The following is a 56,707-nucleotide window of genomic DNA, read 5'->3' on the forward strand; positions in this document are numbered from 1 at the left end:
TGACGCGCTACAGCGATCTGATTGCCTATTTGAAACGGTTGAACGCCTTAGAACCAGGAACACCTGTCGACGTGGCACCGGTCCCGCTACGCAGAGGCGATCTGATCACACAAGGGGATCAAATGTTGGAAAAGCTGGAATGGAGTGGAGAGCAGGCACGCACATTCCTTCAAAACCAACTTGGTGCAAATAGCCGTCAAGCACTGAGTGATGAACAACTGCTCACTTTCAATATGCTGCTCGAAAATGAACTTGTTGAATCAGCAACCGGCACGGACGCACGAACAGCTGCGTTGCCAAGCTGAAATCGCAAAATCACACCTGAATGCAGACAGTCACGTGACCCGATTCGTTTTAACTGTTACGCGATGAAGACTGAGCCTCTAAAACCTCAGTCAGACGGGTCATCGCAGATGCCAATTGAGCCTGCGGGTCTGGTTTAGAGGCCTCGACAGCCTCACGCTTTCGTTTGGTCGCCTCTACTGTTTTGACAATCACAAAACAAACAAAAGCAATCACAATAAAATTAATCAGAGCGACAAGAACCTCTCCTGCCGGCAATTGCGAGAGTGAGGCAACATTGGCATCTTTCAGCGCCGGTTCCAAGATATTCGTCATCAACAGTGTGACGACAGAATTAACAACCTTGCCAAACGCGCCGGCCATAATCACTGCTATCGCAAGATCAACAACATTTCCCTTGCTGATGAAGGATTGAAAAGCTGAGAGAAAGGCAGGTGTTCGAGGCACAGCGAAACAAGCATTCTTTATCGTTCTAGCTGGGCAGTGGCAACAAGACAACAGATGATCTGGATGCTGAACTAAGCGCTGCCATCCACTTCAAAACAAAGTAATCATTAACGTCAACATGAGTCGTGAGAAGACTCAGAACCTTCTCACCAAGCCCAGGACCGTTGCTCATGCACTTGAAGCCACCTTGATGAACATTGAATGCATGGACGGGGATACAAATGACAACTCTGACTTGCCTTTCGATCGACGAGACCAAAGTGTTTATCGATACCATGGCTGAAGAAGGACGCCCGACAACCACAAAGCATCATCACAAGCTTGGCAAGGTCGAGATTTGGAATTTCACCCTCTCCAATGGCGACTACTTTCAACTCTGGGAACGAAACCGTGCCTTTGAGACAGTCTATTCCTATTACAGACAAGGAATTGGTTCCAGGCAGTACAAGACTCTCAAAGGTGCCGTGAAATCAATTAGGGACTTCTTCTAAAAACAGATGATTGACCAGTTGCAATGTAAACACAGAGGAGTTTCTCAAACTCAACGAGTGGTTCAACAACAAAGTCGAAACAGAGGAAGAACGTATTGACCGGTCATCCAAAGAACCAGCCATAGCTGTGCAGACCAATTCCAAGCAGGTTCACGCCGATATAACAGACCACAATCACAACCAAGCCAAATGCGGCAACCAGGGCAGGTTTCCTTCCCTGCCAACCACGACTAAGGCGCGTATGCAAATAAGCGGCATACACAAGCCAGCAGATCAGGGCCCAGGTTTCCTTTGGGTCCCAGCTCCACCAACTTCCCCAGGCTTCGTTGGCCCAAACTGCACCACTAATGATGCCAATGGTGAGCAAAAGAAACCCCACGGTGATAGTGCGGTAGCTCAGGCTGTCGAGCTGTTCACTCCGACTGAACGCGACCGACTCCAGCTCTAGATCAGCAGAGCCTGTTGCCCCCGCCAGTGCTGCTTTTCGAAAGCCCCCACTGCCAATCGAACTACTGCGTAACTCCAGAGCGTTATCACGATCAATCAAGAGCACTGCGATCGACAGCAGTGATCCAACCAGCAAAGCTGCATAACTGACCATTATCACGCTGACATGCATGACCAGCCAGCTTGAGCGGAGGGCAGGAACTAATGGAGAAGCTTCCTGGAGTCGATCCGGTAAAGCGAAGCTGGCAAAGGCAACGCAGCCGAGGCCCATGGGAGTGGCAGCTGCTGCTACGAGAGGCGATGGCCAACTGCGCTCAACCAGAAGCTGGGTGAGGGTGCAGGCCCAGGCGAGAAAACAGAGAGATTCGTAGAGGTTGCTGATTGGGAAATGTCCCGATTGCCACCAGCGCAGGACCAACTGAGAGGTGAGCGACAGATTCGCCAGCGCGATCAACACCCGTACACCGGAGGACGTTTTGCCGCTGGAGAGAGCCCAGAACCCCCAGGGGAGAGCCAGCAGCAACAGAGCGAATGCCAAAAGGCCCAATAGCAGGACGGGATCGTCACCAACAACGGACATCGGAAACATGGGATGGCTTGATGGACAGTTTGAAGGGAAGGGTCAGCGACTGGCCTGACGCAGCAGATACCAACCACCAGCAAAGGAAATCAGAACAGGCGACCACGCAGCGAGAAGGGGAGACAAGGTGCCTTTGACCCCGAGGGAACTGAAACTAAAACTGAGCACGTAATAGACCAAGATCAGAACCACACTGATCCCAAAGCCCTGACTGCGGCTGGTGCGGTTATTGGGCCTCGCACCAAGGCTGCTACCGATCAGCCCAAAGACAAGACAAGCCATCGGCAGAGTGAATTTTTCCTGAATACGAACCCTGAGCTTGCGTGCCTGTTTTCGATCTCCGGCATCTCGGAGCAACTGTTCTGCTTCAAAGGCCTCTAACACCGTCATGTTGTTGGCATCTTTGGGTAACTTTGCGATCCGTATAGGTGCTGCGCTCAACGGATAGAGATAACGATCGAACTGGGCATCGATCGTTCCTCCTTCTGGAGTGAGGGTGACGCTCTGACCATCAAGAAATTCCCATTTGCCTTCACGGTCATTCCATTTGGCTTCATCAGCCACAAGCATTTGGGTATAGCCAACGCGTGAAAAATCAAGCACCGTTACACCCTGCATTCGTCCCTTTCGGAATTCACGGGCATAAAACAGCTGAGCAAGGCCGCGGGAACGGTCAGCGTCATCCCCGCCAGCCAGCCGACCAAATCTCGAATAGACAATATCTTCTCCTTTTTCAGTAGAGATTGCCTTGCCAAGAGCGCGCTGAAGAGTGATCTCAGCCGAACGATTGGAACGAGGCACGATCACATCGTTGAACACGAAGGTGAGGGTGCTCATCGCTAGCGCCAATGCCAAAGCCGGTGCCACCATCCGTTGAGCGGTGACACCAACACTGCGCAGAGCCGTCAATTCACTGTTGGCCGACAACCTGCTGTAAGCCAACAACGTGGCCATCAAAGTGGCCATCGGGAAAGAAATGACCAGAAAGCTGGGCAAGCGCAGCAACAACACTTGAATAGCGATCAAGACTGGCAGACCCGACTCGACGATCTTGCGCACGAGATCAAGCATCACTCCCACCGAGAGGGAGACGACGGTGAAGGCCGCAATGGCAAACAGGAGCGGACCGATCAATTCGGAAATCAGCCACCGATCCATGAGAGGGATGCGGCGTATGGCTCGAGACAGCCTCTGTTGGAAAGAATCAATCACAACTGGAAGCCTTCCCCGAGATAGTGACGACGCACGAGGGGATCGTGAGCCACCTCTTCGGAACGGCCCGCCGCCAGAATTGATCCATCCGTGAGGATGTAAGCCCGATCTGTAATCGCAAGGGTTTCACGCACATTGTGATCCGTGATCAAAATCCCCATGCCGCGCTCCCGAAGCGAGTGAATCAGGGCTTGTAGATCTGCCACTGCCAGAGGATCCACTCCAGCAAAGGGTTCATCCAGAAGCAGATATCGGGGTCCTTCCAGGCCAACGGCCAAGGCCCGGGCCACTTCAGTGCGTCGGCGCTCACCTCCGGAAAGCTGATAGCCCTTTCGCTCAAGGAAGGGATTGAGATGAAACTCATCGATCAACTGATGTAATCGATCGCGGCTCTGGGCAGTCGAAAGACCGCTTTGAGCCAAAACAAGTTGGAGATTCTCCCGTACAGACAGAGTGCGAAACACACTTGGCTCCTGAGGGAGATAACCAATGCCAAGCCTGGCTCGTTCAGGCATCGAAAGCCCTGCCACCGGATGGCCGTCCATCAGGATCTGACCCTGATCAGGTCTCAACAGACCGATCACAAGATTGAAGGTGGTTGTTTTTCCCGCACCATTCGGACCAAGCAACCCAATGACCTCGCCAGGAGCGAGCGTCATCGACACATCACTGACAAGAGGACGCCCACCAAGGGTCAGGGCCACGCGCTCAAGGGTGAGGCTCATGGCGTCAGAGGAGTCTGAAGGGTGCTGTCCGAGCGGATCACCATCTGCGTGAACACCTGCTGACCAGGAGTGGGCTCTGCTTCAGCTCGTTCCTCCTCCAGCAGGTAAACCACCCGCTCTGCTCTCAAAGCATTGCCTCCGTCCTGCGTGACATCAACATCTCCACTCAGCACAAGCCTGCCTTCACGACTGAAATACTGGGCTTGTCTGGCGGTGGCCACCATTCCCCTGGAGGGATAAACGATTCGAACATTGCCAGCGGCTGTGACCACACCAGTGAGGTTGTCGGCACTCTGGCTGTCGGACTCGATTGTGATCAGGCCACCAGGTGCCGCACCCGTGGAGGCCGATGCAGTGGTCTCACCAGAACGATCTGGCGTTTGGGAGAGCTGCTCAGCATGGGCACCATGCAAAGGCATCAAGGTGATCAGCAGGGCCGCCATGCCCATTCCAAGTGGACGAAACACTTCCCTTGGGGGCACTGAGGCAAGCAACTTCGCATCAACGTTGAACTGACGGCAATCTACCGACAACCTCATTGCTGATCGAGCAGAACAGGGACGGGATACGAAGCGGGATCAAGCCCCTGCTGTAAGGCAGTGAGTCGGGAGTGGAGTGTGGAGCGGAGATGGTCGAGGTCAAGACCGAAGTCAGGAAGGGATGTGCCCTTGAGGCGACCCAAGCCTTCGCCAAGAAGAATCGTGGCGCCCTTGGTGTTGCCTCTCTCAAGATGGACATGCGCCACGGCCACTTGGATCAAACCTTGGAGGACGCGTCGCTCAGGGTCTGCCGTTTCATGCCAGAGATCTTCAAAGACGTCATGAGCGGCATACCACTGCTCTGAATTGAACAGTTGGACCCCCTCATCAAAACGGGGGTCCGAACGGAGCTGGTCAGAAGAGGATGAGGGGCTAGTCGCGTTCAACGCTTCGCCATCTTCTTCGCCGGCAACTTGCGCAGACGAATCGACTCAGGGGTGACTTCAAGCATCTCGTCAGGGCCGATGTACTCCAGAGCACGCTCAAGGGTCATCTGCACAGGGGACTGAAGAGTATCCAGTTCATCCGCACCAGCGGAACGCATGTTTGTGAGTTGCTTGGCCTTGCAAATATTGATCTCGAGATCCTGAGGACGATTGTTCTCGCCGATGATCATGCCTTTGTAGACCTTCGTGCCTGGGGTAATAAAGAACTGACCGCGATCCTCAGCATTCTTGAGGGAATAGAAGGTGGCAGTGCCCTCTTCAAAAGCGATCAGTACACCATTACGACGGGTGTCAAAGTCGCCAAGCATCGGCCGATATTCAAAGAAGGAGTGACTCATGATCCCTTCACCGCGGGTGGCACGGATGAATTCGCCACGGAAGCCGATCAGTCCACGCGAGGGAACAATGAACTCAAGTTGGGTTCGCCCATCGGAACTGGTTTCCATGTTCTGCATCTCACCTTTGCGGGTGCCGAGCTTCTCGATACAGGCGCCAACAGCGGCTTCAGGTACATCCATCACCAACGTTTCCACGGGCTCGCATGGGGTGCCATCAATGGTGCGGAAAATCACCTGCGGTTGAGACACCTGGAACTCATACCCTTCCCGGCGCATGGTTTCAATCAAAATGCCCAAATGCAGTTCACCTCGACCGCTGACTGCGAAGCGATCAGGGGAATCTGTATCTTCCACCCGAAGAGCAACATTGGTGAGTAGCTCACGCTGGAGTCGATCACGCACCTGACGGCTGGTGACAAACTTGCCTTCCTTGCCTGCAAAAGGAGAATCGTTGACCACAAAAGTCATCTGCAAGGTGGGCTCATCCACCTTGATCAGCGGTAGTGCCCGTGGCTCATCAGGGCAAGCAATCGTTTCGCCGATATTGACATCATCGAAACCGGCAACAGCAACAAGATCACCCGCAGTTGCGTTCTCGATCTCAACACGTTGAAGCCCTTCGAAGCCAAGAAGTTTGCTAATACGACCTTTCTTAACCTTGCCGTCGTCTTTAATTAGAGCTGCATTCTGACCTTGCTTGATCACTCCATTGTGCACCCTGCCAATAATAATTCTGCCAAGAAAATCGGAATAATCGAGAGTGGTGATCTGCAACTGCAATGGCTTCTCTGGATCCCCTACCGGAGGTGGAACGTGACGGAGAATCGCATCAAAGAGCGGACGCATATTGTCGCTCTCTGTTTTCATATCAGGCTTAGCAAAGCCTCCTAAGCCGCTGCCAAATAGATAAGGAAAATCACACTGATCGTCGTCAGCACCGAGCTCGAGGAAGAGATCTAGAACCTTGTCGACCGCAGTCTCTGGATCGACACGAGCACGATCAATTTTGTTAACGAAGACAATGGGACGCAATCCCTGCTCGAGCGCTTTCTTCAGCACGAAGCGGGTCTGAGGCATGGGTCCCTCATTGGCATCCACGATCAGCAAGCAGCCGTCCACCATGCCGAGGACCCGCTCCACTTCACCGCCGAAGTCAGCGTGACCTGGAGTATCGACAATATTGATACGCGTGTCGTTGTAAGTGACCGCGGTGTTTTTGGAGAGGATTGTGATGCCTCTTTCACGCTCCAGATCGTTGGAGTCCAAAACACAGGTGGGCACCGCTTCGTTGTCACGGAAGATGCCGGACTGCGCCAACAACGCATCAACCAAGGTGGTTTTGCCATGGTCGACGTGGGCGATGATCGCGATGTTGCGTATCGCCTTGTTCTGGGCGCTCATGATTTCCGTGACGTTCTGTGAATGAAGCCTGAACGCCCGGGGGCGTAGCAAGGTAAGGCTATCTCAACGTGAGATGGCTCAGGAAAGGATCCGACTGGTCCGTTCTGGTCCATCGGAGCGAAGGCTGCCACGGGTCACACCGAGGCGGTGATCGATGCGCTCCCGCCGCCAGACATCAGACGAGGGGATCGAGCCTTCGAGAGCCTTGGCATAAAGCTGCACCCTCCTCTGGCAAGAGGCTGGATCCTCATCAAGAAGCTCGAGGCGAAAACGGCGCAGACCGACCCGCAGAAGCTCAGGCAAGGCTTCAACACCGCTCTGCGCCCGACCGTTGAAAAGAGTATTGCGGCAACCGAGATCGGCGATCAGGGGATGCTCGACACCGCTTCGATCGCGCAGACGCACCTGATGCTGTTCGCAGGGGCGGCCGCAATCGGTGTGATCGTGGCCGTCAGAGAGGAACGCGCAGAAGAGACAGTGCTCCATATGGAAAAGGGGCATGTGCTGATGCAACGTCACCTCCAGCCAGTCAGGGTCGGTGGACTGAGCCAGATCCAGCAGCTGGTTGAGATTGAGGTCATAACTGGCGGTGAGGCGCTGTAGACCCCAGCGCTCCCGATACCAACGCACCGTGAGTGGATTGGCGGTATTCAGCGAGAAATCACCGCTGCAGGGTGCGAGTGGAGTCAACCGTTCCAGCTGATCAGCATTCCGAACCAAATAGCCATCAGGTTCAGCCCGAATCAAAGGCTCCAGCGTCCACGCTTCATCCGGTCGGTTGATGCGAGGGCCTGCCAGAACAATGCCGTCCCGCCAGTGACCGCGTCCAACCAGGACAGCTTGCTTGAGCTCACTCGGATGCTCGAGATCAGCAATGACCCCTGAGACCCAGTCCGGGCGGTCCAGAGCAATCAGGGCCTCTAACTGAGCCAAGCTCCGCACCAAGACCTGCAGCGTTGGACGGGGATTGGGTGCGGAGACTATTGACGAAGGCTGGGCTGGGTTCAGGCACTGACGCAAGGTGGCTTCGACCCTTTCGCCCCCCGACATGGCACCCATCTCCTGTGGAGAGGGGAGTGCGAGAGGGCGAAGACCGGCTGAGTCCATGCGATCCAGCAGGCAGCGCCGCATCCGATTGAGCTCTGCGACGGGAAGGAAGAGGCCGGCTGGCAGATCGATCTCGAGCTGATCAAGGCGCCATCCACTGCCACCAAGTCGGCCCAACTGAGTCTCCAGTCGTTCACGGTCCAAGCCCCGATCGCGGGCCTGCTCAAGAGACACCGTGCTGCTCACACGGAGGCTCTCAGCAGTGGTTCCTAGGGGATGCAAAAGCTGAAGCTGAAGCGGAACACCAAGACCACCAGACACGCGCACCCGGAGCGGCTGCAGGATCGGATCGACCGACTGCCGCGCCTGTCGGCTCCATGTGCTCTGCCATCTGGGATCACCTGTGAGCCAGACCGGAGCTCCAGGCTTCAAGCCCCTCAGGTTGATTCGGCCTGGGCCCAAACGGATGCGACAACGACGGTGACCAAGGTCGTCAAGCTGCATGATCCTTCCGCCGATCTCCTGCGGTGGCTTGAGGGGATCAGTACCTGGAGCCGGTTGCACTTCGAGAACCACACCCTGACCGCACTCCAGTGGTTCTTCAAGACGAAGCGTGAGCCGACCTTGGTCATCACATCGCTCAAGGCAACCCACCACAGGTCCGCGCTTCTTGCTCCATCGGCCATGAACCAGACGCCTGTGGTTCACACCCTCAAGCCAACCCGTCGAAAGCCCGCGAGAGAAGCCCATCTCCAACTGACGCCGCACGGCAGTGGCATTGGTCGCGAGCCCATCAATCTGCTGCCGGTAGGCCTGGGTGACGGCAGCTACATAAGTGGGGTCTTTCAGGCGACCTTCGATCTTGAAACTGCTGATACCGATCTCAATCAGTTCGGGGATCTGCATCCAGGCCGCAAGATCCTGAGGGGAAAGCAGATAACGCTGATCAGCCAGATCAAGCTCTTCGCCATCCACCACCAACTGGTAAGGAAGCCGACAGGCCTGGGCGCATTCCCCTCGATTGGCGCTGCGCTGTCCGAGGGATTCACTGGTTAAACACTGGCCTGAGTAGGCAACACACAGAGCACCATGCACAAACACTTCGAGAGGCATCGCCAACTGACGCTGCTCAAGTTGTCGCTGCAAGCGACGCAGATCCTTGAGGGCGAGTTCACGGGCCAAAACAACTCGATCACAGCCAGCATCTGCGGCCTGAGCCACACCGGCTGCACTGGTAATCGACATCTGGGTAGAAGCGTGCAAAGCCAGACCAGGCACAAGCTCCCTGGCCAAGAGACAGAGGCCAAGATCCTGAACAATCAGAGCATCGACTCCGGCGCGCTCAGCCGCAACCAGCAACTGGGCTGCTCGGCTGAGCTCATCGCTGAAGACAAGGACGTTGAAGGTGAGGAAGCCACGGACACCCCTGGCATGAAGCCAGGCCATGATCTCGGCGAGTTGATCCAGTTGAAAATTTTCTGCTCGCAATCTGGCGTTGAACGCCTCGACGCCGAAATAGACGGCATCCGCCCCCTGAGCCACTGCCGCCTTGAGGGAAGCCCAGTCACCGGCTGGGGACAACAGCTCAGGAAAGTGATGCGGTCTCAACGGGTCAGAGCCAGACGGCGAGCCGGTTCAAATTGTCGAAGAGCATCAGCAGACCCCTCAAAACGCCAATGCCAGGGCTCGTAACTCACACCCTGATTGTTGCCCTCGGGGAATGAAAGCGTGAAGTGGTACGACGCAGCATGGTCCTGGAGCCAGCGGAACGCCGACGTCGTTTCAAACGACTCTGAAAGGTTGGTGGCAGGTGCGTCACCATCGCCGAGATCAACGGCTAAACCAGTGCTGTGCTCGGAGTAACCGGGAGGAGCGCTGACCTTTGCACGCTCACTCGCCGTTTGATTGCGCTCTGATTTCACATCAAAAAAGATGCCCTTTTGCAACGCATGAGAGCGGTAACCACTCAACAGCCTGAGGTCAACGCCATCAGACGCTGCAGCTCGTTGCATCGAACGCAGGGCTTCAGCGGCGTCGATATGCAGTTCCAATCCGGGACCGACGAGAACCAGGTTGATCGCAGATGCTTCTGCATAAGGGAAATGGCCCAGCAAGCGGCCGTCAACGCTGGGAGCTTCTGCAATGCCATCGACCACTTGTGGCTGGGGTGAGAACCGGGTCAAAAGTGCCGGCCCCAACAAAACAACGCCGAGGCAACTACTGAACACAAGCAAACAGGCAATCCAAAGGCCAGAGCCACGGCGCCGTGAGCGTTGAGGAGGGCGGGAACGCCGTGCCACAGGAATGTCGTCCCTGCTGGTGCGGCGAGGGGCGACGGCACGAACCAAATCGATGATGCAGTGTTGTGACGATCGTAAGGGGGGGCGCCAGGGGGCTTCCACCGACTGAGGGTCAGCGGTGGTAGTTTCGAATTAATAATCCAGCGGAGTAGGGCTGAGATGCTGCGAGTTGCCGTCGTCGGGGGTGGTCCGAGTGGATCCTGTGCCGCCGAAATTCTTGCCAAGGCCGGCATTCAGACCTGGTTGTTCGAGCGCAAGCTGGATAACGCCAAACCTTGTGGTGGCGCGATCCCGCTCTGCATGGTCGAAGAATTCGACCTGCCTGACGAGATCATCGACCGCAAGGTGCGAAACATGAAGATGATCTCTCCCTCCAACCGGGAGGTGGATATCAAGCTGGATCCACTCGGCTACGACGACAACGCCTATATCGGCATGTGTCGCCGTGAAGTGTTTGATGCCTTCATGCGCAACCGTGCTGCAGACCTTGGCACCACCCTGGTGAATGGCCTGGTGCAAAAAATCGATACAGGCAACAACCGTCAAGGCCCCTACACCCTGCATTACGCCGACTACAGCGGGGGTGGTCCAACTGGGGAGCAAAAATCTCTGGAAGTCGACTTGATCATTGGTGCTGACGGAGCCAACTCCCGCGTGGCCAAGGCCATGGACGCTGGGGACTACAACGTTGCGATCGCATTCCAAGAACGCATCAAGCTCCCCCCAGAGGAGATGACTTACTACGAGGACCTCGCAGAGATGTATGTGGGCACTGATGTGTCCCCAGATTTCTATGCCTGGGTCTTCCCCAAGTACGACCACGTGGCCGTCGGAACCGGCACCATGCAGCAGAACCAATCGCTGATTAAGGGGCTGCAGAGAGGGATTCGTGAGCGTGCCAGCAAGCGTCTGTTCAAGGGCGAAGTCATCAAGGTGGAAGCTCACCCAATCCCAGAACATCCCCGTCCCCGTCGCGTGGTTGGTCGCATGGCACTGGTGGGTGATGCTGCTGGTTATGTCACCAAGAGCTCAGGAGAGGGGATCTATTTCGCAGCGAAAAGCGGACGGATGGCCGCTGAAGCCATTGTGGAAATCTCCAACAGTGGACAGCGCATCCCCACCGAGAAGGAGATCAAGTCGACCTACCTCAAGCGTTGGGACAAAAAATACGGTGCCACCTATGCAGTGCTCGACATTCTGCAGCGCATCTTCTATCGCAACGACGCTGCTCGCGAAGCCTTCGTCGAAATGTGCGATGACCTCGACGTGCAAAAGCTCACCTTCGATAGTTACCTCTACAAACGAGTGGTGATGATGAACCCTTGGCAGCAAATCAAGCTGACTCTTCGAACCCTCGGCAGTCTCGTGCGCGGTGAAGCACTGGCCCCGTCTGAATACGGTCCCGTCCCATCAGCCGTAGGACGTTCTGACGGTGATTTCCTTGCCGAGGAAGCAGCCCAAGCGATCAGGGCCCAATCCAAAGGCAAGGAAACTGAAACGGCTGGAGTGAACTAGTTGCGCCCTTCCAGGGCTTGACCGGCGACACCCTTCACCCGTTCAAGGCCCTGTTGAATCTGCTCTGGCGTCACTCCTGGTTTGACCTGCTCGGGACGATTCTTGAGGGTATTGACTGCATAGATGGCAGCACCGGCCAGGATTAAGGCAGCGAGAACGACACCAACTCCGTTGCCTCCCTGGCGGATCACAACTGGTTGTGTGACCACTGGGGAGGGTTCCCCGGCAGAGCGCTCAGAGGGATCCGACGATGCCATAGGCAAGACCATGTTCTCTCCATGACTTAGCCCGAGCTTCTGCGACTGCCAAGCGTCAGCTTTGAATCAGATCGAAACGGGCCAGAACAGATGCCTGATTACGCAGCACTCCAAGAAGATTGAGTCGATTGCGACGCAAGTCCAGGTCATCAGACATCACCATCACGCTGTCTGGACCATCAAAGAAGGCCTCCAGTGCTGGTGTGGCCTCCACAAGCGCGTCGGCAAGGGCCTGATAAGCACCCCCAACAGCCAGGGGCTCCAAGTGGGTGACCACAGCATGCATGGCTGTTTCGCTGGGAGAAGCGAAGCGACTGACATCCACAACATCCCCAGCTGCCAGCACGGAACTCGCAAGGTCCCCCTTCTCAGCAAGGCGTGAAGCACGTTGAACCACGGCCTGCAGCGCCCCGAGACGGTTCTCTTGGCGCAGACGGCTGAGCAAGCCAAGACGATCCAAGACATCAAGAGGGTCGCCCAGCAAGCGTTGGCAGCTGAGACCATCACCGGCAACCGCCTGCACCAGGTCAGGCGCTTGACCATCGTCTTCAAGTTGCGACTGAATACGCTGCCTTAACAGCAACAGCAGGTCATCCGCGAGAGCTTGCGCCTTCACCTTGAAAGCTGGGAAACGCTGTTGCCAGGCTTCCGCGGCCTCAGAGACAAGCCTAAACAGATCGAGCCGCCAACCCCTCTCCCACAGAATCTGAAGCAGGCCATTTCCCGCACGTCGCAACGCATAAGGATCGGAAGAACCACTGGGGCGTTCGCCCTTGGCAAAGATGCTGAGCAGCAATTCCAAGCGTTCTGCCAGAGCAACCACAGCACCGGCATCGCTCTGAGGAAGCACATCCCCAGCGCCACGGGGTAAATAGTGCTCAAACACAGCTTGAGCGACCTCGCGGCTTTCCCCTTCCTCAAGCAGATACTTCGCGCCCATCAGCCCTTGAAGCTCAGGAAATTCGCCCACCATCTGACTGACTAAATCGTGTTTGCAGAGGTGAGCAGCGCGTCTTGCCGCTTCAGCGGTATCGATCGGTAACTCGAGGGTCTGAAGAAGGGTGTCGGTGAGCTGCTCAATCCGTTCCGAGCGATCCAGAAGGCTGCCCAACCCGGCGGCGAAGGTCACCCTGGACAGCGACGCACGACGGTCGCCACTGCTTTGCTTGCGATCGACATTGAGGAAAAATTCTGCATCCGCCAAGCGGGCGCTCAAGACCCGTTCATTGCCACGGCAGATCCGTGCATCCGCGGCAGAAAGACCGTTCCCGACCAGTAAAAATTCAGGCAGAAGAACATCACGAGACTCCAACCTCAAGGGATCTGCTGGAACCTGAGAGCGGCGCAGGGGCACATAACGCTGATGCGACTGCATCACCGTCACGATCACCTCGGGGGGCAGATCAAGAAAGCGATCCGCGATTTCACCCTGAAGGATGCGTGGATCTTCCACCAGATCCACCAACTCTTGAAAGAGATCATCTGGGCAGTCCAGCTCCCCCTTCAAGGCAGCGGCGCGATCGTCAAGCCTGCTACGGATCAGGGCAGATCTTGCCTTGCGATCAGCCTGAACACCAGCGTCAGCAAGGGCCTTGAGATAGTCATCGGCCTCGGAAAGTTCAACGCTGCCGGGATGCAAACGGTGAGAACGGGATGTTCGACCGCTGTGGACTACAGGCTCACTAGCAGCAAGGGTGACTGGCACCACCTCGGGACCAAGCAAAGCCACCAACCAGCGCACTGGACGACTGAAGCGTTGATCCCCATCACCCCAACGCATAAAACGGCGCCCTTGCAAGCAATCGATCCAGGCAGGAATCCGCTCCGCCAAGATCTGGAGCGCCCCCTGGCCCTCGATCAACACCGTCGCAAAGACACAGTCGCCCTTTGGGGTGGGACGGACCTCTAGGGAGGTGGGTTCAACTCCGCAGCGTTTGGCAAATCCAATCGCGGCAGGACCTGGCTGGCCATCCACAAAAGCCTGAGCCACGGGGGGACCCTTCCGTTCTTCGCGGAGATCCTCCTGAACTTCGGCCAACGAATCGACCAAAACAACAAGGCGTCTTGGGGTGCTGGTGACCTGTACTTCACCATGCGCCAGTCTCAACTCGGCCAGGTCACGCTGAACCCGCTCCCGAAGCTGGGCCAGAGCCAAACGGGCAAAGTCAGCAGGCAGTTCTTCAGTACCGATTTCGAGCAGGAAGGTTGAGGCCACACCAGTCGGCTCGAGAAGCCAATGACTTTATTGGAAGCCGCTTCGCTAGCTTCGAGATACAGCGATCAGTGCGCCAGTGAGCCAGCCCAGCGTCGACGCCACCAAGAGTTCTCAGGGCGCAGGCAGCGGCAAGCTCGACATGGAAGGAATTCCGCTACCGAAGGCAGAGCAACGAAAACGAGACAGCCTCTTCCTCAAAGAGCCTCTACTAACAGAGCTGGGAAACGACCTGCCCAATTTCAGCGAAGACGCTCTACAGATTCTCAAGTTCCACGGCAGTTATCAGCAGGACGACAGGGACAAACGCGAGAAAGGCAAGGACAAGCAATGGCAGATGATGCTGCGCCTGCGCAGTCCGGGAGGCCGCATCCCCACCGCCCTGTTTTTGGCCATGAACGATCTGGCCGATCGCCTTGGCGACGGAACGCTACGTGCCACAACCCGTCAGGCGTTCCAGATGCACGGTGTGCCCAAAGCCGACCTCAAGGAGGTGATTGGCACGATTGTTCGAAACCTTGGTTCCACGCTTGCTGCCTGTGGAGACATCAACCGCAATGTGATGGCACCGGCGGCGCCTTTTGACAAAGGGGGTTACCCGGCAGCAAGACAGCTCGCCGATGAGATTGCTGATCTGCTGAGTCCCGAATGCGCCGAAGGCTCGTATTTGGATCTCTGGGTCGATGGAGACCTGAGCTATCGAATCAAGGCTGGCCGAAAGGTGAATGCGGTGCGAAAGCGCCAGTTTGAGGGAGCGGTGTTCTCAGGCGATCAGCAAGAACCTCTGTATGGAGACACCTATCTGCCACGCAAATTCAAAGTGGCGGTGACCGTGCCTGGAGACAATTCAGTCGATCTGCTGACCCAGGACATCGGCCTGGTGGTGTTCACAGACAGCAACGGTGGTCTCCGTGGATGCAACGTGTATGTAGGGGGCGGCATGGGCCGTACCCACAACAAGGAAGAGACATTCGCTCGGATCGCTGAACCGCTTGGCTATGTGGCCGCGGATCAGGTGTTGGATTTGGTGCAAAGCATCCTGGCCCTTCAGCGCGACCATGGCGATCGCAGGCTGAGGCGTCATGCCCGCATGAAGTATCTGCTCCATGACAGAGGCATCCAGTGGTTCCGTCAGGAATTAATGCGCGCCTACTTCAGCGGAGACCTGAAGCCATTGCGCAGCGAGCCCAAGCCAAAACTGAATGATTACCTGGGCTGGCATCGCCATCGCGCCGGCATGTGGTTTGTAGGCATTCCGCTGCTCTGCGGTCGGCTGGAAGGTGCTTTCAAGCAAGGCCTGAGCAAGATCGTCGAGACCTATCAACTGGAAATCCGTCTCACTCCCAATCAAGATTTGCTGCTCTGCAACATCGGGACCCCACAAAGGGCTTCAATCCGCGCTGCCCTGGAAGAACTCGGGATTAACACCCCTGACATGCCAGCACCGTTAGCCCGACACGCCATCGCCTGCCCAGCCCTACCAACGTGCGGACTCGCCATCACCGAATCGGAACGGACCCTCCCTTCTGTTCTGGAGCGACTTGACAGCCAACTCCAACGCTTGGAGATCGACAAACCGGTGTTGATCCGTATGACTGGCTGCCCGAATGGCTGCGCCCGCCCTTACATGGCTGAACTGGCGCTCGTGGGGAGCGGAGTCAACCAGTACCAGCTTTGGTTAGGCGGCAGCGCCAATTTGCAACGCCTCGCCAAGCCCTATATCCAGAAGCTACCCCTGGATCAGCTGGAGGCCGCGATTGAACCTCTGCTGTTGAGTTGGAAGGAAGCAGGTGGACGCCGCACCCTTGGAGACCATGTTCAAAAACTGGGCGATCAGGCAGTATCCGAGCTGCTCAATGCTTGATCACAGCGTCCGTAGATAGCTTCCTGTGCCCCCGAACGCCAAGCCCAGAGCTGATCTCCAAAACTGAAATGCCACCACTCATTGGGATGGCGCACAAACCCCTGCCCACTGAGCACACGATCGAGCAGACAACGGCGTTGATGGACGCAAACGGCGAATGCGTCCCGACCAGCCAATGCAGTGTTGGCGTAGTGATCCGGCTCGGAAACGGGGCCAATCGCATCAATCTCACCACCCATTTCGAGCAGATCACCATCACGTCCCGCCAGCGTCAGATCAACAGCAGCTCCTGTGCTGTGCGGCGGCGGCGTGGTTGGGTCGAGGCTAGGGGGTGCCCAGAAACGACCAACGGCATGCCGAACCTCGGCAATCGCTCGATCGATGGCCGCAGCGGATCCAGCGGTCTTGAGGTTGATGCCCAAGCGAGCACACTCTTCAGCCACGGCATGGTCAACCATGAAGGCCTGCACTGAGACTGGACGCCAAGCATCGAAGATGACAAAGCGGAGCTCCTGGTCATGCGCTTGAAGCTGCTGCTCGGCCGCGATCAAACGCCTCACCACTCCCGCCCGCAGCACAAAAGGATCTGCTCCCGGTCCGTAGGGCGCGCCTAAGCGCTGGTAAGGGTGTGGCTGGAGGCACAACAGCTCTGGGCGTAACCGCTTCAGCGGCTCGCCGCAGTCGTCGATTAGACGATCGCTCCAGGGACGCAGCACCGGACCACTTCAACTGCGTTCAAGGCTGACAGAAGTCGACAGCAGGAAGCCGTTTCCACAAGTGGACACAATTTTTCCCCAGGGTGGGTCTCATTTCACACGTCGCGAGCAGGTTGTGACGCAGGAGAGATGCTCGTAGCGATACATGTGACAACAAACCATAAAGACAATCTTGAGCTTTCAGAGCAAAGGCTCAGACATCCGACCAAGAACCCTGCACCAGAAGGGAAGCCAGCGATTCAATCTCAATCGAAATAAGAGCAGCAGCGCCAGAGAAAAACAAGCCAAAAAGCGACATTTGTCAGCGAGACCTCAAAAAAGCAGCAAAAAGGGAATAGTGAGACTCAACCGAGACTCAAGCCTGTGGAAATAAACGTGCATTAATTCAATTGACCTGAAGCGGTCATCCGAAGACGTTGATTTTCCAGCAACTGGCGCAGAACGGGGTGACGATTGAGACCAGGATCCAGATCAATCAGCCTGCTGGCCTCCTGGCGTGCCTCCTCCAGAACAGCGCCATCATCGGCAAGACTTGCGAGAGCCAAATCAGGCAACCCGGACTGGCGGGTTCCGAGCACTTGTCCAGGGCCGCGAAGGCGTAAATCCATTTCTGCTATTTCAAAGCCATCGGTGGAATGAACGAGAACATCGAGCCGTTGGCGTGCCAAAGCATTGCGGCTGTCATTCACGAGCAGACAGTGAGAAGCAGCTGCTCCACGACCAACACGACCACGAAGCTGGTGCAACTGGGCCAGGCCGAAGCGATCGGCATGATCAATCACCATCACGCTGGCCTCAGGTACATCCACACCCACCTCAACGACGGTGGTGGAAACAAGAACCTGACAATCTCCAGACGAAAACGACTGGATCACAGACTGCTTGTCTGCACTGCTGAGGCGTCCGTGTAGCAACCCAACCGAAAGATCGGGAAAGACCTCTTCTGCCAGTTCTCGATGCACATCGACGGCGGAACGTAAATCCAATTTCTCCGACTCTTCCACCAGGGGCAGCACCACATATGCTCGCTGACCGGCCTCAACCTCCTTTCGGATCAACTCATGGGCATCGTGACGCTCTGATCCGGCAATTTGACGGGTTTGGATCGGTGTCCGCCCTGGTGGCAACTCATCAATTTGACTCACATCCAGATCGCCATGCAGGGAGAGGGCAAGGGTGCGGGGAATCGGTGTCGCCGTCATCGTCAAAAGGTGAGGTTGCAATCCCTTACTGAGAAGGCGATTGCGCTGGCGAACCCCGAAGCGATGCTGCTCATCCACCACCACCAGACCAAGGCGCGAGAAGTCAACAGGGTCTTCGATCAACGCGTGGGTGCCAACCAAAATGCGCAGTGTTCCATTGGCCAGATCAGTGAGAATGCGCCTGCGGTTGGGTTTTGAAGTCGAACCAGTCAGCAACTCCACGCTGACGTGAAGTGGCATCAACCACTGACAGAGACTGCGATAGTGCTGTTCCGCCAGCACTTCAGTCGGTGCCATCAGGGCTCCCTGCCAACCGGCATCGACTGCATTCAGCAGGGAGGCGACCGCCACCACGGTTTTACCGCTGCCCACATCCCCCTGGACAAGGCGTGCCATCGGTTCGCTCTTGCCTAAGTCGCTCTCGATTTCCGCCAAAACGCGCTGCTGCGCTCCTGTGAGCTGAAAGGGCAACAAATCGAGGAAACGACCAACAAGACCGTCTCTCTGGCCAATACCCTCAAGGCTCGGAGCCTGGCGCTGACGTAAATCGGCGCGACGCTGCATCAGGCCCAGCTGAAGCAAAAGAAATTCGTCAAACACAAGCCTCCGCCTTGCCTGTTGAAGACGTTCGCGATCCACAGGCCGATGAATCCCTTGCAGGCCTTCAGTGCGGGAGATCAGATGCAGGACTGCACGTCGTTCAGGACTGAGGGGTTCGGGCCAATGCTCAGCAGCCGGAAGCACAAGCTCCACCAGACCACGCAATCGGTCGGCTGTGAGCCCATCGGTGAGGGCATAAACCGGAAGCAATCGGCCGATCTGACGTGATCGCAACGGAGAGTGAACCGTCTCCATCACCTCAATCAAAGGATCCTGAAAGCTGATCCCATAGGGGCCGGTCTTGACCAGGCCGCTAATCGCCACTGTGGCTCCTACGGGATACTGTCGGCTCTGGGCGTGCAACGCCGCTGGGTTGCTGAAGCGTTTGCCAGCGAGGAATCGAGTCACCTTCAAACGACCAGTGGGATCCTGCACTTGCAGCTCCAGGATCGACAGATTGGGGTTACGCGGACTCGTGAATCCGTGACAGCGGCGCACCGTGGCCACGATCGTTGCTGTTTGCCCGGCCTCAAGGGCGACGATGCGTCGCATCGCCGAATAGTCGACGTAATCCCTCGGGTAATACAGGAGCAAATCTCTGACCAGCAGAAGGCCGAGGGACGCCAAACGTTCAGCCAGCTTTGGTCCAATGCCCTTGACACCAGACAGCGGCAAGTCGAGAGAGAGTGAGGCTGGTGCCGTCCGGTTGGGTTGCTGGTTGTCGACTTGGTCCTTCACCCTTAATCGCGGGGGTGCCATCGGTTGCGACGGTTCCATCCGCTGGCGGAATTGATGAAGCCATTGCCGAGTGGAGGTCACCAGTCGGCGGCGAGCCGATTCAGACAGCGTCGGGTAACTGCGATAAGAAGCCGCTAAGGAGGCCAAGCGATCACTGCTATCCGCAGGGATGGGGATCGGTGGTGGTGTCGCGAGCTGACGGGTCAGAAAGTGGTGAAACCGTTCCTGTCGTCCCTGCAGATCAATGAAGCCGCGATCAGCCTCCAACGTCAGAGATGTCTGAAGAGGGTGAAGCCAGGCCTGAAGACGATTGAGCTCTGCTGCAGAGCAAGCCGGAGTCAGCTCTGGGGAGGATGGGTTGGAGGGCTGGTTGGAGGGCTGGGCCACCACTGATGCTGCACGTGTTGGGTCTGAGCACGCCGCTGCCAGTGGCGTTGCTGTCGAACCATTGTGAGCAAGCTCTGCTTCCGTTGTCGGAGCCTGCTGCGACAACGACGCAATGGCACGAGGTCGAATTCCAGTTCAGACGGGCGAAGAAGAACACAGCAGAGATCGATCAACTGGTCACCAGACCCGGTCATCGGCAAAGGGACCCTCAGACGGAGGAGATTGGAGGCCGTGGGAAGGGTGTCGACCTGGCCCGCATGCACGGCGTCAAGCAGGCTGATGGGCAGGAGGCTTGTGGTGAGACCTGCACGCAAGAGCTCAACATTGATCGCGTGAGACAGGTTGCGCAGACGACGCACGACGGCAAGATCAAGGCCGTCGAGCCAGCGCATCAGCTCCAAGGGCATCGTGGGCATGAACTCGGAACTGAGCTGATCGGAATCTGAGCCAGCTGCTTCCTCATCGCTGGGATCAGACAGGGATGAATCCTCAGACGCATCCATGGCCTGACCGGCCATCAGAAACAGCGAGCGCAACACATCCAGATCACTGCTGGCCTGGTCCGCAACGCCAAGATCACCATCCTCGTCCTGGTCTGTGGTTGGCGGAGGGTCTTCGAAACTCAGATCCAGCTCTGATTCAAGCGCCACATCCTCGTCAGAGGGTGTGAACGAAGCCTCCTCTTTCTGCTCTCCATTCACAGGAGGCAAGAGACCATCAAGAAGGGCGGGTTGATCAACAGGCGGAGCAAGGCTGAGCTGAACTGATCCGGACATCCCATCATCAGAGAAGCTGTCAGACGCCGAACCCTGTTGGTCCGTCTGATGCGCCTGGTCCGAAGACCGCTGCAAGCTCTCCATCATGGATTGTTGAGCCTGACGTCTTCGAGTCCGCTTCTCCCGATTGAGCTCCTTAGCAAGTAATTGGAGTTGTTCAATCGTGAGCAAGGAACTACAGCGTTGGATGAGCTCATCGATCCGCTGCTGGAGAGAGTGACGAGAGGGATCAGAAAGCTGATTCAAGCGAGCGTGATCAACGCTGCAGAGGAGATGCCCAAGGGCGCGATGCACCGCTGAGGGCAAGCGCTCACGCAGGAGTCTTAAATAATCAGATTGATCCGCATAAAAAGCTGGTGCCGTATCACGACACCAGCTCTGAAGACGAGCAAGCTGCTCGTCAGGGTTATATGGCAAAGCGCTTTCCTGGTCGGACGCCAAGATCAGCCTTTGGTCATTGATGCCACTTCAGTGGCGAAATCGACTTGTTCGATCTCGATCCCTTCACCCAGGGTGTAACGGGTGAAACGGCGCACCTGGACGTTTTCGCCGATCTTTCCGGCCACTTGCTTCACCAGTTCGGCCAAAGAAAGAGAGCTATCGCGGATAAAAGGCTGATCCAACAAAGCCATTTCCTTGAGTCGCTTGCCAATCCGACCCTCAACAATTCTGGCCTTCATCTGATCTGGCTTGCCCTCGAGGTCATCACGACCCATTTCGATCGACTTCTCACGGTCGACAATTTCTTGAGGGATGTCATCGGTGCTGACGTACTCAACACTTGGGCAGGCTGCAATCTGCATGGAGACATCGCGCAGTAGACCCTGGAAAAGATCGCCACGTGCAACGAAATCCGTTTCACAGTTGATCTCCACAAGAACACCAACGCGCGCACCGGTGTGGATGTAGCTGCCGATGGCCCCCTCAGCAGCGGCACGGCTCGATTTCTTCTCGGCGCTTGCAATGCCCTTCTGACGCAGCCACTCAACCGCTTTGGTCATATCGCCCTCGGTTTCCCCCAGGGCTTTTTTGCAATCCATCATTCCTGCGCCAGTCTTATCGCGCAGATCCTTGACAAGCTTGGCGGATACGGCGGCCATCGGTAGAGGGGGAAAATAGGAACAAGAAGAGCCGCCTTCCCACAAATGAGGGAGGGCGGCGTGAACAAAGAGGGAGGTGAGACTTAGCCCTGGCCGTCGTCACCACCGCGCTGATCATTGGCGCCATGGCGACCTTCGTTGATCGCGTCAGCCAAACGGCTCAACACCAACTGAACGGAGCGCACGGCATCGTCGTTGCAAGGGATCGGAACCTCACAGAGATCGGGATCACAATTGGTATCCAGCATCGACACCAGGGGGATGTCGAGCTTGCGTGCCTCCAGAACTGCATTGGTCTCGCGACGTTGGTCCACAAGGATCACAACATCGGGAAGACGACGCATGTTCTTGAGACCTCCCAGGTATTTCTGAAGACGCTCCAGTTCGCGGCGCAGAACGGCGGCTTCCTTTTTGGGGCGCATGGCGATCGCACCACTGGACTCCATCCGTTCCAGATCCTTAAGACGATCAATCCGGGCTTTCATCGTGGTCCAGTTGGTGAGCATGCCGCCCAGCCAACGTTGGTTCACATAGGAACCACCACAACGGGCCGCCTCAAGAGCAATCACTTCCGAGGCTTGCTTCTTGGTACCAACAAAAAGGAACCGCTTGCCACTGCGAGCGGCAGAGCGGACCCACTTGTAGGCATTGTTCATGCAGACAGCGGTCTGCACGAGATCGATGATGTGAACCCCATTGCGCGCGCAATAGATGTAGCGCGACATCTTTGGGTTCCAGCGACGAGTCTGGTGCCCAAAGTGGGCGCCAGCCTCCATCATCTCGGCGAGAGTGACAACAGCCATGGTGTTTAGGGTTTCGGGTTCGCCTCCACCTGTCAGGGATGGTCAAGGACCAGCACCCGAAACAGACAGGTGTGCGGTGTGAAAGAACTCAATGAATTTATCAAAAGACCGGTCAGCGCAGCCCGATTGCCTTCGCTTCACGGAACATCGCACGCACACCGATACGATTCAGGGGAAGGCGCAGCACTTCCATTGCCACGGCAGCATGGCCATGGCTAATCAGCCATTTCAGCAAAGGACGCAACGACCGTTCGTTGAGCAATCCGCCGAGGGTCAATAGCTCCCACAGGATCAGGTGGAGCCACGTGAACTGAATGATGAAACGGACCCTGCGGGTCGGATGCTTGCGAAAGAACACCAAGCCCATTTTGGCCCGTTCCTGCTCGACCCTGATCAGATCTGGAACCTGAGCAAGGCTCAAGGCTGGATGCCAGTGGTAGCCAACCGCTTCCGGGCACTTGACCAACGCCACCCCCATCTGACGCAGCCGTTCACCCAACTCGAGGTCTTCCCAGCCATAAAGGCGAAAGCCAGTGTCAAAAAGGCCTGACCGCTGCAACACCGTGCGATCAATCGCCACATTTCCCGTGGCGAAATAGGCCCAAGACAAATCCCGCAGTTTGTGGCGTTCCGTTGTTGGCTGATCGAAATTGGCCGTGTTGATCACAGCTCCGTAGGTAAAACAGAGCCGATTGCCGCTCTGATGCCAATAGCGCTGAAGAGCGCGGGCATGGCTGGATAGGAACTGCGGTGTGACCACGAGGTCACTGTCGATGAAAACGATCACATCGCCGCGTGCATGGTCAACGCCACGGTTGCGCCCTTCTGCAGGTCCGCCATGGGCCTGTTCCACCAGACGGACATGGGGGAAGCGCGCAGCCTGTTCCCTTAAACGAGAAGGGGTGCCGTCGGTCGAACCATCGTCAACGAGGACGACCTCATAATCGTCGATCTCACCGGAAGGACTCTGAGCTTCCAAAGCGACCAAACACTTTTCAAGGATCGGCCAGCGGTTGTAAGTGGGGATGACGACGCTGATAAACATCCGCGTGCAACCGGAGCGAGTGAAGGTCCAGCCTAAGGACATCAAAAAAGGGGGGGCGCAAGCCCCCCCTCAGTGCCACAAGGGCGTAGATCAGTCTGCTGCTCCACCGTTGTTGGCAGTACCGGTTACACCGTTGCCTGCACCTTCACCACGGCCATCGTTACGCATTTTGCGCTTCTTGAATTTGCGGGCGTAGGCGCGGTTGCGCTCCTGCTTTTCCTTCTTGAGGTTCCTGCGCTTGGCCATCGCGGAGTTGATAAACGATTTTGGGTGCCACCAACTTACCCAACCGAGCAGAACAATCGACCGTCTTCCATGCGAACCAGTCGATCCGCCACATCCAAAATGCGAGGGTCGTGGGTCACCATCAGAACGGAACAGGCCTGCTCACGAGCCAGGCGTTTGAGCAAATCCACCACTTCCCGCCCAGTGGTGCTGTCAAGAGCAGCAGTCGGTTCATCCGCAAGCAGAAGCTGGGGATGAGCCGCTAAAGCCCGCGCAATCGCCACTCTTTGCTTCTGCCCACCGGAGAGATCGTGAGGCAACTTGTTGAGGTGATCACCAAGGCCAACCTCCCGCAACCATTGCCTCGAGAGGTCACGCCGGGCGAGATAGGAACGATCCTTCAACAGATCTGCACCCATCTGAACATTCTGTTCGGCTGTCAGACAACGCAGCAGATTGTGGCCTTGGAAGATCATGCCGATGCGTCTTCGTAGGCGCTGACGGGCACCGCGACCGGCAGCGTTAAGCGGCTGACCAAGCACGCATACCTGCCCCTCCTGCACCTTGCGCAAGGCACCGATCAATGTGAGCAGGGTTGTTTTTCCGCAACCCGAAGGACCGGTCAGGAGCACAACCTCCCCTGGCTCGATCGTCAACCCCACCGACTGCAGTACTTGGCGACGATTGGCACCTCTGCCATACCAATGGTTCAGTCCCTCAATCGCAACAGTGCTCGCCATCAGAAGATCTCGGCTGGATCGGCATCCACAAGCCGGCGCATTGCCAATCCGGCCGACAGCATGCACATCACCAAAATCATGGTGAACACCGTGGTGGCGCGGCTGAGGTCCATGCCAACCGGAAGACGGGTGGCATCTCGCACAAACCAATAGAGAGCCTGGCCAGCCAAATATGCAGGGATATAGCCAACCAAGGCGAGAATCAACCCTTCACGAACGACAACACCAACAAGCGTTTTTAGCTGATAGCCCATCGCCATCAAGGTGGCGTATTCAGGTAAATGATCACTGACATCGGTGTAAAGCACCTGATAAACGATCACGCATCCCACCACAAACCCCATGGCAGCACCGAGGGTGAAGATGAAACCGATCGAAGTACTGCTGCGCCAGTAGTTCTGTTCAAAATCGATAAAGCCCTGCTTGGTGAGCACACGAACGTCGTTAGGCAGAAGTGCAGTCAGTCGCTCCTGCACAGCCAATGGATCCGCCGTTGGCTTGAGCCGAATCAATCCCAACTCAATGCTGCCCGGAGCTTTGTTGGGCATCAGATCCAAGAATGTCTCAGAACTCGTGAGCAAATTGCCATCAGCACCAAAACTGGTGCCAAGGGAAACCAGACCTGCCACCCTGACGCGGTTTCCACCGATCTCACTCTCAACTGTGCGTCCCTGACGAAACCATTCGGCAACAGGTCCGAATTCAGGGCGGGATAGTTGATCAAAAAGAACACGACCTTTCAAGGAAAGCTGTTGTGAATCCTGAGACAACTCAGGATTCACAAAGAATGGATCCTCTGGGTCGAATCCCAGACCAAGAATGGAGCGGGTAGAGAGGTTTTCAGGATTACGCCAAAGCATCAAACTCCAGTGGACCGGTGTAATTCCTTCGACTTGGGGATCCGCCATCGTTTGGATCAAACGCCGTTTGGGGAAACCGGCCATGCGCACCGAACTGGTGGAACGCGGACTAATCAGGACGAGATCTGCATCAAAGCGGCGATGCACTGTGACGCTCGCATCAAACAACCCGTCACGAAAACCGAGCTGCATGAACATCAAGATGCCGGCAAAACTAATGCCAGCCAAAGCAACAAACAGGCGCACTGGCTGGCGGATCAGCATCAATGACGCCAGCGGTATCCGCCTGCGGTTCCAGAAGCCCAAATTCACTGGGGTTGAAAACGAGCGATCACTTTCATCCCAGCCAGCGTTCTGACCCTTTCAGCGGAAGCCGGATCCAATGTGACGCGCACTTCCACAATCCGAGCGTCGGCATCACCCGTGGGGTCGGTCGAAAGCACCTGCCGCTGCCTCACTTGAGGACTAATGCCGATGACCTTGCCGGCGAGGTTTTGTTTGAAACCTCCATTTTCGCTTGTGAGCGTGACTCTCTGACCAAGCTCAACTCGATTGATATCCGACTCGTACACCTCGATCAAAGCTTGCATCGACTGACTCGCACCGACCTCGATCACGCCATCAGCACCTGGACGTTCCCCGGCGCGAGTGTGAATCCGCAACACCAAGCCCTCGATGGGTGCTCGCAGCTCGCTATCGGCGAGATCAGCCTCGAGTTTGCGTCGCTCCGCGCGAGCCTGCTGGAGTTGCCCTTGAAAACGAAGCAGTTCATCCCGCTTGTCATCAAGGACCACCAAGGCAGCCGCTCCAACTGAGGCCGCAAGGCGATAACGATCAACCTCCTTGCGCTGCAAACGGATCTCGGCCTGCAGCATGCGAATTCGTGCATCCACAGCCGCGACATCTGCCTGGATCTGGAGACGATTATCAAAGCGAGCAAGCACCTGGCCAACCTTGACCGGATCCCCTTCATTGACCAGCAATTCAGCCACTCTGGGGGTTCCACCAAAACCACTCACTGGGGCAGCAAGACGACGAATGTCGCCAGCAGGCTCGAGTTGGCCAAGAGCTGCAACAGCTTCAGGGGCGCGAGTCACCACAGCCGGCACGGGAGAGCGAGCGGCTTGCTGAGGTCGATTCCAAAACAACAGCCCAACGATCACTGTCAGACCAAGACCACCACTGAGAAGCAGCAGCGTCGGTCGACGTCTCAAGGCTCCGGTGGATCGTCGAAGAGCATTTCCTCGATGTAACGATCTGCCCACTCCACGCTGAAGGCCTTCTCCAGGACACGCCGGGTTTTGTCGTTGCGCTTCTGTTGGAGGCAATAGGAGAGCTGACCCTGATGACGATCGATCGTAGAAGGGGCGTCCGGGGCATCGGCGGCTGTGGTCTCAACGGCCTGACGCATCACCTCCAAAAAGTGCCCAACCTGCTCGAGGAACCAACCCTCCTCAACACTGTTCACAGGACGAATGAATCGCACAAAGGGAGAAAAAATCGTTCCCCAAGCCGGTAGCTCTCGCACCTGTTCAAAAGGTGGAAAAGTCAACGCCTCCAACGGTTGACGGATGCTGTCTGGGAGTGTGTCCCGCACAGGTGAAAGGTCAACGATGGCCGCTGAGATCCCTGCGGGACTGGCAACGATGTCTGCTCCGAAAATGGGTAGGTCGTAACGGGGATCGGGAAAGAACACGCAGTGGAGAATCTGCAGTCCTAAACCGAGCCGAGCCGTCTCTAAATGAAGCTTGCGCAGACCTCGACATTGATGCAGTTCATTGCTGATGGACAGCGAATCACCATCCAAAGTGGCTGTGACCGCCTCAAGTTCTGGGTCGACGACGAGAGGCTGAAGGCCTGTCATGGCCCCCCTACATGTCCGGATGCGCTCGGCAAGGGCATCCACCAGAGGATGAAGCTCAAGGGATGTTGACGAGGAAGGAGGCGACGGCACCGGTGCGGTTCAGCACAGAATGGGACTTTGCCACGGGATCCTGAGCCACCCATCCCACGGTCCAGAACTGACGCACCAAACGTTTGGAAACGGAAGTCGGTGCGTCTTCGCCCCCATGCCGGATGCGGGGCTGACTTGCCTTGATTTCTGGTGTCGTGCCGGCAGTGCCTTCGAACACAAGGGTGAGGAGGGTCTGGCCCATTTCCTTGAACACATGGTGTTCAAGGGAAGCCGGCAGCTTGGAGCTGGAGATTTCGATCGACGGATCGAAGCCCTTGGTGGCAGTAGCAATGCAGCCACAGGTTTCGATGACGTTCATTTCCATGTGCTCGTTCCACCAGAAGGTGCATGCGAAGCCTTGGAACTTCTGCTTGATCTCGTCCTCGAACCAGCGTTGCGCGCTGATGCCTATGGGATGGAACGCGACGTTGTCCTTGAGGAAATTGCCCAATATCGCGATCAACCCGATGAACAGGTCGTCCAGCACTTGCTGGCCTCAAGTTGCGCGAACCATCCCTACGGACGTCCAATTCTTGGTTGGGAGGAGAGTCTGCTGGCCAGCTCACCGGACACGATGGCTGCCTTTCACCAACGTCGCTATCGAGGAACGAACTGCTGCCTGATGGTGGCGGGAGCAATCCCCAAGGGGCTGGAGCAAACCATCAGCGCCAGTCGCCTGGCCTCGCTTGCGACCCAATCAGAGGATCACCCAAACGGGATCGACCAGACACTGAGCTTCCAACGTGGACGGGACACGATCCAGGTCGAGCGCTTGGAAGCAGCGAGGTTGCTGATGGCCTGGCCTGCCGCCGCCGCGGATCAACAACATCAGGTGATGGGGATTGATCTGGCCACAACACTTCTGGCCGAAGGTCGACGCAGTCGTCTGGTGGAGCGCCTACGCGAAGAACTACAGATCGTGGAATCGATCGATATGGACCTGACCACACTCGAGCAGGGAAGTCTGGTGATGCTGGAAGCCTGCTGCCCTGCTGAGCACATCAAGGAAGTGGAAGCGGAGGTCGACCGCGTGCTTCAAGAGTGCGCATCCACACCCGTTCAGGCCGCTGAAATGGAGCGGGGTCGACAGCTGGTCGGGAACGGTCTTCGCTTCAGCTTGGAGGCTCCCGGTTCTGTGGCTGGCATCGCAGGACCACAGGCGCTTTGGCGAGAACCGCAGGATCCCTTGAGGCCACTGCAAGATCTGCAGAACTGGACTGCGGCTGGCTTGCAATCCGACGTTTTCGGACAGCTGCAGGCGTCCAAGGCCTTCACGTTGGTAGCCCTGCCAGAGGAGGAGGGCTGATGGCACTGCCTGATCTGATCCTCGACCCTCTCGCCACTCCAGGAGTGCTGGCGGCAAAAGCCTTAATCCGCCACGGCAGCGCATCGGATCCAGAGGGACTGAGGGGCGCTCATCAGTTGCTGGGCTCTGTCCTGAGCCGAGGCTGCGGGCCCTACGGACCGATCCAGCTTGCAGACCTGGTGGAGGGATGCGGAGCCGGACTGCGCTGCGACACCCATGAAGATGGCCTGCTGATCAGCCTCAAATGCCGTGATGTTGATGCCGAGAGGTTGTTGCCGGTGATCGGCTGGATGCTCAGACAGCCACACCTGAGGCCGGATCAAGTGGAACTGGAGAAAGAGCTCAGCCTCCAAGCACTATTGCGCCAGAAGGAGGACGCGTTCCACCTTGCCTATGACGGTTGGCGATCTCTGGCCTACGGGTCCGGCTCCTATGCCCACGATCCCCTTGGTGTGGCTGAGGAACTGAAAGAGATCAGCCCCGACCAACTCCGATGCCTGGCAGCTCAACTCGAAGACCATGGCTCGGTGTTGGCGCTCTCCGGCACCATCCCGACCAAGCTGCTCAAGTTGATGGAGAGCCACGAAGCCTTCCAGGAGGGTGGAGCGCAGGCGATCACTCTCGCTGCATCAACGCCTCGTGGCACAAGTCTGGGAACGGAACAGGGGACCCTAAGCATCAGAGAGCAGACCACTGAACAGGTGGTGCTAATGCTCGGGCAACCCTCCCTTGCCCACGGCCACCCTGATGATCCAGGCCTTCGCCTACTTCAAGCCCACCTCGGCCAAGGCATGTCCAGCCTCTTATTCCGCCGGTTACGCGAAGACCACGGCGTTGCTTATGACGTCGGCGTGCACCATCCGGCACGGGCTGGAGCAGCACCGTTCGTGATGCATGCTGCAACCAGCACCGATCGCTCCAAGCTCTCTCTTCAGCTGCTTTTAGAAAGCTGGAATGAGATGTGTTCCAAACCTCTCGACCCCGATGATCTGCAGCTGGCGAAGGTGAAAGTTCGCGGCCAGCTTGCTCACGCCTCCCAAACCACCGGACAACGGGCGGAGCGTCGAGCCCAACTGAGAGGTCTGGGCTTACCCGATGACCACGACCAACGTTGTTTAGAGATCATGGATGCGCTTGATCCAGTCTCGATTCAACGAATCGCAGCCGAGCACCTCAGTCGACCACTGCTCAGCCTCTGTGGCCCGCAAGCCTCGCTCAGGGTTCTGGAGTCTCAGTGGGAGGCTCGGCAAGGGGAAGCTCGGCAACGCTGAGGTGGTCGTTCGGCACTAGAAAAGTGCCACGACGGAAACGGACCGCAACGGTTTCCAAGGGCTTCAGACCCACCACTTCGCCTAATTCATCAGTGGAGACAAGGTCGGGCGGTCGCAACATCGGCATTGGATCCGCTGTCTTCAGATAGGGCAACGGCCGCACCAGCCGCACCTGATCACCGATCGAAACGTCCATGCACCATGGGCAATCACCCTCTCCTACTGCAGGATGGGGCCAGCTGAATGCAGCTGGTGCGGGCACTGGCCACCTGGAGCGGCGCATTTGCCGGTCTGATGCTGACCCTTGTTGGCAGCCTGATTCCTGCTGCAATGCTGTGGCCAGGGGTTCCTTTGGAGGTGCTGCCCTTACCCAGCACCTGGCAAGTGCCGGCGCTTTTGATCTGTGCTCTGGTTTGTGGGCCTCGTGCGGGTGTGATCGCCTCAGTGGCCTATCTCACAATCGGCCTTGTGGATCTTCCTGTTTTCCACGACGGAGGCGGCCCCGGCTATCTGCTCAATCCAGGTTTCGGTTATTTGGCTGGTTTTGTACCGGCTGCCTGGCTGTGCGGACGCCTGTCGCAACAGGAAGGGATGAATGATTTGGCGCGTCTGACCCTCGCTGCCATTGCAGGCCTGGTCATGATTCAAATTTGCGGCCTGCTCAATCTTCTTGTTGGTGGCCTGCTCGGCCGCTGGGCCGATCCCCTTCCCGAACTGTTGTTCAGTTATGGGGTAGGCCCCCTTCCCTCGCAGCTGGCCCTCTGTGTTGCAGCAGGCCTGCTAGCCCTTCCCTTGCGTCGCCTGTTGTTGATCGAATGATGCGTTCTGTTCGACGCAAGTTCCTGCCCAATCACCTCGGGCGCGGACCGTTGCTCCTGCTCGGTTTGATCATCGTGATCGTGGATCAGGTGAGCAAAGCCTGGGTAAGACACAGTCTTGAGCCAGGCATTCCCTCTGAATTTCTGCCTGGGCTGATCCAGCTCCGCTGGGTGCGCAACACCGGAGCGGCCTTCAGCCTCTTCAGCGATTCCACCACGTTGCTGGGAGTTCTGAGCCTGTTGGTCGGGGTGACCGTGGTGTTCTGGATCTGGCGCAGCCAGCAACAACCCTTGTGGCAGGGCCTAGCCCTCGCCTTCCTATTGGGAGGCACGATCGGCAACGGCATCGATCGGTGGAGACTCAACCATGTCACCGACTTTCTAGAACTGGTGCCAGTGTCGTTTCCGATCTTCAATGCAGCGGATATCGCCATCAACCTTGCAGTCGCCTGCTTTGCCATCGATGCCCTAACCCGCCGCCATGAGCACCGTCCCCACTGAGGCGAAAGCAGCTGCAAGCAACCCGATTCAATCCGGGACCTGGCAATTGGTGCTCCAGCAGGAGGGGGAAGCAGACCGAGAGATCATCCTGCACGGAGAGGCCTATCGAATCGGTAGGGATTCCGAGCTGGAGATTGCCCTCAACCACCCTGCTGTGAGCCGCAATCATGCAGTGCTTGAGCGCGACCGAAATCACTGGCGCCTCCGAGATCTCAACTCAACCAATGGCCTGTGGTGGCAGGGCAGGCGTATCCACGAGCTGGTGTTACGAGACGGTGATCGCGTCAGCCTTGCCCCCGCAGCCGATACCGGTGCTCCGGTGCTCTGCTTCCTGAATCGAAGGGATCGCCTGCACCGCAGCCTGGAGAAAGCTTTAGGCATCGGTGTGCTTGCCGGCCTGGGAAGCGGCTTCCTGCTGCTTCTACTGGCAGCAGTGACCGTGCCAGTGAGAGGCAGGCTGGCGACCGTGCAGGGGCCGATCGCCATCTATGACCGCCATGACGCACCCCTGCTGTCGGTGGATTCGAGTCGGCACCGTGAACTGCCAAGCCTTAACAGTTTTTCTCCCTACCTGATCAAGGCGCTGCTCAGTAGCGAAGACAATCGCTTCTGGTGGCATCCGGGTGTTGATCCGATCGGCACCTTGCGCGCCTTCCTCACCAACTACAGCGGCGGCACGATCAAGGAAGGTGGCAGCAGCATCACCCAACAACTAGCGCGCAGTCTTTACCCCGATCAGGTTGGCCAGGGTGACAGCCTCGGGCGCAAGTGGCGTGAACTGCTTGTCGCCATCCAGTTGGAAACACGCTTCAGCAAAGGACAACTGCTGCTGAGTTATCTCAACAGGGTGTATCTCGGAGTTGGTTGGGGGTTTGAGGACGCCTCCCAGGCCTATTTCGGACGATCCGCCGCTGATCTCAGCCTTGAACAGGCAGCCCTACTTGTGGGTCTACTCCCGTCACCAAACGGGCATGATCCCTGCCGATACCCACAGCGGGCACTCAAGGCCCGCAATCGGGTGCTGAACAAGATGGCCGACTCTGGGCGGCTCTCGCTCGAACAAGCCAGGCTGGCTCGACGCCGGCCGGTGCAATTAACCAGTTCGGCGTGCAGCGATCAAGCCAGCCGCAGGTCCGCTCCCTTCTATACCGATCAGGTCCGTCGAGATCTGAGCGCGCTGGTGGGCCCCGATGTGGCGGCTGAGGGCAATTTTCTGATCGAGACCTATCTCGACCCGATGCTGCAGGACGTGGTGCAAAGGCAACTCGCTCAGCGACTCATGGCATCCCAGGAGGTTGGAGTGAGTGAGGGAGCTGCGGTGCTACTCGACAGTCGGTCAGGAGGTGTCTTGGCGATTGCCGGTGGCAAGGATTACCGCAGCAGCCAATTCAACCGTGCCTCCATGGCAGAGCGGCAGCCAGGCAGCACCTTCAAACTGATCACATTCCTGGCCGCCCTGGAACAGGGGATCCAAGCCGCAGACAGAATTGACTGCAGCCCGATGCGCTGGAGAGGACAGAGCTTCAATAGCTCTTGCAAAGGCAAGATCAGCCTCAACCAGGCCTTCGCCTCCAGCAGCAACACAGCAACGCTTCGCCTTGCACAACGCGTCGGCCTGGAGCAAGTGGTGCAACAAGCCAGGCGTCTTGGTATCAGCACCCCCCTGGATCCAGTGCCGGGTCTTGCCCTTGGACAGAGTGAAGTGCGCTTGATCGAGCTGTCGGCGGCCTACGCGGCCGTTGCCAACGATGGTCTCTGGCATCAACCCAGCACGATCAGGCGCCTGGTGGATGCCGAAACCTGTCGGGTGCAACAGCTCAAAGACTGCGGAAGCCTGGGAGGAAGCACCACCACCATCGCCGGAGCCCGGCAGGCGGTACGGCAGCCGATCGCTCGGGCGATGCAGGGGATGCTGCGCAGTGTTGTGCGATCAGGGACTGGTGGTGGGGCCCAACTCGGCGGCCAGGAAGGCGGGAAAACCGGAACGACCAACGACGGGCGTGACCTGCTGTTCATCGGTTATGAACCCAAACGCCACTGGGTACTCGGCATCTGGCTCGGCAACGATGACAACACACCCACAGCAGCATCCAGTGCCTTGGCAGCATCCCTTTGGAGCGACATCATGCGAGCGGCAGATCGGGGAACTAACACCACACCGTGAAGTCGAACACACGCTGGCTGTTCTGGGGAGGCGGTGCCCTTGTCGCCCTTGTGGTGCTTGGAATGGTGCTGCAAGCCGTTCGCAATCTCCTCTGGGACTTGAGCTACTGGCTCCCCCCCTGGATGGTGGGCCCGGTGCTGCTGCTCGCCGCCGGGCTGATCGTGGCACTGATCAGCCAGATCGGATGGCCCTGGTACAAGGCATGGAAACGGGAGCTTGACGGGCGCAATGACCCGACCACCCAGTTGCCTGCACCGCCCGACACACGTCGTCAGGCAGCCGAACAAAGCCTCGAGAGCATCGACCGCCTCCTGGACAAGCTGGATGATGCAGTCAGTCGCGAGGGCCTCCGTCAGGAAAGGGAACGGGTCGCCCAAGAACTGAAGCGCGGAGATCTCACCGTCGTGGTCTTCGGCACCGGATCGAGCGGCAAAACATCCCTGATCCGGGCACTGCTCAATGAAATTGTTGGAGATGTCGGTGCCGCCATGGGCACCACAACAGAAACTCGTACTTATCGCTTGCGCCTGAAGGGGATCCGGCGTGGTCTGCTGCTGCTGGATACACCAGGAATTCTTGAGAGTGGAACGGATGGCCGCGACCGGGAGCAGGAAGCGCGACGTCGGGCCAGCAGGGCTGATCTGATGTTGGTTGTCGTCGATGGTGACCTGCGCGCCGCTGAGCTTGCGGTGACACGTCATCTCGCCAGCCTCGGCAAACGCCTGTTGCTCGTGCTGAACAAATGTGATCTGCGCGGGGAGGAGGAGGAACGCCGATTGCTGGCGCTGCTCCAGCAACGTTGTGCCGATCTGCTCAGTCCTGCCGACGTGATCGCCGCAAGTGCCGCCCCACAGTCGGTGCCAAGACCTGGTCAACAGCCATGGCAACCGCCTCCAGAAGTCGAGGCTCTGCTGCGTCGTCTTGCCAGCGTTCTCCATGCCGATGGTGAGGAGCTTCTAGCGGACAACATCCTTCTTCAGTGCCGACATCTCGGTGAAACGGGACGTCATCTACTCGATCAGCAACGCCAAATGGAGGCACGACGCTGCGTGGACCGCTACAGCTGGATCAGCGGCGGCCTTGTGGCTGCAACCCCACTGCCCGGAGTGGACCTTCTCGGCACCGCTGCTGTCAATGCCCAGATGGTGATCGAGGTGGCGGGGGTCTATGGCGTCACCCTGAATCGCAGCCGTGCTCAAGAACTCGCCGTATCCGTTGGCAGGACACTGGCTGGTGTGGGGGTGGTGAAAGGAGGAATCTCTCTGATGGGCACAGCCCTCAGCTTGAACCTGCCAACACTGTTGCTTGGGAGAGCTGTGCAGGGTGTGGCAGCCGCCTGGCTCACACGCATCGCTGGAGCGAGCTTCATCACCTACTTCCAACAGGACCAGGACTGGGGGGACGGTGGGGTACAAGATGTGGTCCAACACCACTACGACCTCAACCGGAGGGAGTCTGCTCTGGAGCGCTTTCTTCAGACCGCTGTGAAGAGGGTTGTGGAACCACTGCAACGCCAAGTACAGAGGAAGCTTCCACCGCGCCCAGGGCCTCGGGCGGAGGTGGAAGCATCGGACCACGGGAATCCAGGACTGTAATCAGGAGCAAATAGAACACTCCGATCGCCACAGACAGCGCTCCAGTCACAATCGCGACCCATCGTCCTCGTGGTGATGCCGGTGCTGCCATCAAGCAAACTCCCTCGCCGATGCGTTCAGGATCTCCGCCAACTGGCGCAAGTGGCAGCTTTGCGTATGGGGATTGCCAAGCACAGCCTTGAGATAGTGAAAACCGGCGTAGATGGGTCGTGAAAGCATCAGTTGTTGATTCAGCAGGCGCTGACGGGTTTTCAGCGACCAAGCCTCAATCTCTGAAGCAGTGCCCTGCAACGGACGACAAGCAAGCAAATGGAGCGGACCACTACACACCTGAAGCTGGCTCGCATCCAGGGAAGTCTCAAGACTTTGACGTCGTTCCACAGCAGAGGTGAGCAGCGAGGCAATGCCGTTCTCCCCCAATTGGCGGAGCCCCAGCCAGAGCTTGAGCACTTCGGCCGGCCGCGTGCCTTGGAGCCCTTGCTCGCCGCCATGGCCATCGCCCCAGGCGGGCTCCATGTAGGGCAAACCCGTTGCAAACGCTTCCGCGAGGGTTGAGCGATCCGCCACAAGCAGCAGTGAGGAGGTTTTGGTGATCCCAAGCAATTTCTGGGGATTGACGGTGATCGAATCCGCCAGACCCAGCCCCTCCAGCAGGGGGGCGGTGGTGGCTGACAACGCGAAAATCGCCCCGATCGCGCCATCCACATGCAACCAAAGTTGCTCACGGCGGCAGAAATTGGCCAGATCGCGCAGCGGATCGATTGCACCACGCACGGTGGTTCCCGCAGTCGCAACAACCGCCAGACACGGGCGCTGCTGGGATCGAAGGGTCTTCAATCGCGTCTGGAGCAGATCCATATCCAGACAGCCATCGTCATCCACAGGAATGGTCTGAAGCGCATCGGGTCGCAATCCCATCACCCGGACCGCCTTGGCGAGGGAGACATGGGAATCAGCACTGGCGAGCACGACCGCCTCAGGATTGTGTGCGAGGCCGAGATGATGGCGGGCCACGACCAAAGCATTCAGATTGCTGAGGCTGCCTCCGCTGGCCGGGACACCTCCAGCGGAGGCTGGCAAACCAAGGCGACTGGCGAACCAGTTGCAGAGATGCCGCTCCAGCCTGGTGAGGCTGGGAGACAATTCTTCAGCGAGAAGATTGTTGTTCAGCCCAGCACAGATCAAATCAGCGGCAATGGATGCTGTGAGTGGAGGCGGATCGAGATGGGCGAGAGCACCAGGATGGGAGGGCTGGAAGGCTCCGTCCATCACCCATTGAAGATCGTCCAGTAAACGGCTGCTGGACAGGCCCTCCTGTTCAGGCACCACGTCGGGGAGCACCGACAACATGGGCAAGGGGCCGCGGCAGTGGGCATCGCCGAGCCAGCGGCAGAGCTGAGAGGACGCCTGATGGAGGAACCGCTCCAGATCGGGATCCAAACCCAACGGCGAGGCGAAAGGAGCGAGGGGCTCGGTCGTTGAGGGCTGGAGATTGCCGACCAAGGGCTCGCGATCAACAGCATTCATTCTCCACCGTGATGGCACATTGACCAAAGCGAAACCTGAATTCGAAGGATTGAACGGACCGGTGACCCTGAATGAGGAGCAACAGAAGTTTTGGATGGGACTGCTGCTCAGACGGGCCGAAGCGAACGGTCGAGAAGGAGAAGTACCAGTGAGTGCAGTGGTTCTCGACAGGCGCGGACGCTGCGTCGGATTCGGAGGAAACACCCGTGAGCGGGAGCAAGATCCCCTCGGCCATGCTGAACTCGTGGCGATGCGCCAAGCCAGCCGTCTGAGAGGCGACTGGCGTTTTAATGACTGCACCCTGCTAGTCACGCTGGAACCCTGCCCGATGTGCGCCGGTGCCCTGGTGCAGGCCCGGATGGGTCATCTGATCTATGCGGCCACAGATCCGAAACGGGGAGCGATGGGCAGCACGATCAACCTGGCAGAACACTGCAGCGCCCATCACGTCATGCAAGTGACAGGCGGTGTTTTGGAGGAGCAGGCCAGCGCCATGCTGGCCACGTGGTTCAGGCAGCGGCGACGGCGTCCTGACGGAAGCGTGGAAGCTCGGTCTCGAACAAGTTGAGAAGTCGATTCACGTTTTCGGGCTTGGAGTTGTAACCCATCAGGCCGATGCGCCAGATCTTGCCTGCCAGGGTGCCGAGGCCGCCGCCGACTTCAATGCCGTGCTCATTGAGGAGGTGTTGGGTGAATGCCTTGCCGTCGACGCCGTCAGGAATGCGAACCGTAGTGAGCGTAGGCAGACGCAAATGCTCAGGGGCATGCATCACAAGGCCCTGACTCTCAAGACCCGCCCAGAGGGCTTCAGCATTGGTGCGGTGACGTGCCCAGGCCTGTTCCAGGCCCTCTTCAGCGAGCAAACGCAGTGCTTCACGCATCCCGAAGTTCATGTTGACAGGGGCGGTGTGGTGATAAACCCTGTCACTGCCCCAGTACTGGTTGAGCAGAGAGACATCGAGATACCAGTTAGGCACCTTGTCTTTACGGGCAGCCAGCTTCTCCTCCGCGCGCGGCCCCATGGTGAACGGGCCAAGCCCTGGAGGGCAGCTAAGACCTTTCTGGCTGCAGCTATAGGCCAGATCCACCTTCCAGTCGTCGAGGAAGACGGGGACTCCTCCCAGGGACGTGACCGTATCAAGCAAGAGCAAACAATTGTGCTTGCGACAGAGATCTCCGATCCCATCCATCGGCTGGCAAATACCAGTCGATGTCTCGGCATGCACCATGGCGAGGATCGCCGGCTTGTGCTCTATCAGAGCGGCTTCGATGTCCTCAAACGCGAAGGCTTCACCCCAGGGCTTCTCGACCACACGCACATCAGCTCGGTATCGGCCGGCCATATCAACCAGACGATTGCCGAAGTAGCCCTTCACGGCCACCAACACCCTGTCTCCGGGCTCGATGGTGTTCGCGAGGGTCGCCTCCATGGCGGAACTGCCCGTGCCACTCATGGGCAGGGTGAGGCGATTGTCGGTCTGCCAGGCGTAGCGGAGGAGTTCCTGAACCTCAGCCATCAACTCGACATAAAGGGGGTCGAGGTGGCCAATCGGTGTGCGGGACAAGGCCCGAAGCACCGTGGGGTCGGCATTAGATGGCCCTGGGCCCAGCAACAGCCGATCAGGCGTAGCTATAGGGCTCAGAGACCGGCGATGGCACGGATCAACCGAGGGGTGAGAGTGCGATGTCGCCAAAGCCCAAGAAGCAAATCGTGCGAAGCAGCCTACGCAGTCAGCTCACCCACCCTGAAATAAATGTTGGATTGCAACGCGATCAGCGCTTGCGAACGTCGGTCGCCGCCAATCCCTCAGCCATGTGCTCAAAAGGCTGACGCACCAGAGGGCAGCGTTCAATCGCGAGACCGTCGGCAATGAGCATCTCGCAGACAACGTCTGCAAGAAGGACAATGCTGCGCACTGTGGGACCGGTGGGCACTCCCAGGCTCTTGTAGGTGTCATCAAGACCATTGAGGACACGTTCGTTGAGAATCGTGCTGTCACCGGCCACCAGCGCATAGCTGGCGTAGCGCAGGAAATAGTCCATGTCGCGAAGGCAAGCAGCCAGGCGACGGGTGGTGTAGGCATTGCCACCAGGCAAGAGAAGCTCTGGATCACCCTTGAAGAGTCTTTGGCTGGCTTCGCGAACGATTTCGGTGGCTTCGCGATTGATGAGCTCTACGGCTTGCAAGCGCAAGCTCGATTCACCGAGATAGCCATCGATGCTGTCCATGGCGTTGCGATCGAGATAACGACCTAACTGGTCGTAACGACCGATCAACCCGGTGATGGCATCACGCATGGCGAAGGCTTTGACGGTATCAGGATGAAACGTAACACCATCAATCGGCGCAGAACCCCGATGCGCGCTGCGATGTCACCAAGTTGACAGAAACGGTTACCAATCCTGCCTGAATCGACAAGCGCAAGCGTCCAACAGAAAAAGTGTGCCCCTTGATACAAAAAGCCCCCGAATGGCTGCTTACGGTCGTTTGGTCACATAAAGGTGAGCCTCACTGGATCCCATGGGCAAGACCGCACAGGACGTTCTCAACGCAATCAAGAACGAAGGCATTGAACTGATTGACCTGAAGTTCACTGACCTGCACGGCAAGTGGCAGCACCTCACAGTCTGCGCCGATCTGGTGGATGAGGACGCCTTCCGAGATGGCCTCGCGTTTGATGGCTCTTCCATCCGCGGGTGGAAGGCCATCAACAAATCCGACATGTCGATGGTTCCAGACCCCAGCACCGCCTGGGTGGATCCCTTCTATCGCCACAAGACGTTGAGCATGATCTGCTCAATTCAAGATCCACGCACCGGGAAGCCATACGATCGATGCCCCCGAGCCCTGGCGCAGAAGGCTCTGAATTACATGGCCAGCACCGGCCTGGCAGACACCGCCTTCTTTGGTCCCGAGCCTGAGTTTTTCATCTTCGACGACGTTCGCTACGAAAGTGCCAACGGCTCAAGCTCCTACAGCGTCGACTCGATCGAGGCTCCCTGGAATACCAACCGGGTTGAGGAAGGCGGCAACCTCGCCAACAAGATTCAGCTGAAAGAGGGTTACTTTCCCGTTTCGCCGAACGACACCTCCCAAGACATCCGCAGCGAAATGCTGCTGACCATGGGGTCCCTCGGTGTTCCCATCGAAAAACAGCACCACGAAGTCGCCACAGCTCAGCACGAACTCGGCATGAAGTTCGCTGAGCTCATCCAGGCTGCAGACAACGTGATGACGTACAAGTACGTCGTGCGCAATGTGGCCAAGAAGTACGGCAAAACGGCCACGTTCATGCCGAAGCCGATCTTCGCTGATAACGGCAGTGGCATGCATGTGCACCAAAGCCTTTGGAAAGCAGGCCAACCGTTGTTCTTCGCCCCAGGCACATACGCCGACCTGTCGGATACAGCGCGCTGGTACATCGGCGGCATCCTCAAGCACGCGCCTTCCTTCCTGGCCTTCACCAACCCCACAACCAATAGCTACAAGCGGCTTGTGCCTGGCTTTGAAGCACCGGTGAATCTGGTGTACTCCGAGGGCAACCGATCCGCAGCCGTGCGCATCCCGCTCACAGGTCCTAGCCCCAAAGCCAAGCGCCTTGAGTTCCGCTCCGGCGATGCTCTAGCCAACCCTTACCTGGCCTTCAGCGCCATGATGATGGCTGGACTCGACGGGATTAAGAACCAACTCGACCCAGGCGATGGCCTCGACAAGGATCTGTTCGAGATGCCTGCGGAAGAACTGGCCAAGATCGATACGGTTCCCGCTTCACTGAACGGTGCACTGGAAGCACTTCGTGCAGATCACCACTATCTGCTTGAAGGTGGCGTCTTCACGCAAGACTTCATCGACAACTGGATTGACATCAAGTACGAGGAAGTGCAACAGCTGCGTCAGCGTCCCCATCCCCACGAGTTCACCATGTACTACGACGCCTGATCAAACAGGATTAGTAGAACCAGGAGACTTGAGTGTCTCTCAATGGCTCCCAACACGGGGGCCATTTTTTTTTTGGGAATAGACATCGATTAACAGCCAATTCAGAGCTGCTTGGGCCAGGTCTCAACCGAACTGCAGGGCCCGATTCAGTGCATGGCTAATAACCACAGAAGATTCACGTTCAATCCTTACAAGCTGAGCAGTTGGGCCCATTAGCGCGACGGTCATCAAGAGATTGCGCAAATGGATGAACGTCGACTCACTGGCGGGCTGCAACCTGCGCCAGAGGCAGAGTTCGCAGGGCGAACATCGCAGATAAGGAGCCTCCAGTGCCCACCGAAATGGCAGACGGATGGGAGTGGGGCCAGAGGCTCCTGGGCTGCCTAAGGCAATGTCAGCCCCGGTAAAGGCTGACTTTCACCCCCCTGTGACCAAGATCACAGCCCCCCTTGAGTCAGATCAGCAGGTCAGCGGGTGATTCCGGAGATGGTGTGTGCATCGGAGGGAGAGATCCCACCACACTCATCACCCCACTCAAACCAATGTCCTTCAAGTACTTCCGCCCCACACTCCGCAAAGTCACCACCACGCAAAAGGCTCCCGCTTACAAAAACACCGCTTCCGCAGAGCGTCTCGCTGATCTGATCGACGCTACTGACATCCTCTCCAACCACAGCATTGAGAAGCACCTCGCTGAAGCCAACTTTGAGGATCACGGTCACTCCATCCTCAAAGAATCAGGCCTGACTCGCGGTCACTCCATTCTTGAAACTTCCTTCGGTGATCAACTTGCCGGCCGTGACTCAATTCTTGGCGATGCAGGCAAGCAAAACGAGACACAATTCGGCGAAGAAGGTCTTCGTTCTGCTGGTAAATTTGGGAAAGGTATGGCTGGCAATGAGGATAAATATGGCGGACGCTCCCTTGAGGATGCTTTCTCAGGGAATGGGTACGCTGTAGCAAACTACAATGCTCTTGATAGAAAATGCGAAGAGAATCCAGAGGCTTGCAACACACATGCCAAGGATCAAATGGAATGCCTTGCGAAAGATACCGAGAATCAACTTAACGAAGCCAACGGGAGACCAACTAAACCACTGCCGCCAAAATGTACTGGCGGAGACAACCCAGCCCCTGCAAGCAATGGTGGACGCCCTGCTCCTGACGACAACGGAGGCGGCGAAGGCGGTTTCATGACCTGGAAGCTGCAAGATCAACTCTCCAATGGCCTCAAAAATGCCAAAGATCCCATCACTAACCCTTACAACGAAAACCAAGGTGGCGGCGTTCTGACTGCAACCGAACTCAAAGAGATGGAGTCTGATCTGCGCAATGCAAAAGACCCTGCAACCAACTGGGGCGATGAAAACTACAACAACTCCATAGGTGCTATCGAAATGAATGTTGGCGAGATCAGCCTCAAAGCTCCCGCCACCAACTGGGGTGACAACTACACCTCCACCACCGCCAACGTTGTTGACACCGTCTTCACCGTTCAAGACGTCTTCTGATCCAGTTGCCGGGGGGCCTGATGCTCACGCGATGAGCTGAAAGCAATACAACACCAACGAGTGGGAAAGCAGGGCGGTCTTCGATGAATGTGGCTGATCCATCCCCCGGCACAACAACAAAAGCCCCGCCAAAGGCGGGGTTTTATATTGCCTGAGCTGTAGACAGCCAAGCATCCTCAATCCTGCGGATCGACTGGCCTGTAGGGATTGGAACACACCTCTTATTGGCTTTGCTGAGATTCAGGCAAAGGAAAGCGCGACATTGAGCGAGAGGAGCCCAACAAGAAAAAATGCGGCCAAAAGGGAGGCCTCTGGAACCATTTTCACAATCGCGTAGCCAACGATGGAGAAGGCAGCTGCGATAAGTAGGGCCGCGAAGTCAGGTTGCATCTCCCTCAATGCGTGGTGGTCTGTTGTAGCCACTGCACCTCTGTGACCGAGAGCGGGAGTGCTCAGCTCAGCTGCTTACAGAAGAGCCTCAGCAGTTTTACTCCGGCAGGCACTGCATTTCCCGGGGTCCTTCGTACCTAGACCTTCGATGGCTTTAGCCGTGTCGTGACAGGCCAATTGGATTGGGCATCAAGTCCAAGATGAGCTTGACGTTGGCCTGCTGTCGAGAAGCGACCGAGAGGTTCCAGTCAACAGGCGGTTCTGCTTCGTGAAGAAAAGAAGACAGCGCTGACACACCGACCAAAGCTGTCTGCAGCGTCATCAGCACATTCATGGTCGACCCCGTCATCTTCCCAACCCTGCTAATCCTCTGGGGGCTGACAGCCCTTACAAAGATCGGGGCTTAGCGGACGTGTAGATCTGCCGATGCACAAGAGCCTGACGAACAGCTGTGCGCACCTTCGCGTTTTCAATCAACAGTTGCTTGGTCAAATCCCTGATTTGATCGATGTCGTCGCACCGATCAAGTTCTCGGCAAGCCGCCTCAATCCGAAACTTCTGCTCCGTCGACAAGGTGATTTTGGCCATTGGTCAATGGTCTGCGGTGCACAAACTGTGGCGACTGGTGCCGATGCGCTGTTGGGGGGTTAACCGACCAACAGTTCGATGCTCTGCAAGATTCTGCGCTTCCCCTGTGCGAGACACCCCTTGTGAGCCCTGAAGACCTCGGCATGGAAGTGGTGATGAGACCATCGCACCTTTCCTCTGCGGAGTGAGGGCGTTTGACTCTCTTAAACAGGCCTTCCAAGACCTTGACCGTCTCCAGTTTGGCAACGAGGGAGTCATCGCAGCTGATCATTCCTTTCACAGGCTGAGCTGTCACCATCAAGACATTCGAGATGGATTGAGCTTGGAACACCACGCTCTATCAACAGAGTGCTTCATGGTTCAGCCCCGAGCACTAAGTAGGTTGTGATGCAGAGGGAGAGAAAATAGAAGGTCAGCATTGTTTTCAATGATGCTGAGAAAAATCTATTTCCCATCCCAAGAGAAATTATGTCTGAACCTTCCACAACTCCTACAAAGTCTGACGGGACAAGCCCTACTTGTCGCTGACGAGGCTCGCCAGAACGTCACTGCAACTCAGGCGTCATTCCGTAACTGTGTGATCGCACTGTCATGCAGGCGACGTTGATGTCCCTGGCGCAGCGCCCAAGCCCGCTGCTGTGCCATTGCGTTAGCCCCGTCCTGCTGATCTGGATGGGCCTGGATTTGCCCGAGGGCCACCTCACGCCGATGCACGTCATGGGCGTGCTGGTGTGACCAAGCCAAAAACTCAACACCAGCAGACGTATCTCGCTGGATCAAGCCACCGTCTGAGTGCTGGGACGTTTGAACAGTCATCGCGAGAACCCCTCAAGAGTCTTGCTCTAATTTTGTATCAACGACTACAGAATTTCAAGGCTTTGGTTGCCGGTCGCTGCGATGGCGTCCAAGGCTCGATGAGCGAGAGCCAAAAGAGGCCGGCACCAAAATCCACCACGAAGGCCATCCATCCGCTGGAATGGCGGTTCTACATCTTCAATCTGAAGCGATGGCGACGCCCACCCTCACCGAGATCGCCTATCGCACACTGCAGCAGACCAGAAGCCTCGCAGGCCTGGCGCACAAAGAAATCAGCACAAAGTTGATGGAACTGGTCGCACCAGACGTCACACCCCAGACCGAGCCTGTGCCTCCAGACATGCTCATGCAACTGCGCCAAGCGATGGCTGAGCTTGAAGACCTTGACTGGCGCGAAGCCGAAGAGGGCCTCTATCCAAAGAGTCAACTCTTTGATTTGCCATGGATCGACTGGGCCAGGCGCTACCCACGCCTGTGGCTCGATCTGCCTTCCACCTGGATGCGACGCCGAGAACGCAACGTGCGCGACCTCCCAGACCTCAACGATGCAGAGATCTATCCCGATTACTACCTCCAAAACTTCCACCATCAAACCGATGGCTACCTGAGCGACCACTCAGCAGAGCTCTACGACCTGCAAGTGGACATTCTCTTCAACGGGGCAGCTGATGCAATGCGCAGGCGCGTGATTGGTCCCCTCAAGAGAGGCATGCGTTCGTTTCACGACCGTCCCAACGCCAGTCTCAAAATCCTGGATGTGGGCACTGGCACTGGCAGAACCCTGCATCAGATCCGCGGTGCTCTGCCCGAGGTTTCTCTAGTGGGCCTGGACCTCTCACAGGCCTACCTGCGCCAGGCCAACCGATGGCTCAACCAAGGAGGAAGCAACCTGGTTCAGCTCCTACAGGGCAATGGAGAGGCAATTCCGCTGGCAGACGGGAGTGTTCAAGCCGTGACCTGTGTGTTTCTGATGCATGAACTGCCCTCTGAAGCCAGGCAAGCCGTGATCGATCAATGCTTCCGAGTGCTCGAACCAGGTGGTGTGCTCGTGCTGGCAGATTCGATCCAACTCGCGGATTCACCCCAGTTCGAACTGGCCATGGACAATTTCCGCAAAGCCTTTCATGAGCCGTACTACCGGGACTACGTCAGCGACAACATCAATGACCGTCTCAACCAAGCAGGCTTCATCGGGATCGCGGCCGATTCGTATTTCATGACGAGGGTCTGGACCGCTCTCAAACCTGCCGCGACATAGGGATTTGCTGACATGTCAATCACCGGATGCCTGGCACGCCCATAAGGTTCCCCTAGATGGGCCAAAGATCCAATGACCAACCCATTCCAGCTGCGCTGGCTTCAGGGCTGGTCGTTTGAAGTTGTGCTGATGGAAGGGAACGTGCAGGTCGAGGCCCGCGGCTTCGGAATCTGTTTGCGCACTCCCCTCTATCCAGGCGAAAGCCCTCAGGTTGCTGCTGACAGGCTTGTGATGGCGGAAGACCAACGTCGTAGGGCTTTGTATCAGGCCTGGATCCGGGACAAGACAGCGAGCGGAGATGCGTTGCTGCGCACTACAGGACTGACTGACAACACAGGTTTAAATCCAAAGTCGCTCGTGGTGGTGGGACCTCAGCCAGTTGCAGCTTGAGCCAACCACCATCCGATCAAGACGCCTGGTCCTCCCCAGCGCAATCCCTTCCAGAGCCACCAACCTGAGTGAATAGGCTTGAAGTTGCGGAAGATGTCACCGGCCTGAACCAACTGCTTCACCAGCTCAGAGCGCTGACGTCGACGTCGCTCATGCAAGGAACCACCACGAGGCGGAGATGTTCGCTGCAACTGCTGGTTGAGACGCACCAACCCAGACAAGACGTGCAATAACCGAATGGAATCAGAGCGATGCCGCGCCACTCGTTTCGGCTGATCTCGAGTCGATCTGATCCCCATCAAGGTCTCATCCGTGCGGATCAGCCTCCAGGATAGGAATGTTGATCACCTCAGCAATGCCTTCACGCCAAGCCGCATGGCCCCCTCAGGCCGCTCCACTGGCCCAGGAGCTGCACGAGCAGCTCAGGCTCACCGATCGAAACTGGCATCAGCTCAAGGGAGACTCGGACAGGCGAGCAGCTGAACTGCTAGCAGGGGCACTGGTGCAGCTCCTCAATGGCGGCACGAACGCGGATGCCTGTGCTCTGACATCCCAGGGTTTGCTCTGGCTCAAGCGGGAACTGAAGGATCCTGGCTGTCCCCATCGTTGATCTGTGCAGCAGAGCGTCCTGGACGACGACAGGCCAGTTGAAGTCGATTGCCGCGACGGCTCCAACGCACATCGTCGAAGCATTGGTGAATCAGAAAGAGACCGCGACCCTTGGGCGCATCCAGACGGGAAGGGAGGTGCCCTTGCCGGGCGGTGAAAGGCACTCCCGAGCCTTCATCCTGAATCTGCCAGACCAGCCAGTTAGGGGTGAGGATGCGACGCACCCGTAAACACTTACCCGTATCTCCCGCATTGCCGTGGCGGACGGCATTCACGAGGGCTTCCTGCAATCCAAGCTCAAGCCGGCATGCGGTCTGCTCACAACCAACGGGCTCCAGCAGGAGCTCAAGCAGGGGGCTGAGTTGAAGCGTGGAAGGCAGGATGAAGTCAGCCCAGCGGAACGTGGGCACGACAGCGATGGAGCGCAGCCTGTCGGTCAACGACACAACGGTCTGGGAGCCCGACGTCATCGGCAGAGCTGTTCTCTGTTTTGACCATAACGGCAGCTCAGCCCGCCGCCACTACCTGGACGTGTTAACGACGCGACACCAATGCCGGATGGTTCAGCAGTGAATCCATGAGGCGCACACCTCGCAGCTGATTCACCAGCGGCATATGGCCTTCAGGTGCACTTATGGTCCAATTGAAGGATCCGGGGTAACGGGTCCACACACCCTCTTGTTTCCAACCGATTCGGGGCCAAAGACGGTCATAACGACCATTAAGAGCAGCCAGTAGTCGGGCCTGGGCGGTAAAGCCGAAGCGTCCCTGGGAGTAGGCGGTCCAAAGCCGATCGAGGCTGATCAGATCCTGCGCCTGCATCGGAGGTACTTCACTGAAATACACATATCCACGTCTCTCGGCCTCCTCGCCAGCCAGTTGCCTCAGGATTCGACTGGTGAACCGGTCAGCATCTTCAAACTGCTCAGCGAGAAGATCTCTCTGCAGAGGGCTGTAATCGATCCCCACAGCTGAAGGTGCAGAAAACCAACCACTAGAAGAGCCCAAAAGGGGCAGCAGTGCCTGGGGCTGTTGACGCTGGAAGACCTGCAGAAGCCAGCCTGCGGCCCAGTCATCTCCCTCAGGATCAAAACCGTCCATCACGGCCGTACCCAAAGCCGCGAGTTCGTCGGCTCTGTTCTCAATCGTGGGGATCAGAGAGCGACGCTGTCGCAGAGAACCACTGGAGAATCGCTCCAGCAATTGCTCAACACTGAGATTGGTGGTGGAGGACAGTCCGGACAGCATGGATCAAGGCCGGCTCTCACAGACACGGCGTTGGCCCACTATGTCAGGCATGGGCGCCGACACCACAAGAGATTTCGACAGCTTCAGGCAGGCACAAGGCCAACTGGTGGATGTTCGCAGTCCTGCGGAATTCCTTCAGGGACACTGGCCAGGGTCGATCAACATCCCTCTCTTCACTGATGAACAGAGGGCGAAGGTCGGCACGACCTACAAGCAACAGGGTCGGGATCAGGCGATTGAGCTCGGCCTGGAACTGGTGGGGCCATCGCTTTCATCCTTGGCGCAAGCTCTCGGACAAGCGGCTGGAGCAGAGAAGCGCTTACGAATTTATTGCTGGCGCGGTGGGATGCGCTCCAGCAGCGTGGCCTGGCTGGCCGGCTTAGTGGATCAAGAAGCTCTCGTTCTAGAAGGGGGGTACAAGACCTATCGCCGTTGGGTTCTTGAACAATTCGGACAGAGTTGGCCGGTAAAACTGCTGGGAGGACGCACCGGCAGCGGCAAAACGGACCTGCTCTTAGCCCTAGCTGAGCGCAACGTGGCAGTGGTGGATTTGGAGGGGCTGGCCCATCACCGTGGCAGCAGCTTTGGTGGGCTTGGACTGCCAGATCAACCGACGACGGAGCAGTACGAGAACCGCCTTGCAGAAGCCTTGGATCACCATCGCCGCAATGGCGCCGAAGAAATCTGGCTGGAAGCTGAGAGTGCCCAGGTGGGTCGTTGTCGTATTCCTCACGACCTCGTCTCACAGATGAAGAGCGCCGTTGTGCTGGAGATCCGACGCCCAGCCGAAGAACGGGTGAATCAGCTTGTTGCGGTCTATGGAGATCAGGGCAGCGAAGCCCTTGCAGCCGCGACTCAGCGCATCAGTCGCCGTCTTGGCCCCCAACGCACCGAGCAAGCACTCGGCGCCATCGCCTGTCGCGACTGGCACGGTGCCTGCAGAGCCATGCTCGACTATTACGACCGCTGTTATGACCGGGAACTGGAACGTGCAGATGAACGACGCAGTGTCGATATCGCTGGCATGGGCGCTGAAGCAGCCGCTGACCACCTCTTGAACGAGTGCCTGATGCGGGTCGTACCGAAGCCAAAGCAATCGGGCAGCATTGCTCCCTAAACTCCCCGTTTGGCCTGAGCGGATCCCTCCATGGCAGATGAAACCAATGCAGCCATTCAGTTCTTCCGCGGTGTGAATGAACCGGTCGTGCCAGATATCCGCATGACCCGAAGCCGTGATGGCCGCACCGGTCAGGCCAAATTCGTGTTTGAGGAACCCCAGGCGCTTGCACCTGAGACCCTCGGCGACATTGCCGGCATGTGGATGGTGGATGAGGAGGGATCGCTGGTGACGCGTGAGGTAAATGGACGCTTCGTCAACGGCAAGCCCTTCGCCCTAGAAGCCACCTACACCTGGAAAAACGAAGCAGATTTCGAGCGTTTTATGCGCTTTGCTCAGCGTTACGCCGCCGCCAATGGTCTGGGCTACGCCGAAAACTCCGGCGACAATGCTGAAGGTGACAACGAAAACGGGTGAAACTCCCTCAATGGATCGGCCTTGCGGCCCTGACGGCAGCCTGTTTGCTGCTTTGGAGCCTGAGGGATGTGCTCATCCATTTGTTCGCCGGCATCGTGCTGGCCATGGCCCTCTGCACTCTTGTGGGCAGCCTTCGCGAACGTTGGCCAATGGCAAGAAACCTTGCCCTGGTGATTTGCCTGCTGGGTCTGTTGCTGGTGCTCGGCATTGGCATTGCCATTTTGGTGCCACCGTTTATCAGTCAGTTCCAACAGTTGTTACTTCAGCTTCCTGCTGCAGCCCTTGAGCTCAAACAACTGGCGATTGCCACGATCAGCACCATCTCAGGAATGGTCTATGGGCTGCAGGGAGCTAGTGACTGGAGCGCCAGCCTCCTGGCCAATGGCACAGCGCTGCCAGATGGCGCCACCCTTGCCTCAGGACTCGGGGGCGGACTGAAACAGTTACTCGGACTGGCAGGAAATCTTGGCAACGGATTGATCCAAATTCTGTTTGTCATTGCAGTGAGTTTGATGGTGGCGGTCCAGCCCACCGCCTACCGAGAAGCCTCCATTCTTTTGATCCCTTCCTTCTATCGAAGACGGTTCAGAGAGATCCTGCTTCAGTGTGGTGATGCCCTCAGCAGTTGGATGGTGGGACTGCTGATTAGTTCTCTCTGTGTTGCAGTGCTGGCAGGCATCGGTTTATCACTGCTTGGCGTAAAGCTCGTGATGGCGAATGCACTGCTAGCTGGATTGCTGAATGTGATTCCCAACCTGGGGCCAACGATGAGCACCATCTTTCCGATGGCTGTGGCCCTGCTGGATGCTCCATGGAAATCACTGGCTGTGCTCTGCCTTTATGTGGTGATCCAAAACCTCGAGAGCTATGTGATCACCCCATCAGTGATGCATCACCAAGTCAAGCTGCTGCCTGGACTAACCCTGACGGCCCAATTTCTATTCACCGTGATCTTCGGTCCGCTTGGGCTGCTTCTGGCTTTACCTCTGACCGTGGTGCTTCAGGTGTTGATCCGAGAGGTGCTGATTCACGACATGCTTGATCGTTGGAAAACTGAACGGCGCGCGTTCAGCCCAATGACATAAGGGGCCGCCATGAACGCCAGAAACCTCCTCATCCTTCTCACCCTCGTGGTGCTGACGCTGCTGATCTGGGAACTGCGCTGGGTGTTGCTGGTCTTATTTGGTGCCGTGGTGCTGGCGGTGGCGCTGGACGTTCCAATCCAGAAGCTGCAGCGCTTCGGTCTGCCTCGCCCTGTGGCCTTAGCGGTGGTCTTGCTGCTGCTGGTCCTGGGCGGCAGCCTGGTCCTTCAACTGCTCGTGCCGGAACTGTTTGTCCAGGTTCAAGAACTGGGAGCACTGGTACCGAGTGTGATCAGCAAGCTCAAATCGATCGTGGCCAACGATCCACGACTGCAGAGTTTTGAACAGAGACTGCCAACCCAGTTCAGCTGGGATCGGATCCAGCCCCTTGGAAGCCAGATCCTTGGTGTGGCAGGTGGAGCAGCCAATGGCCTGGTCCAGTTGCTGCTGATGAGCCTGCTAGCCGTGTTGATGGTGCTGGATCCCGGCTCGCATCGACGCATGCTGATCGCTGCCACGCCCCGTCCGGGGCGGGCGATGATGAAACGGGTGCTTGATCAATGCCGAACGGCACTGGGCGGCTGGCTGGCTGGCATGACCCTCTCCGCCACCAGCGTTTTTCTGCTCACCTGGTTAGGGCTCACCCTGTTGAAGGCCCCCCTGGCCCTGTTGAGCGCTCTGGTCTGCGGCCTTCTCACCTTTGTACCCACCATCGGCCCAACAGCGGCAACGTTGCTGCCGCTCTCGATGGCCTTGCTGGTGTCACCAGGGCTGATGCTGCAGGTGCTGTTGCTGCGCCTTGTTCTTCAGAACCTCGAAGCGTTTGTCCTCACGCCGATCCTGTTGCGTCGCACTGTCAATTTATTGCCCACTGTGGCCTTGATGGCCCAGCTCAGTCTTGGAGCCTTGCTTGGACTGCCAGGGGTTCTGTTGGCCCTTCCCCTGGTCGTTGTGCTGCAGGTGGGCATGGAATTAGTCGTGGTGCGTCAAATCATGGACCGGTGGACATAAACGCTGATGGGAAGCCTTCAACGCTTTGCTGAAGGCCCATAACGATGCCAAAGCGAAGGCAGCGCACCAATCACAACAACAGCCAACAGATGGTGTCGAACAGCGAAACTGATGCTGGTGAATGTGACGTGATCCCGCAATAACAGCAATTCCGTGCGGAGGTCAAACAAGGCCAGGCAGAGCAGCAGCAGAGGGAACCAGCGTTCACCCTGCTGTCGTAGGCGAGTGCTGGGCTCAGGCACTGGCAGTTGAGGGCGAACGCCTGGACCAGATGGTGAGCAGTGAAGGGGCCAGAGCAATGCTGGACCAACTGCCCACAATCACACCCAGAGCCAATGCAATGGCGAACCAATAGAGAGTGGAACCACCGAACAAAATCAAGGCCACAAGGGGGAGAAGCGTGGTGCCGCTGGTGTACAGAGTGCGAGTGAGCGTGGCACTCACAGCACGATCAACCTGATCTGTGATGGGCAGATCGGCGTTCTCACGTTGTTTTTCACGGATGCGGTCAAAGACCACAACCGTGTCATTCACCGAATAGCCGGCGATGGTGAGCAAGGCGACAGCAAACAAACTGTTCACCTCCAAACCGATTGCAAGCCCCAACCAAGCAAAGACGCCGGAGACGATCACCACGTCATGGGCAAGAGCTAGCAGGGCTAAAACTGCATAGCGCCCGTCATAGCGAAAGCTGATATAGAGAGCGATCCCGGCAAAGGCAACACCCAGTGAGGTGAGACTGCTGATCAGCAACTGACTGCCGAGACTGGGACCAATCGTGTCAACGGACTGACCGCCCTCAAGGAAGGGACCGGCAACAGGGGCAACGGCCTCGATCACGGCTTGACTCTGACCAGCCGTGAGCGTGGGAAGACGCAGGACGACCGATTTACCACCATCGAGCAGCTGCACGCGAGCGCTATCGAGATTGGGAGACGGAGTCTCACCATCAGCATCAAGGGGAGAAGCGATGAGAGCCTTCTCCACAACGCTGGCCTGCAATGCACTGCAGGCTTGCTCACAACTGCGTTCGAGTTGAATCTGTGTGCCACCGGTGAAATCCAAACCCGGTCGCAGTGGTGCCTTAATGGCAGGGTTTGTCCAGCAGAGCGCCAGTCCCGCAATGCTGAAGCCCACCAGAAGGAGGGAGATCCACCAAACACGGCGACGGGATCGACTGAGATTGAGGGCGATCATGACGCGTGTGATTCAGACGGATTGGGTGGGCAGCTGCCGCTGGGGCAGAAAGTTCGTGGGTCGTCGCAGACCCTGATAACTCATCAGGAAGCGCAAGAGTGTGCGCGTGCAGGTGAGAGCGGTGAAGAGGCTGAGCACAACACCAATACCAAGAGTCGCCGCGAAGCCTTTGACCAACCCTGTCCCGAGCGTGAAGAGGGCAACACAGCTGATCAGGGTGGTGAGGTGGCCATCAATGATCGATGAGAAGGCTTGGGAGAAGCCTGTTTCAATCGAACGAATCAAGGTGTTGCCACGGCGAAGCTCGTCTTTGATCCGCTCAAAGATCAACACGTTGGCATCCACCGCCATGCCGATGCTGAGAATAAAACCAGCAATACCAGGGAGCGTGAGGGTGACAGGAATCAGCGCATACACCGCCAGGTTGAATAAGGCATAGAGGCTGAGAGCGACCACGGCCACAAGGCCTGCCAGGCGATAAATCAGCAGCATGAACACGGCCACAAGTGCCAGGCCGGACAGGGCTGCGAACAAACTGCGCTGCACATTTTCAGCACCAAGGCTCGGACCAATGGTGCGCACCTGAAGGATCTTCACAGGCAGTGGCAGAGCACCACCATTGAGTTTCACCTCAAGATCCCTCGCTTCTTCGGCGCTGAAATTACCGGTGATCTCAGCATTACCACCAGTGATGCCAGCAACTTCGTACTTGGGCCCAACATTGGCCTCACTGATCGGCCGACCATCAAGGAAGATTCCCAGGAGCCGACCAGTGCCCGCGATCGATTGGGTCAGATCCGCGAAGGCTTGAGAGCCCTCAGCATCGAAGGACAAGGTGACGGCCCAATTGGACGTCTGATCGTTCAGCCTGCGCCCCGCGCGTTCAAGCAACTTGCCGTTGAATGCGGCAGGTTCGAAGCGAGCTGCAATCTGCTGGTTCACCTTGTTGAGCAACTGCTCAAGTTGCTCCTGCTCGTTGCCGGCCGAGGCATCCAATCCGAGTGCCTTCTGAGCCCTGGCGAGTTCATCCGCCGTTAGGGCTGATTCAGGATCACTCTCTTCACGCTGCTGTTTGAGCTCGAGGATGCTGCGCACCTGTGCGCGCAGGCGAAGCAGCCCCTCCATCTCTTCTTGGGTATCGGGAGTCTGGGCCCTGAATTCCAGCAGGGCTGTTTCACCAAGTGTCTTCGCGGCTCTAGAGGGATCGGTTTCACCAGGAAGTTGGAGCACCAACTGGTCATCTCCAACGGTCTGAAGCGTGGACTCAGCCACGCCGAGTCCGTTCACACGCAGATCGAGAACGGCTTTGACCAACTCGAGTTCCTTAGGCGTGATCTTGGTGATCTCCCCTGCTGGCTGCACCTCAAGCAAGAGCTGGCTTCCTCCCCGCAGATCGAGACCAAGCTCCATCGGGAAGGAGAGCAGAACGGATCCTGCAGCGATCGCCAGGGCGAGGATGAGGGCGAACCAGCCCTGCTGACGTGCCATCGATCAGAGCCCCTCGCGCACGATTGTCTGAGCCGCCTCAACGATCTGGTGAGGCTGAATGATCGTGAGGTTTTCCAGGTTTCCGTTGTAAGGGGTTGGAATGTCCTGGCTCGATAAACGCACCGGGCGAGCATCGAGTTCGTCGAAGCACTGCTCCGTGATCAGAGCGATCAATTCGGCTCCGATGCCTCCTGTCTTCATGCACTCCTCCACCACAATCACCTTGTGGGTCTTGCGGATCGAACGGGCGATCGTCTCCATATCGAAAGGCTTGAGACTGATCAGATCAATCAGTTCCACACTGATGCCATCGGCCTCAAGCTGCTCCACTGCCTTGAGGCAGTGGTGGCGCATGCGTGAATAAGTGAGGATCGTCACGTCGGTGCCTTCCTTCACCAGATCGGCCTGATCAAGGGCACAGATGTAGTCACCTTCGGGGAGTTCCTCGGTGAGGTTGTAAAGCAGCACATGCTCAAAGAAGAGCACCGGATTGTTGTCACGAATCGCGGCCTTCATCAGGCCCTTGGCATTCGTCGGGGTACTACAGGCCACGATCTTGATCCCTGGCACGGCGTGGAAATAAGCCTCAAGCCGTTGGCTGTGTTCGGCGCCAAGCTGACGACCCACTCCACCAGGACCGCGAACCACCGTCGGAATCGTGTAGTTCCCCCCACTGGTGTAACGCAGCATCCCCATGTTGTTGGAGATCTGGTTGAACGCCAGCAGCAGGAAGCCCATGTTCATGCCTTCGACGATCGGTCGCAGACCGGTCATCGCAGCACCAACAGCCATGCCGGTGAAGCTGTTCTCAGCAATGGGTGTGTCGAGTACGCGCAACTCGCCGTATTTCTCACAGAGGTCTTTGGTGACCTTGTAGGAGCCTCCGTAATGACCAACGTCCTCGCCCATCACACAAACATGAGGATCGAGGGCCATCTCCTCATCGATGGCTTCACGGAGTGCGTTGAAGAGAAGCGTGCCTGCCACAGCGTTACGGATATCCCGGCCATGCCGGCGTCAGCCGCCAAGCTATCTCAGCCCGTGCTGGATCAGCCGCCAGCGGCAAAGGTGGTGAGCAACAACACCGAGAGCAACAACCCAGGCGAGAGCAAAAGCACCAGAAGTCCAAGGTCGTGGGGTGTCATCCAATCAACGCCTGGAACAGCCCAGACAGCTCAATGGGCAAACCCTAGGCACCATCTGCCTGCTCACCTGTGAAAAGACTGCGAAGAAACACGAGAAACAGTCCTAAACCGATGAACGCAAAGCTGAACGTTGCCAGGAAAGACATTCCTGTGAGCAGAGTCTTCAGAGCAGTGGCAATGTTCTGACCAATCGGTGAACTCAGATGGGGGGAGTGGGCAGCGAAATAGAGCACCATGTTCTTGCTGAGGCCAAAACAAAGCCAGGCCAACAGAAGGCTGGTGATGGAACCGGAGAGAAAGCTGAGGGGGCCCTTTCGCCGTTGGGTCGTCGCTTCCGTGGCAGACGAAGTTGAAGCGTCGCTGAGGGGCTTGGTCTCCTGTGCTGGGGTGTCTTGACTACTCATGGGGCCAGCTTGACTCCCCCAGCCTGCAACGAACAACTCCAAACCTCTAAACCAGCATCAGCCAAGGCTTGACGGTGGTGTTCGAGGGCCCTGTCAGCGGCTTCACGGTCGACGAAGAGGGCAAAACAACTGGGTCCGGAACCGCTCATCGCCACCCGCAATTGGCCTGGGAGGGAGGAGAGCAGATCAAGAGCTGTGCGAACGGAAGTGGTTTGGGGTGCCACCACCATCTGGAGATCGTTCTGGAGCGGCGGCGGCAGATCAGGCCGCAATGGCCTGAGCCAATCTGCATGTCTCAATCGCTGACGTCGTTGTTCAAAAGCGCTCTCACTTTGGAGATAGGCGTCGCCACGCTGTCGCTTGCATTCGCCGTAAGCCCAAGGGGTCGAGACACTGACACTCGGATCCTTCACCAACACGACACCCATCGGGGCAACAGACGACGTGCAGGCTTCCAACACCTCGCCTCGGCCGAAGCAGAGCTGGGTCCCGCCGGCGATGCAAAAGGGCATATCGGAGCCCAGCTCAGCGGCCAAGGATTCCAGGCTCTGGCGGCTGTGACCCAAACCCCAGAGGGTATTGAGGGCAACCAGGGCAGCGGCACCATCGCTGGATCCACCAGCCAAACCCGCACCAATTGGGATGCGCTTGGTCAGATGGATCGTTGCACCAAGTTCGTTAAAACCTGAACGACTGCGCAGAAGCTCCGCAGCTCGAACAATCAGGTTGTCGTTCCCCGTACTGAGACCGTCCACATCGCAACTGAGGTGAATCAGACCATCAGAAGTGTTGTGGCAGGTGAGTTGATCAACCAGGTCGATGGTTTGCATCACCATCGCCAACTCATGAAAGCCGTCGTCTCGCAAACCAAGCACCTCAAGGTGCAAGTTGATCTTGGCGGGAGCGGTAACGCGAACGGTGGCCGTCATCCGATCAAGCTGGGGAGTGGGCCTGATTCAAACCCCTCGCCAGTTCGATCCAAACAGACGGTGCCAGCTCCTGGGGCCGCTGCTGCAAATTGAAGCCAGCTGCGCTGGCGAGGTCCTGGAGTTGATCAGGAGGACAGATCCCAGTCAAGGTGTTGCGAAGCATCTTGCGACGGGAAAGGAAGGCCTGCTTCAACAAGCGATCCACACGGATCGCCAAAGCAGGTTCGGGTTGTTGATCCGCCGGCAACGGATCGATCTGAATCACCTCCGACTGAACCTTCGGGGGTGGCTGGAAACAGCGCGGGGGGACAGGGCAAACCGTCGTACAACGCGCAAGCAATTGCATGCGCACACTCAATGCACTGAAATTGCGATCGCCAGGACGAGCCCGGATGCGTTCGGCCACTTCCTTCTGGATCAGCAGGACCAGACGTTTGTAAGGACTTTTCAGGGGACGATCGAGGCGACCGACGAGACGCTCCAGCAACGGCCCAGTGATGTTGTAGGGAATATTGGCGACCACCTTGGTGGCAGCCCGTCCGTCGGGAAAGGTGAGCGGGACGTTGAGCACATCCCCCTGACAAAGCGAAAACCGAGAATGCTCGCCAAAGCGCTCACGCAGGCCTGCGACAAGATCACGATCAAGCTCCACTGCATGGACCGCAGCAGCAGGGGAACTGAGCAAGCGTTCACTGAGAGCGCCCCGACCAGGCCC

The 56,707-nt window shown here is 57.5% G+C and carries 59 protein-coding genes and 1 pseudogene (2 of these 60 only partly in view); 21 read left to right on the forward strand and 39 right to left on the reverse strand.

All coding sequences use genetic code 11. The annotated features are described in order from the left end of the window. Nucleotides 1-305 carry the 3' end of a hypothetical protein gene (locus tag DXY16_RS13445; protein WP_115121643.1) on the forward strand. It extends 550 nt beyond the left edge of the window, so the window shows 305 of its 855 coding nt (coding positions 551-855); its start codon lies beyond the left edge, outside the window; its stop codon occupies nucleotides 303-305. 49 nt (nucleotides 306-354) lie between these two features. Here the strand turns inward: DXY16_RS13445 and mscL are convergent, their stop codons facing one another. From mscL to DXY16_RS13495, 9 genes are all read right to left on the reverse strand, one after another. Continuing rightward, the gene (gene mscL, locus DXY16_RS13450; protein ID WP_115121644.1) at nucleotides 355-750 is read right to left on the reverse strand and encodes a large conductance mechanosensitive channel protein MscL; all 396 of its coding nucleotides are present in this window, start codon (nucleotides 748-750) and stop codon (nucleotides 355-357) included. Between the two features lie 594 nt (nucleotides 751-1,344). Further along, nucleotides 1,345-2,268, reverse strand: coding sequence for a c-type cytochrome biogenesis protein CcsB (gene ccsB / locus DXY16_RS13460; RefSeq protein WP_115015381.1), 924 nt, complete (start codon nucleotides 2,266-2,268; stop codon nucleotides 1,345-1,347). A 42-nt stretch (nucleotides 2,269-2,310) separates the two neighbouring features. After that, the gene (locus DXY16_RS13465; protein WP_371410923.1) at nucleotides 2,311-3,426 is read right to left on the reverse strand and encodes an LptF/LptG family permease; all 1,116 of its coding nucleotides are present in this window, start codon (nucleotides 3,424-3,426) and stop codon (nucleotides 2,311-2,313) included. A 50-nt stretch (nucleotides 3,427-3,476) separates the two neighbouring features. Further along, nucleotides 3,477-4,205 (reverse strand): LPS export ABC transporter ATP-binding protein, encoded by a 729-nt coding sequence (lptB, locus tag DXY16_RS13470; RefSeq protein WP_115121647.1) that lies wholly within the window; start codon nucleotides 4,203-4,205, stop codon nucleotides 3,477-3,479. Continuing rightward, nucleotides 4,202-4,672: a hypothetical protein gene (locus DXY16_RS13475; protein ID WP_244281695.1), complete on the reverse strand. Its 471-nt coding sequence runs from the start codon at nucleotides 4,670-4,672 to the stop codon at nucleotides 4,202-4,204. The genes lptB and DXY16_RS13475 overlap by 4 nt, the downstream gene beginning before the upstream one ends. 68 nt (nucleotides 4,673-4,740) lie before the next feature. Continuing rightward, nucleotides 4,741-5,130, reverse strand: coding sequence for a DUF309 domain-containing protein (locus DXY16_RS13480; RefSeq protein WP_115121648.1), 390 nt, complete (start codon nucleotides 5,128-5,130; stop codon nucleotides 4,741-4,743). Further along, nucleotides 5,127-6,929, reverse strand: coding sequence for a translational GTPase TypA (gene typA, locus DXY16_RS13485; protein WP_115015237.1), 1,803 nt, complete (start codon nucleotides 6,927-6,929; stop codon nucleotides 5,127-5,129). Before typA ends, DXY16_RS13480 begins: the two co-directional genes overlap by 4 nt. Before the next feature lie 78 nt (nucleotides 6,930-7,007). Continuing rightward, on the reverse strand, nucleotides 7,008-9,557 hold the full coding sequence (locus tag DXY16_RS13490) for a U32 family peptidase (RefSeq protein WP_244281696.1): 2,550 nt from the start codon (nucleotides 9,555-9,557) through the stop codon (nucleotides 7,008-7,010). A 23-nt stretch (nucleotides 9,558-9,580) separates the two neighbouring features. Next, complete coding sequence (locus tag DXY16_RS13495) at nucleotides 9,581-10,324, reverse strand: M15 family metallopeptidase (RefSeq protein ID WP_115121650.1); 744 nt, start codon at nucleotides 10,322-10,324, stop codon at nucleotides 9,581-9,583. A 111-nt stretch (nucleotides 10,325-10,435) separates the two neighbouring features. On the opposite strand from DXY16_RS13495, the gene chlP reads away from it, so the two are divergent. Next, the gene (gene chlP, locus DXY16_RS13500; RefSeq protein WP_115121651.1) at nucleotides 10,436-11,791 is read left to right on the forward strand and encodes a geranylgeranyl reductase; all 1,356 of its coding nucleotides are present in this window, start codon (nucleotides 10,436-10,438) and stop codon (nucleotides 11,789-11,791) included. Here chlP and DXY16_RS13505 read toward each other — a convergent pair. Then, on the reverse strand, nucleotides 11,788-12,048 hold the full coding sequence (locus tag DXY16_RS13505) for a hypothetical protein (protein ID WP_115121652.1): 261 nt from the start codon (nucleotides 12,046-12,048) through the stop codon (nucleotides 11,788-11,790). The genes chlP and DXY16_RS13505 overlap by 4 nt on opposite strands. A 55-nt stretch (nucleotides 12,049-12,103) precedes the next feature. Then, nucleotides 12,104-14,263 (reverse strand): glycine--tRNA ligase subunit beta, encoded by a 2,160-nt coding sequence (gene glyS, locus DXY16_RS13510; RefSeq protein WP_115121653.1) that lies wholly within the window; start codon nucleotides 14,261-14,263, stop codon nucleotides 12,104-12,106. A 139-nt stretch (nucleotides 14,264-14,402) separates the two neighbouring features. Here glyS and DXY16_RS13515 point away from each other — a divergent pair, with 139 nt between their 5' ends. Continuing rightward, nucleotides 14,403-16,124: an NADPH-dependent assimilatory sulfite reductase hemoprotein subunit gene (locus tag DXY16_RS13515; protein WP_115121788.1), complete on the forward strand. Its 1,722-nt coding sequence runs from the start codon at nucleotides 14,403-14,405 to the stop codon at nucleotides 16,122-16,124. Here the strand turns inward: DXY16_RS13515 and DXY16_RS13520 are convergent. The 11 genes from DXY16_RS13520 to DXY16_RS13570 form a co-directional block, all read right to left on the reverse strand. Further along, nucleotides 16,094-16,837 carry a M15 family metallopeptidase gene (locus DXY16_RS13520; RefSeq protein WP_115121789.1) on the reverse strand — a complete coding sequence of 248 codons (744 nt, stop codon included), beginning with the start codon at nucleotides 16,835-16,837 and terminating at the stop codon, nucleotides 16,094-16,096. The two genes, DXY16_RS13515 and DXY16_RS13520, sit on opposite strands and share 31 nt — an antisense overlap. Nucleotides 16,838-17,220: 383 nt before the next feature. After that, nucleotides 17,221-19,770, reverse strand: a complete 2,550-nt coding sequence (recG, locus tag DXY16_RS13525) for an ATP-dependent DNA helicase RecG (RefSeq protein WP_115121654.1) — start codon at nucleotides 19,768-19,770, stop codon at nucleotides 17,221-17,223. Then, entirely contained in the window at nucleotides 19,719-20,984 is a 1,266-nt protein-coding gene (locus tag DXY16_RS13530) for a hypothetical protein (protein WP_115121655.1), read from the reverse strand. Before DXY16_RS13530 ends, recG begins: the two co-directional genes overlap by 52 nt. A gap of 2 nt (nucleotides 20,985-20,986) precedes the next feature. Continuing rightward, nucleotides 20,987-21,643, reverse strand: coding sequence for a translation elongation factor Ts (tsf, locus tag DXY16_RS13535; protein WP_115015256.1), 657 nt, complete (start codon nucleotides 21,641-21,643; stop codon nucleotides 20,987-20,989). Between the two features lie 83 nt (nucleotides 21,644-21,726). Next, entirely contained in the window at nucleotides 21,727-22,446 is a 720-nt protein-coding gene (gene rpsB / locus DXY16_RS13540; protein ID WP_115121656.1) for a 30S ribosomal protein S2, read from the reverse strand. A 112-nt stretch (nucleotides 22,447-22,558) separates the two neighbouring features. After that, a complete protein-coding gene (locus tag DXY16_RS13545) occupies nucleotides 22,559-23,491 on the reverse strand; it encodes a glycosyltransferase family 2 protein (RefSeq protein WP_115121790.1) in 933 nt (310 codons plus the stop codon). A gap of 90 nt (nucleotides 23,492-23,581) precedes the next feature. Beyond that, on the reverse strand, nucleotides 23,582-23,737 hold the full coding sequence (locus DXY16_RS13550; protein WP_006850288.1) for a hypothetical protein: 156 nt from the start codon (nucleotides 23,735-23,737) through the stop codon (nucleotides 23,582-23,584). A 35-nt stretch (nucleotides 23,738-23,772) separates the two neighbouring features. Beyond that, entirely contained in the window at nucleotides 23,773-24,456 is a 684-nt protein-coding gene (locus DXY16_RS13555; protein WP_115121657.1) for a DevA family ABC transporter ATP-binding protein, read from the reverse strand. Continuing rightward, the gene (gene devC, locus DXY16_RS13560; RefSeq protein ID WP_371410924.1) at nucleotides 24,456-25,580 is read right to left on the reverse strand and encodes an ABC transporter permease DevC; all 1,125 of its coding nucleotides are present in this window, start codon (nucleotides 25,578-25,580) and stop codon (nucleotides 24,456-24,458) included. The genes DXY16_RS13555 and devC overlap by 1 nt, the downstream gene beginning before the upstream one ends. 44 nt (nucleotides 25,581-25,624) lie before the next feature. Further along, a complete protein-coding gene (locus DXY16_RS13565; protein WP_115121659.1) occupies nucleotides 25,625-26,530 on the reverse strand; it encodes an HlyD family efflux transporter periplasmic adaptor subunit in 906 nt (301 codons plus the stop codon). Continuing rightward, nucleotides 26,527-27,270, reverse strand: coding sequence for a phycocyanobilin:ferredoxin oxidoreductase (locus DXY16_RS13570; RefSeq protein WP_170953969.1), 744 nt, complete (start codon nucleotides 27,268-27,270; stop codon nucleotides 26,527-26,529). Before DXY16_RS13570 ends, DXY16_RS13565 begins: the two co-directional genes overlap by 4 nt. 115 nt (nucleotides 27,271-27,385) lie before the next feature. Between DXY16_RS13570 and DXY16_RS15405 the strand changes: the two are divergent. From DXY16_RS15405 to DXY16_RS13580, 3 genes and pseudogenes are all read left to right on the forward strand, one after another. Further along, nucleotides 27,386-27,748: pseudogene (locus tag DXY16_RS15405) on the forward strand (M16 family metallopeptidase); the annotation flags it as partial. Between the two features lie 9 nt (nucleotides 27,749-27,757). Beyond that, entirely contained in the window at nucleotides 27,758-28,576 is an 819-nt protein-coding gene (locus DXY16_RS15410) for a M16 family metallopeptidase (protein WP_371410930.1), read from the forward strand. After that, on the forward strand, nucleotides 28,576-29,847 hold the full coding sequence (locus DXY16_RS13580) for a pitrilysin family protein (protein WP_115121661.1): 1,272 nt from the start codon (nucleotides 28,576-28,578) through the stop codon (nucleotides 29,845-29,847). The genes DXY16_RS15410 and DXY16_RS13580 overlap by 1 nt, the downstream gene beginning before the upstream one ends. On the opposite strand, the gene DXY16_RS13585 is transcribed toward DXY16_RS13580, so the two are convergent. Continuing rightward, nucleotides 29,792-30,043, reverse strand: coding sequence for a DUF3148 domain-containing protein (locus DXY16_RS13585; protein WP_115121662.1), 252 nt, complete (start codon nucleotides 30,041-30,043; stop codon nucleotides 29,792-29,794). The genes DXY16_RS13580 and DXY16_RS13585 overlap by 56 nt on opposite strands. 56 nt (nucleotides 30,044-30,099) lie before the next feature. On the opposite strand from DXY16_RS13585, the gene DXY16_RS13590 reads away from it, so the two are divergent. The 4 genes from DXY16_RS13590 to DXY16_RS13605 are packed head-to-tail and all read left to right on the forward strand — an operon-like array spanning nucleotide 30,100 to nucleotide 34,925. Further along, nucleotides 30,100-30,666, forward strand: a complete 567-nt coding sequence (locus DXY16_RS13590) for a biotin transporter BioY (RefSeq protein WP_115121791.1) — start codon at nucleotides 30,100-30,102, stop codon at nucleotides 30,664-30,666. Further along, nucleotides 30,663-31,166, forward strand: coding sequence for a signal peptidase II (gene lspA / locus DXY16_RS13595; RefSeq protein WP_115121663.1), 504 nt, complete (start codon nucleotides 30,663-30,665; stop codon nucleotides 31,164-31,166). The genes DXY16_RS13590 and lspA overlap by 4 nt, the downstream gene beginning before the upstream one ends. Further along, a complete protein-coding gene (locus DXY16_RS13600; RefSeq protein WP_115121664.1) occupies nucleotides 31,147-33,330 on the forward strand; it encodes a transglycosylase domain-containing protein in 2,184 nt (727 codons plus the stop codon). The genes lspA and DXY16_RS13600 overlap by 20 nt, the downstream gene beginning before the upstream one ends. Then, on the forward strand, nucleotides 33,327-34,925 hold the full coding sequence (locus tag DXY16_RS13605) for a YcjF family protein (protein WP_244281697.1): 1,599 nt from the start codon (nucleotides 33,327-33,329) through the stop codon (nucleotides 34,923-34,925). The genes DXY16_RS13600 and DXY16_RS13605 overlap by 4 nt, the downstream gene beginning before the upstream one ends. 90 nt (nucleotides 34,926-35,015) lie before the next feature. Here DXY16_RS13605 and DXY16_RS13610 read toward each other — a convergent pair whose 3' ends face one another. After that, nucleotides 35,016-36,452, reverse strand: coding sequence for an aminotransferase class V-fold PLP-dependent enzyme (locus tag DXY16_RS13610; protein WP_115121665.1), 1,437 nt, complete (start codon nucleotides 36,450-36,452; stop codon nucleotides 35,016-35,018). A 19-nt stretch (nucleotides 36,453-36,471) separates the two neighbouring features. Between DXY16_RS13610 and DXY16_RS13615 the strand changes: the two genes are divergently transcribed. Continuing rightward, on the forward strand, nucleotides 36,472-37,020 hold the full coding sequence (locus tag DXY16_RS13615; protein WP_371410925.1) for a nucleoside deaminase: 549 nt from the start codon (nucleotides 36,472-36,474) through the stop codon (nucleotides 37,018-37,020). Here DXY16_RS13615 and DXY16_RS13620 read toward each other — a convergent pair. Beyond that, nucleotides 36,962-38,146: an alanine--glyoxylate aminotransferase family protein gene (locus DXY16_RS13620; RefSeq protein ID WP_115121666.1), complete on the reverse strand. Its 1,185-nt coding sequence runs from the start codon at nucleotides 38,144-38,146 to the stop codon at nucleotides 36,962-36,964. The genes DXY16_RS13615 and DXY16_RS13620 overlap by 59 nt on opposite strands. Nucleotides 38,147-38,225: 79 nt before the next feature. Next, nucleotides 38,226-38,750, reverse strand: a complete 525-nt coding sequence (locus DXY16_RS13625; protein ID WP_115121667.1) for an allophycocyanin subunit beta — start codon at nucleotides 38,748-38,750, stop codon at nucleotides 38,226-38,228. A gap of 223 nt (nucleotides 38,751-38,973) precedes the next feature. Between DXY16_RS13625 and glnA the strand changes: the two genes are divergently transcribed. Both glnA and DXY16_RS13635 read left to right on the forward strand, forming a co-directional pair. Beyond that, complete coding sequence (gene glnA, locus DXY16_RS13630) at nucleotides 38,974-40,392, forward strand: type I glutamate--ammonia ligase (RefSeq protein WP_115121668.1); 1,419 nt, start codon at nucleotides 38,974-38,976, stop codon at nucleotides 40,390-40,392. Between the two features lie 449 nt (nucleotides 40,393-40,841). After that, nucleotides 40,842-41,903 carry a hypothetical protein gene (locus DXY16_RS13635; RefSeq protein WP_115121669.1) on the forward strand — a complete coding sequence of 354 codons (1,062 nt, stop codon included), beginning with the start codon at nucleotides 40,842-40,844 and terminating at the stop codon, nucleotides 41,901-41,903. 240 nt (nucleotides 41,904-42,143) lie between these two features. Here the strand turns inward: DXY16_RS13635 and DXY16_RS14930 are convergent, their stop codons facing one another. Both DXY16_RS14930 and DXY16_RS13645 read right to left on the reverse strand, forming a co-directional pair. After that, nucleotides 42,144-42,293 (reverse strand): hypothetical protein, encoded by a 150-nt coding sequence (locus tag DXY16_RS14930; RefSeq protein ID WP_170953970.1) that lies wholly within the window; start codon nucleotides 42,291-42,293, stop codon nucleotides 42,144-42,146. 154 nt (nucleotides 42,294-42,447) lie between these two features. Continuing rightward, entirely contained in the window at nucleotides 42,448-42,627 is a 180-nt protein-coding gene (locus DXY16_RS13645) for a hypothetical protein (protein WP_115121671.1), read from the reverse strand. Nucleotides 42,628-42,719: 92 nt separating this feature from the next. Here DXY16_RS13645 and DXY16_RS13650 point away from each other — a divergent pair, with 92 nt between their 5' ends. Continuing rightward, entirely contained in the window at nucleotides 42,720-42,944 is a 225-nt protein-coding gene (locus DXY16_RS13650) for a hypothetical protein (protein ID WP_115121672.1), read from the forward strand. Between the two features lie 492 nt (nucleotides 42,945-43,436). Here the strand turns inward: DXY16_RS13650 and DXY16_RS13655 are convergent, their stop codons facing one another. Then, nucleotides 43,437-43,697 carry a hypothetical protein gene (locus DXY16_RS13655; RefSeq protein ID WP_115121673.1) on the reverse strand — a complete coding sequence of 87 codons (261 nt, stop codon included), beginning with the start codon at nucleotides 43,695-43,697 and terminating at the stop codon, nucleotides 43,437-43,439. 190 nt (nucleotides 43,698-43,887) lie between these two features. Here DXY16_RS13655 and DXY16_RS13660 point away from each other — a divergent pair, with 190 nt between their 5' ends. Both DXY16_RS13660 and DXY16_RS13665 read left to right on the forward strand, forming a co-directional pair. Beyond that, complete coding sequence (locus DXY16_RS13660; RefSeq protein ID WP_115121794.1) at nucleotides 43,888-44,955, forward strand: class I SAM-dependent methyltransferase; 1,068 nt, start codon at nucleotides 43,888-43,890, stop codon at nucleotides 44,953-44,955. 72 nt (nucleotides 44,956-45,027) lie between these two features. Further along, on the forward strand, nucleotides 45,028-45,345 hold the full coding sequence (locus tag DXY16_RS13665) for a copper-binding protein (protein ID WP_115121674.1): 318 nt from the start codon (nucleotides 45,028-45,030) through the stop codon (nucleotides 45,343-45,345). On the opposite strand, the gene DXY16_RS13670 is transcribed toward DXY16_RS13665, so the two are convergent. Then, complete coding sequence (locus DXY16_RS13670; RefSeq protein ID WP_115121675.1) at nucleotides 45,327-45,644, reverse strand: hypothetical protein; 318 nt, start codon at nucleotides 45,642-45,644, stop codon at nucleotides 45,327-45,329. The genes DXY16_RS13665 and DXY16_RS13670 overlap by 19 nt on opposite strands. A 56-nt stretch (nucleotides 45,645-45,700) precedes the next feature. Here DXY16_RS13670 and DXY16_RS13675 point away from each other — a divergent pair, with 56 nt between their 5' ends. After that, a complete protein-coding gene (locus DXY16_RS13675) occupies nucleotides 45,701-45,955 on the forward strand; it encodes a DUF6439 family protein (protein ID WP_115018280.1) in 255 nt (84 codons plus the stop codon). On the opposite strand, the gene DXY16_RS13680 is transcribed toward DXY16_RS13675, so the two are convergent. Both DXY16_RS13680 and DXY16_RS13685 read right to left on the reverse strand, forming a co-directional pair. Beyond that, entirely contained in the window at nucleotides 45,915-46,424 is a 510-nt protein-coding gene (locus DXY16_RS13680) for an ATP-binding protein (RefSeq protein ID WP_115018225.1), read from the reverse strand. The two genes, DXY16_RS13675 and DXY16_RS13680, sit on opposite strands and share 41 nt — an antisense overlap. A 64-nt stretch (nucleotides 46,425-46,488) precedes the next feature. Next, on the reverse strand, nucleotides 46,489-47,202 hold the full coding sequence (locus DXY16_RS13685) for a GUN4 domain-containing protein (protein ID WP_115121676.1): 714 nt from the start codon (nucleotides 47,200-47,202) through the stop codon (nucleotides 46,489-46,491). A gap of 40 nt (nucleotides 47,203-47,242) precedes the next feature. Between DXY16_RS13685 and mnmH the strand changes: the two genes are divergently transcribed. The 4 genes from mnmH to DXY16_RS13705 are packed head-to-tail and all read left to right on the forward strand — an operon-like array spanning nucleotide 47,243 to nucleotide 50,829. Further along, complete coding sequence (mnmH, locus tag DXY16_RS13690; RefSeq protein ID WP_115121677.1) at nucleotides 47,243-48,319, forward strand: tRNA 2-selenouridine(34) synthase MnmH; 1,077 nt, start codon at nucleotides 47,243-47,245, stop codon at nucleotides 48,317-48,319. A 30-nt stretch (nucleotides 48,320-48,349) separates the two neighbouring features. Then, the gene (gene psb28, locus DXY16_RS13695; RefSeq protein ID WP_115121678.1) at nucleotides 48,350-48,736 is read left to right on the forward strand and encodes a photosystem II reaction center protein Psb28; all 387 of its coding nucleotides are present in this window, start codon (nucleotides 48,350-48,352) and stop codon (nucleotides 48,734-48,736) included. Further along, the gene (locus DXY16_RS13700) at nucleotides 48,733-49,821 is read left to right on the forward strand and encodes an AI-2E family transporter (protein ID WP_115121679.1); all 1,089 of its coding nucleotides are present in this window, start codon (nucleotides 48,733-48,735) and stop codon (nucleotides 49,819-49,821) included. Before psb28 ends, DXY16_RS13700 begins: the two co-directional genes overlap by 4 nt. 9 nt (nucleotides 49,822-49,830) lie before the next feature. Continuing rightward, nucleotides 49,831-50,829, forward strand: coding sequence for an AI-2E family transporter (locus DXY16_RS13705; RefSeq protein ID WP_115121680.1), 999 nt, complete (start codon nucleotides 49,831-49,833; stop codon nucleotides 50,827-50,829). 17 nt (nucleotides 50,830-50,846) lie between these two features. On the opposite strand, the gene DXY16_RS13710 is transcribed toward DXY16_RS13705, so the two are convergent. From DXY16_RS13710 to rsmA, 7 genes are all read right to left on the reverse strand, one after another. Next, nucleotides 50,847-51,071, reverse strand: coding sequence for a hypothetical protein (locus DXY16_RS13710; RefSeq protein ID WP_115121681.1), 225 nt, complete (start codon nucleotides 51,069-51,071; stop codon nucleotides 50,847-50,849). Then, nucleotides 51,064-52,026, reverse strand: coding sequence for a protein translocase subunit SecF (secF, locus tag DXY16_RS13715; RefSeq protein WP_115121682.1), 963 nt, complete (start codon nucleotides 52,024-52,026; stop codon nucleotides 51,064-51,066). Before secF ends, DXY16_RS13710 begins: the two co-directional genes overlap by 8 nt. A gap of 12 nt (nucleotides 52,027-52,038) precedes the next feature. Next, the gene (secD, locus tag DXY16_RS13720; RefSeq protein ID WP_115121683.1) at nucleotides 52,039-53,514 is read right to left on the reverse strand and encodes a protein translocase subunit SecD; all 1,476 of its coding nucleotides are present in this window, start codon (nucleotides 53,512-53,514) and stop codon (nucleotides 52,039-52,041) included. A 3-nt stretch (nucleotides 53,515-53,517) separates the two neighbouring features. Next, complete coding sequence (locus tag DXY16_RS13725; RefSeq protein WP_115018207.1) at nucleotides 53,518-54,501, reverse strand: pyruvate dehydrogenase complex E1 component subunit beta; 984 nt, start codon at nucleotides 54,499-54,501, stop codon at nucleotides 53,518-53,520. A gap of 202 nt (nucleotides 54,502-54,703) precedes the next feature. After that, nucleotides 54,704-55,063, reverse strand: coding sequence for a DUF3082 domain-containing protein (locus tag DXY16_RS13730; protein ID WP_115121684.1), 360 nt, complete (start codon nucleotides 55,061-55,063; stop codon nucleotides 54,704-54,706). Next, nucleotides 55,060-55,992 (reverse strand): 4-(cytidine 5'-diphospho)-2-C-methyl-D-erythritol kinase, encoded by a 933-nt coding sequence (ispE, locus tag DXY16_RS13735; protein ID WP_115121685.1) that lies wholly within the window; start codon nucleotides 55,990-55,992, stop codon nucleotides 55,060-55,062. The genes DXY16_RS13730 and ispE overlap by 4 nt, the downstream gene beginning before the upstream one ends. Before the next feature lie 4 nt (nucleotides 55,993-55,996). Further along, nucleotides 55,997-56,707: the 3' portion of a 16S rRNA (adenine(1518)-N(6)/adenine(1519)-N(6))-dimethyltransferase RsmA gene (gene rsmA, locus DXY16_RS13740; protein ID WP_115121795.1), read on the reverse strand. It continues 123 nt past the right edge of the window; 711 of the gene's 834 nt are visible here — the last part of the coding sequence; its start codon lies off the right edge, out of view — the gene reads right to left on this strand; the stop codon is at nucleotides 55,997-55,999.

It is taken from the genome of Synechococcus sp. UW105, assembly GCF_900473935.1.
GTDB lineage: Bacteria > Cyanobacteriota > Cyanobacteriia > PCC-6307 > Cyanobiaceae > Synechococcus_C.

Bases quoted from the DNA above. Each gene is read 5' to 3' on its own strand.
- DXY16_RS13665 (WP_115121674.1), top strand. From the start codon at position 45,028: ATGACCAACCCATTCCAGCTGCGCTGGCTTCAGGGCTGGTCGTTTGAA.
- DXY16_RS13680 (WP_115018225.1), bottom strand. From the start codon at position 46,424: ATGACGTCGGGCTCCCAGACCGTTGTGTCGTTGACCGACAGGCTGCGC.
- lspA (WP_115121663.1), top strand. From the start codon at position 30,663: ATGATGCGTTCTGTTCGACGCAAGTTCCTGCCCAATCACCTCGGGCGC.
- DXY16_RS13675 (WP_115018280.1), top strand. From the start codon at position 45,701: ATGCCTTCACGCCAAGCCGCATGGCCCCCTCAGGCCGCTCCACTGGCC.
- DXY16_RS13670 (WP_115121675.1), bottom strand. From the start codon at position 45,644: ATGGGGATCAGATCGACTCGAGATCAGCCGAAACGAGTGGCGCGGCAT.
- tsf (WP_115015256.1), bottom strand. From the start codon at position 21,643: ATGGCCGCCGTATCCGCCAAGCTTGTCAAGGATCTGCGCGATAAGACT.
- DXY16_RS13685 (WP_115121676.1), bottom strand. From the start codon at position 47,202: ATGCTGTCCGGACTGTCCTCCACCACCAATCTCAGTGTTGAGCAATTG.
- DXY16_RS13625 (WP_115121667.1), bottom strand. From the start codon at position 38,750: ATGCGTGATGCCATCACCGGGTTGATCGGTCGTTACGACCAGTTAGGT.
- DXY16_RS13650 (WP_115121672.1), top strand. From the start codon at position 42,720: ATGCACAAGAGCCTGACGAACAGCTGTGCGCACCTTCGCGTTTTCAAT.
- DXY16_RS13730 (WP_115121684.1), bottom strand. From the start codon at position 55,063: ATGAGTAGTCAAGACACCCCAGCACAGGAGACCAAGCCCCTCAGCGAC.
- DXY16_RS13550 (WP_006850288.1), bottom strand. From the start codon at position 23,737: ATGGCCAAGCGCAGGAACCTCAAGAAGGAAAAGCAGGAGCGCAACCGC.
- secD (WP_115121683.1), bottom strand. From the start codon at position 53,514: ATGGCACGTCAGCAGGGCTGGTTCGCCCTCATCCTCGCCCTGGCGATC.
- DXY16_RS13645 (WP_115121671.1), bottom strand. From the start codon at position 42,627: ATGAATGTGCTGATGACGCTGCAGACAGCTTTGGTCGGTGTGTCAGCG.
- glnA (WP_115121668.1), top strand. From the start codon at position 38,974: ATGGGCAAGACCGCACAGGACGTTCTCAACGCAATCAAGAACGAAGGC.
- psb28 (WP_115121678.1), top strand. From the start codon at position 48,350: ATGGCAGATGAAACCAATGCAGCCATTCAGTTCTTCCGCGGTGTGAAT.
- mnmH (WP_115121677.1), top strand. From the start codon at position 47,243: ATGTCAGGCATGGGCGCCGACACCACAAGAGATTTCGACAGCTTCAGG.
- DXY16_RS13545 (WP_115121790.1), bottom strand. From the start codon at position 23,491: ATGTTTATCAGCGTCGTCATCCCCACTTACAACCGCTGGCCGATCCTT.
- DXY16_RS13585 (WP_115121662.1), bottom strand. From the start codon at position 30,043: ATGGACGTTTCGATCGGTGATCAGGTGCGGCTGGTGCGGCCGTTGCCC.
- lptB (WP_115121647.1), bottom strand. From the start codon at position 4,205: ATGAGCCTCACCCTTGAGCGCGTGGCCCTGACCCTTGGTGGGCGTCCT.
- devC (WP_371410924.1), bottom strand. From the start codon at position 25,580: ATGCTGATCCGCCAGCCAGTGCGCCTGTTTGTTGCTTTGGCTGGCATT.
- DXY16_RS13580 (WP_115121661.1), top strand. From the start codon at position 28,576: ATGGCACTGCCTGATCTGATCCTCGACCCTCTCGCCACTCCAGGAGTG.
- DXY16_RS13660 (WP_115121794.1), top strand. From the start codon at position 43,888: ATGGCGACGCCCACCCTCACCGAGATCGCCTATCGCACACTGCAGCAG.
- secF (WP_115121682.1), bottom strand. From the start codon at position 52,026: ATGATCGCCCTCAATCTCAGTCGATCCCGTCGCCGTGTTTGGTGGATC.
- DXY16_RS13655 (WP_115121673.1), bottom strand. From the start codon at position 43,697: ATGACTGTTCAAACGTCCCAGCACTCAGACGGTGGCTTGATCCAGCGA.
- DXY16_RS13555 (WP_115121657.1), bottom strand. From the start codon at position 24,456: ATGGCGAGCACTGTTGCGATTGAGGGACTGAACCATTGGTATGGCAGA.
- DXY16_RS14930 (WP_170953970.1), bottom strand. From the start codon at position 42,293: ATGCAACCTGACTTCGCGGCCCTACTTATCGCAGCTGCCTTCTCCATC.
- DXY16_RS13465 (WP_371410923.1), bottom strand. From the start codon at position 3,426: ATGGATCGGTGGCTGATTTCCGAATTGATCGGTCCGCTCCTGTTTGCC.
- DXY16_RS13505 (WP_115121652.1), bottom strand. From the start codon at position 12,048: ATGGCATCGTCGGATCCCTCTGAGCGCTCTGCCGGGGAACCCTCCCCA.
- rpsB (WP_115121656.1), bottom strand. From the start codon at position 22,446: ATGGCTGTTGTCACTCTCGCCGAGATGATGGAGGCTGGCGCCCACTTT.
- chlP (WP_115121651.1), top strand. From the start codon at position 10,436: ATGCTGCGAGTTGCCGTCGTCGGGGGTGGTCCGAGTGGATCCTGTGCC.
- ispE (WP_115121685.1), bottom strand. From the start codon at position 55,992: ATGACGGCCACCGTTCGCGTTACCGCTCCCGCCAAGATCAACTTGCAC.
- DXY16_RS13515 (WP_115121788.1), top strand. From the start codon at position 14,403: ATGGAAGGAATTCCGCTACCGAAGGCAGAGCAACGAAAACGAGACAGC.
- DXY16_RS13600 (WP_115121664.1), top strand. From the start codon at position 31,147: ATGAGCACCGTCCCCACTGAGGCGAAAGCAGCTGCAAGCAACCCGATT.
- DXY16_RS13610 (WP_115121665.1), bottom strand. From the start codon at position 36,452: ATGAATGCTGTTGATCGCGAGCCCTTGGTCGGCAATCTCCAGCCCTCA.
- DXY16_RS13705 (WP_115121680.1), top strand. From the start codon at position 49,831: ATGAACGCCAGAAACCTCCTCATCCTTCTCACCCTCGTGGTGCTGACG.
- ccsB (WP_115015381.1), bottom strand. From the start codon at position 2,268: ATGTCCGTTGTTGGTGACGATCCCGTCCTGCTATTGGGCCTTTTGGCA.
- typA (WP_115015237.1), bottom strand. From the start codon at position 6,929: ATGAGCGCCCAGAACAAGGCGATACGCAACATCGCGATCATCGCCCAC.